Annotated in this window: 51 protein-coding genes, 3 tRNA genes, 1 pseudogene and 1 riboswitch (2 of these 56 cut by a window edge); of the genes and pseudogenes, 27 read left to right on the plus strand and 28 right to left on the minus strand. The window is 59.8% G+C overall.

From position 1 onward, the window contains the following. Positions 1–561, plus strand: partial view of a DNA oxidative demethylase AlkB gene (alkB, locus tag ITX55_RS20805; RefSeq protein ID WP_108681426.1) — the 3' portion only. The gene continues 87 nt to the left of window position 1, outside the view; the window shows 561 of its 648 coding nt (coding positions 88–648); its start codon lies beyond the left edge, outside the window; its stop codon occupies positions 559–561. Here alkB and ITX55_RS20810 read toward each other — a convergent pair. Further along, positions 544–1,479 carry a LysR family transcriptional regulator gene (locus ITX55_RS20810; RefSeq protein ID WP_108681424.1) on the minus strand — a complete coding sequence of 312 codons (936 nt, stop codon included), beginning with the start codon at positions 1,477–1,479 and terminating at the stop codon, positions 544–546. The genes alkB and ITX55_RS20810 overlap by 18 nt on opposite strands. 85 nt (positions 1,480–1,564) lie before the next feature. On the opposite strand from ITX55_RS20810, the gene ITX55_RS20815 reads away from it, so the two are divergent. Next, positions 1,565–2,194 carry a hypothetical protein gene (locus ITX55_RS20815; RefSeq protein WP_108681422.1) on the plus strand — a complete coding sequence of 210 codons (630 nt, stop codon included), beginning with the start codon at positions 1,565–1,567 and terminating at the stop codon, positions 2,192–2,194. 14 nt (positions 2,195–2,208) lie between these two features. Here ITX55_RS20815 and ITX55_RS20820 read toward each other — a convergent pair whose 3' ends face one another. Beyond that, entirely contained in the window at positions 2,209–2,451 is a 243-nt protein-coding gene (locus ITX55_RS20820) for a hypothetical protein (protein ID WP_016927098.1), read from the minus strand. Between the two features lie 320 nt (positions 2,452–2,771). On the opposite strand from ITX55_RS20820, the gene ITX55_RS20825 reads away from it, so the two are divergent. Next, positions 2,772–3,527 carry a glycosyltransferase family 2 protein gene (locus tag ITX55_RS20825; protein WP_016927099.1) on the plus strand — a complete coding sequence of 252 codons (756 nt, stop codon included), beginning with the start codon at positions 2,772–2,774 and terminating at the stop codon, positions 3,525–3,527. A 36-nt stretch (positions 3,528–3,563) separates the two neighbouring features. On the opposite strand, the gene ITX55_RS20830 is transcribed toward ITX55_RS20825, so the two are convergent. From ITX55_RS20830 to ITX55_RS20845, 5 genes are all read right to left on the minus strand, one after another. After that, on the minus strand, positions 3,564–5,204 hold the full coding sequence (locus ITX55_RS20830) for a Na+/H+ antiporter (protein ID WP_016927100.1): 1,641 nt from the start codon (positions 5,202–5,204) through the stop codon (positions 3,564–3,566). A gap of 194 nt (positions 5,205–5,398) precedes the next feature. After that, positions 5,399–6,175 (minus strand): hypothetical protein, encoded by a 777-nt coding sequence (locus tag ITX55_RS24125; protein WP_255612414.1) that lies wholly within the window; start codon positions 6,173–6,175, stop codon positions 5,399–5,401. After that, entirely contained in the window at positions 6,148–7,737 is a 1,590-nt protein-coding gene (locus tag ITX55_RS24130; RefSeq protein ID WP_255612415.1) for a PQQ-binding-like beta-propeller repeat protein, read from the minus strand. The genes ITX55_RS24125 and ITX55_RS24130 overlap by 28 nt, the downstream gene beginning before the upstream one ends. 457 nt (positions 7,738–8,194) lie before the next feature. Further along, positions 8,195–8,368 (minus strand): hypothetical protein, encoded by a 174-nt coding sequence (locus ITX55_RS20840; RefSeq protein WP_154219870.1) that lies wholly within the window; start codon positions 8,366–8,368, stop codon positions 8,195–8,197. A 495-nt stretch (positions 8,369–8,863) separates the two neighbouring features. Beyond that, the gene (locus ITX55_RS20845; protein WP_033643699.1) at positions 8,864–9,751 is read right to left on the minus strand and encodes a helix-turn-helix domain-containing protein; all 888 of its coding nucleotides are present in this window, start codon (positions 9,749–9,751) and stop codon (positions 8,864–8,866) included. Between the two features lie 697 nt (positions 9,752–10,448). Here ITX55_RS20845 and ITX55_RS20850 point away from each other — a divergent pair. Continuing rightward, a complete protein-coding gene (locus ITX55_RS20850) occupies positions 10,449–11,297 on the plus strand; it encodes a helix-turn-helix domain-containing protein (RefSeq protein ID WP_223524802.1) in 849 nt (282 codons plus the stop codon). Between the two features lie 717 nt (positions 11,298–12,014). On the opposite strand, the gene ITX55_RS20855 is transcribed toward ITX55_RS20850, so the two are convergent. Next, positions 12,015–13,934 (minus strand): sigma-54-dependent Fis family transcriptional regulator, encoded by a 1,920-nt coding sequence (locus tag ITX55_RS20855; protein ID WP_047574558.1) that lies wholly within the window; start codon positions 13,932–13,934, stop codon positions 12,015–12,017. Positions 13,935–14,214: 280 nt separating this feature from the next. Between ITX55_RS20855 and ssuD the strand changes: the two genes are divergently transcribed. Together ssuD and ITX55_RS20865 are read left to right on the plus strand one after the other, a co-directional pair. After that, a complete protein-coding gene (ssuD, locus tag ITX55_RS20860) occupies positions 14,215–15,387 on the plus strand; it encodes an FMNH2-dependent alkanesulfonate monooxygenase (protein WP_164106646.1) in 1,173 nt (390 codons plus the stop codon). After that, the gene (locus ITX55_RS20865; RefSeq protein WP_117187311.1) at positions 15,387–16,766 is read left to right on the plus strand and encodes an FAD/NAD(P)-binding protein; all 1,380 of its coding nucleotides are present in this window, start codon (positions 15,387–15,389) and stop codon (positions 16,764–16,766) included. Before ssuD ends, ITX55_RS20865 begins: the two co-directional genes overlap by 1 nt. 28 nt (positions 16,767–16,794) lie before the next feature. Here ITX55_RS20865 and ITX55_RS20870 read toward each other — a convergent pair whose 3' ends face one another. Further along, on the minus strand, positions 16,795–17,430 hold the full coding sequence (locus ITX55_RS20870; RefSeq protein ID WP_042784975.1) for a flavodoxin family protein: 636 nt from the start codon (positions 17,428–17,430) through the stop codon (positions 16,795–16,797). A 115-nt stretch (positions 17,431–17,545) separates the two neighbouring features. On the opposite strand from ITX55_RS20870, the gene ITX55_RS20875 reads away from it, so the two are divergent. From ITX55_RS20875 to ITX55_RS20885, 3 genes are all read left to right on the plus strand, one after another. After that, positions 17,546–18,442 (plus strand): LysR substrate-binding domain-containing protein, encoded by an 897-nt coding sequence (locus ITX55_RS20875; RefSeq protein WP_108681412.1) that lies wholly within the window; start codon positions 17,546–17,548, stop codon positions 18,440–18,442. A 69-nt stretch (positions 18,443–18,511) separates the two neighbouring features. Further along, on the plus strand, positions 18,512–19,099 hold the full coding sequence (locus ITX55_RS20880; RefSeq protein ID WP_033643691.1) for a nitroreductase family protein: 588 nt from the start codon (positions 18,512–18,514) through the stop codon (positions 19,097–19,099). Positions 19,100–19,229: 130 nt separating this feature from the next. After that, positions 19,230–19,523: a DUF2623 family protein gene (locus ITX55_RS20885; protein WP_033643690.1), complete on the plus strand. Its 294-nt coding sequence runs from the start codon at positions 19,230–19,232 to the stop codon at positions 19,521–19,523. Positions 19,524–19,535: 12 nt separating this feature from the next. Here the strand turns inward: ITX55_RS20885 and ITX55_RS20890 are convergent, their stop codons facing one another. Then, positions 19,536–20,105 (minus strand): XRE family transcriptional regulator, encoded by a 570-nt coding sequence (locus ITX55_RS20890; RefSeq protein ID WP_033643689.1) that lies wholly within the window; start codon positions 20,103–20,105, stop codon positions 19,536–19,538. A 38-nt stretch (positions 20,106–20,143) separates the two neighbouring features. Here ITX55_RS20890 and ITX55_RS20895 point away from each other — a divergent pair, with 38 nt between their 5' ends. Beyond that, positions 20,144–20,662 (plus strand): GNAT family N-acetyltransferase, encoded by a 519-nt coding sequence (locus ITX55_RS20895; protein ID WP_223085342.1) that lies wholly within the window; start codon positions 20,144–20,146, stop codon positions 20,660–20,662. Between the two features lie 17 nt (positions 20,663–20,679). Then, entirely contained in the window at positions 20,680–21,120 is a 441-nt protein-coding gene (locus tag ITX55_RS20900; RefSeq protein WP_033651828.1) for a DMT family transporter, read from the plus strand. Between the two features lie 57 nt (positions 21,121–21,177). On the opposite strand, the gene ITX55_RS20905 is transcribed toward ITX55_RS20900, so the two are convergent. Beyond that, positions 21,178–21,253 (minus strand) — tRNA-Asn (locus ITX55_RS20905). A 328-nt stretch (positions 21,254–21,581) separates the two neighbouring features. Between ITX55_RS20905 and nac the strand changes: the two genes are divergently transcribed. Further along, positions 21,582–22,505, plus strand: a complete 924-nt coding sequence (gene nac, locus ITX55_RS20910) for a nitrogen assimilation transcriptional regulator NAC (RefSeq protein ID WP_033643686.1) — start codon at positions 21,582–21,584, stop codon at positions 22,503–22,505. A gap of 36 nt (positions 22,506–22,541) precedes the next feature. On the opposite strand, the gene ITX55_RS20915 is transcribed toward nac, so the two are convergent. Together ITX55_RS20915 and opgB are read right to left on the minus strand one after the other, a co-directional pair. After that, positions 22,542–24,005, minus strand: a complete 1,464-nt coding sequence (locus tag ITX55_RS20915; protein ID WP_033643685.1) for an AMP nucleosidase — start codon at positions 24,003–24,005, stop codon at positions 22,542–22,544. A gap of 139 nt (positions 24,006–24,144) precedes the next feature. Then, the gene (gene opgB, locus ITX55_RS20920) at positions 24,145–26,448 is read right to left on the minus strand and encodes a phosphatidylglycerol--membrane-oligosaccharide glycerophosphotransferase (protein WP_223085343.1); all 2,304 of its coding nucleotides are present in this window, start codon (positions 26,446–26,448) and stop codon (positions 24,145–24,147) included. Between the two features lie 285 nt (positions 26,449–26,733). On the opposite strand from opgB, the gene ITX55_RS20925 reads away from it, so the two are divergent. Beyond that, positions 26,734–27,474, plus strand: a complete 741-nt coding sequence (locus tag ITX55_RS20925; RefSeq protein ID WP_206357782.1) for a transporter substrate-binding domain-containing protein — start codon at positions 26,734–26,736, stop codon at positions 27,472–27,474. On the opposite strand, the gene ITX55_RS20930 is transcribed toward ITX55_RS20925, so the two are convergent. Genes ITX55_RS20930 through ITX55_RS20945 form a run of 4 tightly spaced genes read right to left on the minus strand, consistent with a single transcriptional unit; the run spans position 27,475 to position 30,630 of the window. Then, positions 27,475–28,410 carry an ABC transporter substrate-binding protein gene (locus ITX55_RS20930; protein ID WP_206357781.1) on the minus strand — a complete coding sequence of 312 codons (936 nt, stop codon included), beginning with the start codon at positions 28,408–28,410 and terminating at the stop codon, positions 27,475–27,477. A gap of 35 nt (positions 28,411–28,445) precedes the next feature. Beyond that, positions 28,446–29,213, minus strand: coding sequence for an ABC transporter permease (locus ITX55_RS20935; protein ID WP_042784966.1), 768 nt, complete (start codon positions 29,211–29,213; stop codon positions 28,446–28,448). Further along, entirely contained in the window at positions 29,210–29,950 is a 741-nt protein-coding gene (locus ITX55_RS20940) for an ABC transporter ATP-binding protein (protein ID WP_223085345.1), read from the minus strand. The genes ITX55_RS20935 and ITX55_RS20940 overlap by 4 nt, the downstream gene beginning before the upstream one ends. Next, entirely contained in the window at positions 29,947–30,630 is a 684-nt protein-coding gene (locus ITX55_RS20945) for a TenA family protein (RefSeq protein WP_033643679.1), read from the minus strand. The genes ITX55_RS20940 and ITX55_RS20945 overlap by 4 nt, the downstream gene beginning before the upstream one ends. A gap of 62 nt (positions 30,631–30,692) precedes the next feature. Next, a riboswitch (TPP riboswitch) is annotated at positions 30,693–30,795 on the minus strand. Positions 30,796–30,944: 149 nt separating this feature from the next. Between ITX55_RS20945 and ITX55_RS20950 the strand changes: the two genes are divergently transcribed. The 4 genes from ITX55_RS20950 to gap all read left to right on the plus strand — a co-directional run bounded on the left by ITX55_RS20950 (position 30,945) and on the right by gap (position 34,900). Further along, positions 30,945–31,967 carry an LLM class flavin-dependent oxidoreductase gene (locus ITX55_RS20950; RefSeq protein ID WP_042784962.1) on the plus strand — a complete coding sequence of 341 codons (1,023 nt, stop codon included), beginning with the start codon at positions 30,945–30,947 and terminating at the stop codon, positions 31,965–31,967. 12 nt (positions 31,968–31,979) lie between these two features. Beyond that, a complete protein-coding gene (locus ITX55_RS20955) occupies positions 31,980–32,714 on the plus strand; it encodes an SDR family NAD(P)-dependent oxidoreductase (protein ID WP_033651818.1) in 735 nt (244 codons plus the stop codon). 126 nt (positions 32,715–32,840) lie between these two features. Next, complete coding sequence (locus tag ITX55_RS20960; RefSeq protein WP_223085359.1) at positions 32,841–33,815, plus strand: GlxA family transcriptional regulator; 975 nt, start codon at positions 32,841–32,843, stop codon at positions 33,813–33,815. Positions 33,816–33,892: 77 nt separating this feature from the next. Next, positions 33,893–34,900 (plus strand): type I glyceraldehyde-3-phosphate dehydrogenase, encoded by a 1,008-nt coding sequence (gene gap / locus ITX55_RS20965; protein ID WP_223085348.1) that lies wholly within the window; start codon positions 33,893–33,895, stop codon positions 34,898–34,900. Between the two features lie 54 nt (positions 34,901–34,954). Here gap and ITX55_RS20970 read toward each other — a convergent pair. After that, positions 34,955–35,030 (minus strand) — tRNA-Asn (locus ITX55_RS20970). Positions 35,031–35,129: 99 nt separating this feature from the next. Further along, entirely contained in the window at positions 35,130–35,930 is an 801-nt protein-coding gene (gene mtfA, locus ITX55_RS20975) for a DgsA anti-repressor MtfA (RefSeq protein WP_033651816.1), read from the minus strand. Between the two features lie 92 nt (positions 35,931–36,022). Here mtfA and ITX55_RS20980 point away from each other — a divergent pair. After that, a tRNA-Ser gene (locus tag ITX55_RS20980) sits at positions 36,023–36,112 on the plus strand. A 112-nt stretch (positions 36,113–36,224) separates the two neighbouring features. Here the strand turns inward: ITX55_RS20980 and ITX55_RS20985 are convergent. After that, positions 36,225–37,598, minus strand: a complete 1,374-nt coding sequence (locus ITX55_RS20985; protein WP_223085351.1) for an aromatic acid/H+ symport family MFS transporter — start codon at positions 37,596–37,598, stop codon at positions 36,225–36,227. Between the two features lie 256 nt (positions 37,599–37,854). Further along, positions 37,855–39,750: a bifunctional sugar phosphate isomerase/epimerase/4-hydroxyphenylpyruvate dioxygenase family protein gene (locus tag ITX55_RS20990; RefSeq protein ID WP_223085352.1), complete on the minus strand. Its 1,896-nt coding sequence runs from the start codon at positions 39,748–39,750 to the stop codon at positions 37,855–37,857. Between the two features lie 229 nt (positions 39,751–39,979). Between ITX55_RS20990 and pcaH the strand changes: the two genes are divergently transcribed. Genes pcaH through ITX55_RS21005 form a run of 3 tightly spaced genes read left to right on the plus strand, consistent with a single transcriptional unit; the run spans position 39,980 to position 42,329 of the window. Next, a complete protein-coding gene (gene pcaH / locus ITX55_RS20995) occupies positions 39,980–40,717 on the plus strand; it encodes a protocatechuate 3,4-dioxygenase subunit beta (protein WP_016927158.1) in 738 nt (245 codons plus the stop codon). After that, positions 40,717–41,337, plus strand: coding sequence for a protocatechuate 3,4-dioxygenase subunit alpha (pcaG, locus tag ITX55_RS21000; RefSeq protein ID WP_016927159.1), 621 nt, complete (start codon positions 40,717–40,719; stop codon positions 41,335–41,337). The genes pcaH and pcaG overlap by 1 nt, the downstream gene beginning before the upstream one ends. 59 nt (positions 41,338–41,396) lie before the next feature. Further along, entirely contained in the window at positions 41,397–42,329 is a 933-nt protein-coding gene (locus ITX55_RS21005; RefSeq protein ID WP_033651813.1) for a LysR substrate-binding domain-containing protein, read from the plus strand. Positions 42,330–42,338: 9 nt separating this feature from the next. Here ITX55_RS21005 and pcaC read toward each other — a convergent pair whose 3' ends face one another. The 6 genes and pseudogenes from pcaC to ITX55_RS21030 form a co-directional block, all read right to left on the minus strand. Next, a complete protein-coding gene (pcaC, locus tag ITX55_RS24135) occupies positions 42,339–42,749 on the minus strand; it encodes a 4-carboxymuconolactone decarboxylase (RefSeq protein ID WP_223524804.1) in 411 nt (136 codons plus the stop codon). Then, positions 42,750–43,493: pseudogene (pcaD, locus tag ITX55_RS24140) on the minus strand (3-oxoadipate enol-lactonase); the annotation flags it as partial. It lies immediately after the preceding gene. Beyond that, on the minus strand, positions 43,484–44,833 hold the full coding sequence (locus ITX55_RS21015; protein ID WP_033651812.1) for a 3-carboxy-cis,cis-muconate cycloisomerase: 1,350 nt from the start codon (positions 44,831–44,833) through the stop codon (positions 43,484–43,486). The gene ITX55_RS21015 and the pseudogene pcaD, both read right to left, overlap by 10 nt. 3 nt (positions 44,834–44,836) lie before the next feature. Then, entirely contained in the window at positions 44,837–46,039 is a 1,203-nt protein-coding gene (pcaF, locus tag ITX55_RS21020) for a 3-oxoadipyl-CoA thiolase (protein WP_099782187.1), read from the minus strand. 10 nt (positions 46,040–46,049) lie between these two features. Further along, positions 46,050–46,703, minus strand: a complete 654-nt coding sequence (locus ITX55_RS21025) for a 3-oxoacid CoA-transferase subunit B (RefSeq protein WP_108681393.1) — start codon at positions 46,701–46,703, stop codon at positions 46,050–46,052. Between the two features lie 11 nt (positions 46,704–46,714). Continuing rightward, positions 46,715–47,404 (minus strand): 3-oxoacid CoA-transferase subunit A, encoded by a 690-nt coding sequence (locus tag ITX55_RS21030; protein WP_033651809.1) that lies wholly within the window; start codon positions 47,402–47,404, stop codon positions 46,715–46,717. A 189-nt stretch (positions 47,405–47,593) separates the two neighbouring features. Here ITX55_RS21030 and ITX55_RS21035 point away from each other — a divergent pair, with 189 nt between their 5' ends. The 3 genes from ITX55_RS21035 (at position 47,594) to ITX55_RS21045 (ending at position 50,411) form a co-directional block, all read left to right on the plus strand. Further along, positions 47,594–48,406, plus strand: coding sequence for an IclR family transcriptional regulator C-terminal domain-containing protein (locus ITX55_RS21035; protein WP_033643667.1), 813 nt, complete (start codon positions 47,594–47,596; stop codon positions 48,404–48,406). A 126-nt stretch (positions 48,407–48,532) separates the two neighbouring features. Next, positions 48,533–49,165 (plus strand): helix-turn-helix domain-containing protein, encoded by a 633-nt coding sequence (locus tag ITX55_RS21040; protein WP_033643666.1) that lies wholly within the window; start codon positions 48,533–48,535, stop codon positions 49,163–49,165. 283 nt (positions 49,166–49,448) lie between these two features. Continuing rightward, on the plus strand, positions 49,449–50,411 hold the full coding sequence (locus ITX55_RS21045; protein ID WP_147879975.1) for a hypothetical protein: 963 nt from the start codon (positions 49,449–49,451) through the stop codon (positions 50,409–50,411). Positions 50,412–50,459: 48 nt separating this feature from the next. Here ITX55_RS21045 and ITX55_RS21050 read toward each other — a convergent pair whose 3' ends face one another. Continuing rightward, positions 50,460–50,894, minus strand: coding sequence for a DoxX family protein (locus ITX55_RS21050; RefSeq protein ID WP_033651807.1), 435 nt, complete (start codon positions 50,892–50,894; stop codon positions 50,460–50,462). A 1,608-nt stretch (positions 50,895–52,502) separates the two neighbouring features. Between ITX55_RS21050 and ITX55_RS21055 the strand changes: the two genes are divergently transcribed. The 3 genes in view from ITX55_RS21055 to tssC are tightly spaced (at most 24 nt apart) and all read left to right on the plus strand, a layout consistent with a single transcriptional unit that may run on beyond the window. Further along, positions 52,503–53,468, plus strand: coding sequence for an ImpA family type VI secretion system protein (locus tag ITX55_RS21055; RefSeq protein ID WP_033643664.1), 966 nt, complete (start codon positions 52,503–52,505; stop codon positions 53,466–53,468). Positions 53,469–53,492: 24 nt separating this feature from the next. Continuing rightward, the gene (gene tssB, locus ITX55_RS21060) at positions 53,493–54,050 is read left to right on the plus strand and encodes a type VI secretion system contractile sheath small subunit (protein WP_033643663.1); all 558 of its coding nucleotides are present in this window, start codon (positions 53,493–53,495) and stop codon (positions 54,048–54,050) included. After that, positions 54,047–55,548 carry the 5' portion of a type VI secretion system contractile sheath large subunit gene (gene tssC / locus ITX55_RS21065; protein WP_033643662.1) on the plus strand. It continues 25 nt past the right edge of the window, so the window shows 1,502 of its 1,527 coding nt (coding positions 1–1,502); its start codon is at positions 54,047–54,049; the stop codon falls past the right edge of the window. Before tssB ends, tssC begins: the two co-directional genes overlap by 4 nt.

Consider the following 55,548-nt stretch of genomic DNA (forward strand, 5'->3'; position numbering starts at 1 on the left):
CGCGATCACGGGCCGGCACTGCTGGCGGCGGTGCAGGGCGTGGTGGCGCAGGTGCCGTGGAAGCATTTGACCACCCCCGGCGGGCACGTGATGTCGGTGGCGATGAGCTGGTGCGGCAACGGCTGGACCAGCGACAGCCGCGGCTACCGTTACTCGGAACGCGACGCGCGCAGCGGCAAACGCTGGCCGGCCATTCCGCCTATTCTGATGGCGTTGGCGGACGAAGCCGCGCAGCAGGCGGGCTTTGGCCCCTTTGTACCGGATTCCTGTTTGATGAACCGTTACGATCCGGGCAGCAAGCTGTCGCTGCATCAGGATAAAGACGAGCACGACTTCGGCGCGCCGATCGTCTCGGTGTCGCTCGGGTTGCCGGCGGTATTTCAGTTCGGCGGGCTGCAACGCAGCGACCGGGCACGGCGCATCCCGCTGGCGCACGGCGACGTGGTGGTGTGGGGCGGCCCGTCGCGGCTCTGTTTCCACGGCATCCTGCCGGTCAAGGAAGGCTACCACTCGCTGGTGGGGCCGCACCGCATCAACATCACGCTACGCAAGGCGCTTTAGCTGCGGCTCCTGCGCCAGGCAGGCGACGAGATAGTCGATAAACACCCGCAGTTTGGGCGGCAGATACTGGTTAGGCGCGTAAAGCAACCACAGGCCGCCGTGATAGCTGCTGAGGAAATCCCATTCCGGCAGTACCTGCACGATCTCGCCCTCGTCGAGCGCCTGGCGGGCGGTAAAGTACGGCAGGCTGCCGATGCCGATATGCCGTTTCACCGCGTCCAGCCGCACGCCGGTGTGGTTGGCGGCGTAGCGGCCGCGCACGTTGACCGTCACCGTTTTGCCGCTGCGGCGGAACTTCCATTGCGCGTCGCTCGGCGTTTCTCCCAGATAGATGCAGCTGTGCGCCGCCAGATCGTGCGGGTGCTGCGGCGCGCCGTGCTGCGCCAGATAGTGCGGCGTGGCGCACAGCAGGTGGTCTATTCGCATCAGCTGACGGCCGATCAAGCCCGGCGACGGGCGATCGGTAATGCGCAGCGCCAGATCGACGCGGTCGTCGATCAGATCCATATAACGATCTTCCAGCCGCAGCCTCACGTCCACCTTCGGGTAGCGGCGCAGGAACTCCGGCATGTGCGGATGCAGCACGAAACGGCCTACCGCCTTGGGCACGCTGACGCTGACCAGCCCTTCGGGCTCTGCGGCGCCGCGCCCGCCGATCGCCATCACCGCGTCGGCCGCCGCCAGCAGGGTGCGGCAGTGCGCAAACGCCTCTTCGCCGCTTTCACTCAGCCGCAGTTTACGGGTGGTGCGGTGCAGCAGCTGCAGCGCCAGCGCCTGTTCGAGCTTCGCCACGCTGCGGCTGACGGCGGAAGGTGAAGCGCCCAGTTTGCGGGCGGCGGCGGAAAAGCTGCCGCTCTCCACGACCTGGACGAAAACGGCCATTTCGGCCAACAGCGTGTAAGAAAGATTTGTGCTCATGACGCAAAGGTCCATTGTGATGGCGACGGATTATGCTCAGATTATGACATGAATATAATGGCTCTTCGAACCGAGGAGAAAAATGATGACCGAGCGACGTTATTACTACAGCGACGATTTACAGGGCCAGGCGCAGGTATTGAGCTGTGAGCCGGCCGAGGCGGGCGCTTACGCCGTGGAGCTGGACGCCACGCTGTTCCACCCGCAGGGCGGCGGCCAGCCGTCCGATGTGGGGTCGTTAGGCGGCGTCACCGTGCTGCGGGTGCAGCAGCAGGGGGATACCGTGGTGCACTTTACCGCCGCGCCGCTGCCGAACGGGCCGGTTACGATGCAAATCGATGAAGCGCAGCGCCGGCTGCACGCCCGCTGGCACTCCGCTGGGCATCTGATCGGTTGGTTGGGCGAAACCCGGGGCTGGCGGCCGGTCAAGGCGCATCATTGGCCGGGTGAAGGGCGCATCACTTTCGCGCCGGGGCCGGACGTACAGACGCTGGAGGCGGCGTTTTTACACGCGGAGCTGGCGCGCTTGATCGCCGCCGATCTGCCGCGCCGCCAGCAGGCGGTGGACGGTTTGCGCCAGGTCGGTTTCGGCGAGTTGCCCGCCTACGGCTGTGGCGGCACCCATGTCGCCGCGCTGGGCGAGGTGGGCGCGATCGCGATTACCGGCCTAAAGATGAAGAAAGGGCAGTTGAACGTGCAATATGAGCTGGGTTGAATGAGGGGGGCGGCTCAGCGCCCGGCCTGCCGCAGCTGGGTGCAGAACGCGCATTGGCATCCCGCTACCGGCACCGCCGCGCAACTGCCGATGCTCACCGGCTGGGCGTCCATGGCGTGAAAGCCGTAAAACAGATTTTCGATGTTTTGTTCCGCCGCCCGCGCCTGCTCCGGGCGCGGTTCGGGCACTTTCGACTGAAACGCTGCGGCCTTGCCGGCCAGCAGGCTGAGAAACAACAGCGACAGCTGGATTTTCATCGTCGTCTTCCCTTTACTTGTTTTTTGATACGTTATAACAAAACCAAGGCGCAGCCAAGCGCCGCGCTCGCGCTCGGCGCCCGCCAGCGCGTGAGCCGGTGCGGTGAACGCCCGCGTTTAATCCGCCTTTCTATTTGATTTCATTGAAATTGATGAAATAGTCAGATGCCATCATCCAGGGCATGACAGGGCAGCCAATATTCTAAATACTTAATCGAAGAGGCGCTCTGGGCAGGAGAAGCGCTTTGGGCGCGCGCTTTTGCACGGCGCGCCCGCCGTTTTGGCATGGACTGCATTTTTTCAGTGTCGTGGAATGTAAAATGGATTTTTGTAACCGGATTTCCGTGTGTTTATTGACGTTTAATTCATCGCGCCTGCTGCGTGACGTGTTGCAACCTGTGGCGGCGTTCGCCGATGAAATCATCGTGGTGGATTCGGGCAGTACTGACGGCACCTTGGCCATTTGCGACGACTTCAATATCAAGCCTCTTTATCACCCGTTTGAAACCCATGGCCGGCAAATGAATTACGCCATATCCTGCGCGCGGCATGACTGGGTTTTGTGCCTGGACAGCGATGAGATCATGGATGATGAAGCGGTCGACGCGATGCGGCTTTTCAAGCGCACCCCAGGCCCTGACAAAAACAACGCCTATCGCATTCGTCGCGATTGGTTTGTGTTGGGACAGGCGGTCAGAACGCTTTATCCCGTCTCGTCACCGGATTACCCCATTCGCTTTTTTCATCGCCAGGTGGTGAAGTTCAATGATGCGCCGGTAGATGATGCGGCGGAAGGGGGCGCATCCACCTTGATACTGGCCGGGCACGTTAAACACGACACTTTTTTCTCAATCGAGGAAGTGTTTGCCAAGCTGAACAGCTATACGGCGCGCGTGGTGAAATACAAGGCGATAAGGCCATCGATTCTCCGAGGGGTGATTAGCGCCATCGGCGCATTTTTCAAGTGGTACATTTTCAGCGGCGCCTGGAAAGCGGGCCGGGTCGGGGCCGTGACCGGCGTTTACGCGGTGTCCTACAGCTTTTTGAAGTATTTCAAGGCGTGGTACCACAGATAGCGAAGGCGGGGGGCGAAACCGCCTTCATCTCCTCGTTTAAACGCTGTCTTCAGCGATCAGCACCTCAGTAATATCAATGCGATGCAGCAGCTTTCTCTGTTTCTCATGGCTGATTTTCTTCATGCGGCGCAGCCGGTACAGCTCTTCTCTTTCCGCGTGCAACGAGGCTAAGTACAGCTGCTTTTCCAGCCGCTTCAGCGCCACGATATTCTTAACGTCTTCTTTGGTCAGAATTTTACGTTGCAGCACGTCCAGCATCCGCCGCGTCGTTTCTTCAATCAGTTCCGGCGTGGCGTCGTCCGGCGGGGCGACGAGCAGCTTTTCCTTGGTTTCGTTGACGGCCTTGGTCGCCGCGCTCGCCAAGGCTTCTGAAACGGAGAAAGCCTCTTCCTGATCTTCTTCCGGCGGCAGATTGCCGCGCAACAGGAAGGGCAGCGTGACGATGCCGACGACGATCGACAGCAAGATGACTCCCGAGGCGATAAACACCAGCTGATACCGCCCAGGGAATGGCGAGCCATCCAATAGAAACAGCGGAATTGACAGCACGCCCGCCAGGGTCACCGCCCCTCGCACCCCGGCAAAGGCGGCGACGAACAGATCGCGCGTGCTGAATTTCGAAAATAACAGCGGATCTTTGCGCATCAGGGTCGCGCTGCCGACCTTCATCAGCCACAGCCAAATCAAACGCACGGCGATCAAACTAAAATAGATGATCACCACGTAAGCCAGCAGCGTCTCCAGGCTGATGGAATGATCGATACCGGTTTGCGCCACGGTGAAGTTCAAGATGCCCGGCAGCTGCAGCCCAAGCAGAATAAACACCATGCCGTTAAACACGAACTCGAGCATTTCCCAAATATTATTGGTGCGTAAACGCACCAGCGGCATGCTGCGATTCACTTTGGATTGGCCAATCATCATGCCGGCGCTGACGGCGGCCAGGATGCCGGATACGCCGATTCTTTCCGCAATCAGATAGCAGGAAAAGGGCAGTAACAGCGAGAAAATAATCTGGGTGGCGGAATCGTTATACATCCATTTATGGATGAACTTAACCATTTGATTATAGAGAAAGACAATAATGATGCCGCACAGCACCCCGCCAATCGATACCTGAAGAAAGGTCAGAAAGGCGCTCTCCAGGGTAAACGCCATCGCGCCGAGCGCGACAGCGATGGAGAAGTTGAGGGAAACCAACCCGGAGGCGTCGTTCATCAGCGCCTCCCCTTCAATTACGCTCATCACGGGTTTGGGCATGCGTCCTTTACCGACGATGCCGGACAGCGCCACGGCGTCCGTTGGCGACAGAACGGCGGCCAGGGCAAATGCGGCGGCGAGGGGGATTGACGGGAGCAGGAAGTGAATCAGATAACCCACCCCGACGACCGTGATGATCACCAGCACCAGGGCCAGACAAAGGATTTCTCTGCCGTAATGGATGAACTCTTGCGCCGGCGTTTTCCAACCGTCGGCGAACAGCAGCGGGGGAATAAACAGCATCAAGAAAAGCTCGGGATTGAAGTCGATATGCAACCCAAACTGCGGCCAGGCCAACACGGCGCCAACGATGATTTGCATCAGCGGAAGCGGGATTTGGAAGGGCAATATGCGCGTCACGACGCCGGACAACGAGACGGTGAGCAATAAGATCAATATGGTGAAGAATGTTTCCATCGTGAACCTTTTGTGGATTTAATTTTTCTCGCCGTTATCAAACGGTTTTTCTGCATGCCGCCCCTCAGGCGGGCTCGTCGGGCAAGGCTGAACAGCGGCCACGGCGGCCGCTGTCGATAAAGAAAGCGCACTTGAGCAAGGCCGGTCTTCGCCCCGCTTACCTGTGTGATGGCGCAGGCAAACGGGGCAAAGGGTTAAGGCAGCGCAAACGCCATCACGTAATCGCCGGTTTCTGACGAATGCGCGGCGCCGCCGACCACAATAACAATGTATTGCTTGCCGGTTTTAGGCGAAACGTAGCTCATCGGCGTCGCGCTCGCGCCGACCGGCAGCGCATATTTCCAGACTTCTTTGCCGGTGCTGCTGTTGTAGGCGCGCAGATAATAGTCCTGGAAGCCGGCGAAGAAGACCAGGCCGCCGGCGGTCGTCATGGTGCCCGCGTAGGTGGGCATGCCAACCGGCATCGGCAGGTGCGATCTGATGCCCAGCGGCCCCATTTTTTCGGCGGTGCCGGCCGGTATCTGCCAGGCGATCTTTTTGTTTTTGTAATCGACGGCGGTGATCGTGCCGTAAGGGGGTTGGTTGCAAGGCACTTCGAGCGGCGACATCCACATCAACGTGATCATGCCGTATGGCGTGCCGATCATGGGAGAAGGCCCGTGGCCATCGATCACTTTTTGCGGGTACTGCTTCGCGACGCGTTCATAGCTGTCGCGCGCCACTAACCAAAACACATTCGGGATGCGCACATCGTTCATGTAAGCCATATGGTTTACAGGATCAATCGACATGCTCCCCCAGTTGAGTCCGCCTAAATTGCCGGGCTGCTCGAGCGTTGGGCGGGTGCCGATCGGGGTCATGTCGCCCTGGTAATTCATCTGTTTGAACAGGATGCGGCAGGCCATCTGGTCAAACAGGGTGGTGCCCCACATTTTTTCTTCGGTCAGGCGTTCGGCGCCAATGGTCGGCATGCGACGGAGAACGGTTGGGTTGGCGAGAGGCGCTCTTCCTCTGCGGCGCCTTGGGTCGGCACGGCTTTCTCTTCAACCTGCGCCAGCGGCTTGCCGGTCTCCCGGTTCAGGTAGAAAATCTGCCCGCGTTTGGTGCCGAGCAAAAGGGCGGGCACCGGGCGATGTTGCTCATCAAAACCGTCTACCAGCGCGGGTTGGGACGCGAGGTCATAATCCCAAATGTCGTGATGCGTGGTTTGGAATTTCCAGCGCTCACGGCCTGTTTCAATATCAATGGCGACCAGGGCAGAGTTGTACTCATCCGAATTTTCCGGGCGATTCATGCCGTAATAGTCGGGCGTTGCATTGCCAAGCGGCGCATACAACAAGCCTAATTTGTCGTCATAGGCGGCGGTGGTCCACATATTCGGCGTGCCGCGGGTATAGGTGCTTCCGGCCGGCGGAGCCTTGGTGATGCCCGGATTGCCTAAGTCCCATGCCCAGTCCAACTCGCCGGTTTTGGCGTCGAACGCCCTGATGACGCCGGAAGGCTCGCCTTTCATTACGTTATCGATAACCCAGCCGCCGACGATAATCTTCCCTCTGGCGATGGTCGGCGCCGAGGTTTGGAAGTAATAACCCGGTTTGACTTCCCCCATATGCTGGCCGAGATTCACCTCACCGTTTTGACCGAAGGCGGGGCATTTCTGGCCCGTTTTGGCATCCAGCGCAATGAGGCGGGCATCGATCGTGGTGTGAACGATCGTTTTCTCGCACAGAGCGCCTGGCGCAACCTCCTCATTTTTGTAGTAGCCAAGCCCGCGGCAGCGTTGCCAAACGGGGGAGGTGGAATGCGAGTCAAATTTCCAGCGCGCTTTACCCGTATCGGCATCGATAGCGGTGATAAGGCCGTTGGGCGTGCAGCTATACACCACATCATCAATCGCGAGCGGGGTATTTTGGTCCACGCCTGGCCGGAAATCGCCGGTGCGATAAACCCAGGCGAGTTTCAGATCTTTGACGGTTGAACGGTTCACCTGATTGAACGGCGCGTAGCGCGTTCCTTCCGTCGTGCGGCCATAGGCGCTCCAATCGGCAGGCGCATTGTCGCTTTTGCTCTCGATAAACGTCACGTCGCCAGCAGGGGTAATTTCGCCATGGGGAAAGAAGGCGCCGATAAAGAAAGCGACAAAGGCCACGGATAATGCCGAACCGGAGATGTAAGCCTGCTTTCGACTCTTGGCGCCGTGCAGGTACGAGGGAAGTAAAAACGCGGCGATAATAGAGAGGCCGGCGGGCACCAGCAGACGAGGGAACAATGCCCAGTAGTTAAGCCCCGATTCCCAAAGCGCCCACAGCACCGTCATCAAAAACAGCAGGCCGGTTAAGTAACAAGCCGATTTGCTGCGCTTGAGGACCAGCACTGCGGCGGCGATGTAGCCTATCCCGGTAATGGCATAGTAGAACGATCCGCCGAGGGCGATCAGCCAAATTCCCCCCACGGTTAACGCGACGCCAGAAAAAACCAGCAAGCAAAAGAACGTGATTATTGCGGCTCTCTTACCAAACGATGTTCTAATCATATGTTTTCCTTTGACTTTTAAATCCACATTGGATCACCATCCCATCGCTGCCAACGCGTGAAAATGCCGGCGCGAAAGGCAAGGCATGTCCCGCCTTGAGACTTTTTATTCTTTAACGCTTTAGGGGCATTGAGTTGTCGTTTTGATATCCATTTCAACAGTGGCCATTGCGGCTTGGATCAGTCGCCAGACCAAGATAAGGGGTTTTTATTGGGCGATGACAGAACGCGCGCGATAAAAATAACCATCAACATTTTTATTTAATACCGGGTTGTAACCGTCTCGCAGAGATACGGTTTTGGGTGTGCTGGGCAATCCGATATTTTATTGCAGTGATAAGCGCATTGAATGAAAGAGCCTCTCTGGACTAATTATTTAGAGTGATGATGAATGCGAAATTGCTTTTAATCACGAGGTTGCGTAGAGGTTTACCCTGCGTTGAGTTCAGGGTGAAACATCATTCTTTATCAAGCCGGTGTCGATAGAAACGGCGAAAAAAATGATTTAATGCCATTCTTTCCCCATCGACATAGACAATATAACCTTTCCCGCGTTCGCCGACGGTGACTTTTTCAACATTAACATTAGGATAGTGTTTTTTTAGGTTTTTAGACCATACTTGAATACTCATAATTCTATTTTCCTGACGCGCTTTATTCTTGTTTAAGGCATATTGATAGCACCCGTAAAAATAAGTCTCGTAGAAATAAAATATCGTCACTACCTGGGGATGTCTACAAGCGTGCGGGCGGGATAAAGCGAAAAATGCCGGTTGCGCTCAGGCGGGGTATTTAGCGCAAATGTAATAAAAACAATAAGTTACCCAATCGGCCGCACAAAAAGCAAATGTGGGTAACATATTGATATTTAAGGTTTTGGTACGTAAGTCATATCGAAGTCAACGCTTAACGGATAAGCGGTGATTCCTTGTGGGGGCGAGAAGAACTCATCTTGGCGCGATCTTCAGGGCGATATTGATGTATTTTCCAATTAGATAAGTCTTAAAGTTGGCGCTTTGCAGCGAGTGGGTAATGAGTGGTTTTGAGCCTAATTTCATCATAACTCTTTATTGTTTAATATAAATCATTACCCTTTTTAATAAATAGCAACGCCGATAGTGACAGGGTTACCGCGCTGGCCCTGGCGCTACCTCTTTCTCTCTGTGCTTGATAGGGAAGACAATGGGGATATAGGTCTTCATCTCTATTCTATCGCCGCCTTTGGGGGTGATAATTTCAATGAGAAAGCGATCGATCATGCCAACTTTATTTATCGGGAATGATTTGGTGTAGATACTTTGCGTGAACTTTTGCGCCTCATCGCTTGCGCCGTCATAACTGAACTCTGCATAAAGTTGCATGTCTTTTTTTCCCTGGGCGTCGGCCAGAGAGGCAAGCACGCTGCCAAGACAGTCTTCTTCAGAAATATAGAGGGTCTTCAAATAGATGCTGACGTAATTTTCTTTCTTGATGCTCGCGCCAAAATTGAAAAAGTTAATCACGCCGCTGTCCGTTTTTTTCATGTTATCAATTGCCGCCAATCGCAGCGCGGAAACCGCAGGATGGAAGTGATCTATCTCTGCATCAACGCCATCCCCTGAATCGTCGAAAAATTTTGGCAGGTGCACATAGCGATGCTCGGGAATGCCGTCGAGAAACAGCAATGGGATGGCGGAGGACACGTCCCACGATTTACTTTTGCGATACTGCATCGGCGAGGTTCTGAATTGCTTGCGAAACGCCCGTTCAAAGGATTGATATGACTGAAAGTTCAGCGCTTTAACGATATCGGAAATAGAGAGGTTCGTCGCTTTCAACATAAATGCGGCGCGAATGAGTTTTCTGCCCCTCACATAGCTCCCGAAAGTCATCCCTGTTTCATCTTTAAACGCTTTTTGGATATGCCCGCGTGAATATCCGCTTTTTTCTGACAGCATCTCAACGGTGAGCTTCTCATTGAACCCACTTTCTTCCACCCAGGCGAGCAGCTCCTCAATGACTTTGGTTATAAACATGCAGGAGCTCCCTTTTAGTTATCTGCCTAATGGTTGCGTTGGGTAAAATAACGCGTTATCGGTATCCAGCGATAAGCCCCCAATTTATCCGTTCTTTTAGGAAATATCCTGAGTATAGAACGCTTGCAATATTAACGCGGTAAATTAAAAAAAATGTACTTAAAAGTGTCATTTACCAAATAGCAGCGTATGGCGAAGAAGGAGAAAGTACAGGGATACATTTTAAGTGTATTAATTTATTGATTTTTATGAGTTTGCATGAATGAGCCAGGGTGGTGGGAGCACATTTTTTGCTCATTGATAGATAAAAACTCTATATGGCTGTCAATTTATTGACAGTAACATCTTTTCGAATCGAAATAATTAACTATTCTATGTTTAAGAGTGGGTGGTTAAGCGGAAAATAGGCCAGGCAGGGGATTGCGCAATTAAATAATGGTTAATCCAAGGGGGTATCAAGGATAATGACATTCAGGGAGGAGTATGAGGGGGGTATTTTCACGAAAAATAGCGTTTGCTATTTATATTCTGGCTGTGGCCTGCGTTTTTTGAGGCAGAATAAACGCTGAGCGTTGTTCTGTCTTGGCGTCCGTGGTTTATCAGCGTTTTTCCACACGACTTCTTTGTGAATCTCATCTTGTGCGAGAGGTGAATCGGCATCTTTCGCCCTGGAAATGATTTTTGTGCAACGTGATGCGTGGATATATTTGAACGGATATGGGAATGCCATTCTTCGAAAGAAAGCAAGCCGGACAGCTTTTGGTTCCGCAAGAAGAGAGATGCATTCAATAATAAAAATAGCAAGATGACAGGCTTTACTATGGATTGTTCTAACAAGTTCAGACGCAATATTTTAGATGAGATAATCGCTATCATTGAAAAAGCCATTGATACACAAAGCCATGTATCAATAAGGGCGCTATCCATTAAGTCAGGGTATTCCATCGGGCATTTACAGCGGATGTTCTATTTGTATGAAGGGATGAAGATAGGGACCTATATCAGAAAGCGCAGACTAAGCCGCGCGACGTTATTGCTGAAATGTACCGATATGAAGATCTATGAAATCGCGTTGCTCTCCGGGTTTAGTTCTCAGCAATCATTTAGCCGTGCGTTTTCAAATCAATTCGGTTGCCCGCCGAGAACATTCAGAACCCTGCGCGATTGGCCTTTTCTCAATTATCAACCGATTATTGGCTTCGATAAAGAGCCTTTCCCCAGCAGCATCGTGTATTTGAATTTGCATGAGTATTACGAGAATAAAAGGATCGTGCAACTGCTTTCGCCGGTAATCAGCCGGGGGCAGATGAAGGTAAACGTAAAGAATCCAATAACCTGTAGCCTGTACAACGCATCGGCAAAGTACATTGCGATCAGACGCAATGAAAAAAAGATGAGCGAAAACGAGTTCATCCTATCGCTCTATGAGGGGGTGTTGGCTTCCCTGGATATCTTCATCACGCAAAGCGTAATCTTTAAAATTCACGATCACTGCCCCGGTGAAAAGGAAAACGTCAGCATGTGGTATTTCATCCCGATAAAATGAGCTCTGTTTATCGCGCGCGGCAGCAGGTTGCCTGATCACAACGGAAAGCTTGGGTTATGCCATCGATATTTTGATGGCGCCCTCCCGTCAACGCCCCATAAGCCTGTTGCCGCCAACGGAACGGTTGGTGAAGAAGAAAAAAAACCGACCGCGAGGGTCGGTAAGCATGGGGTATTCAATAGGTATGACAACACTACAATTAAATAATAGCGCGCGTTGAGGTTTTGTCTTTACCGAAAAGTGTTATCTCACGGAACAATGGACTCGGCATGCGCGCATCCTCTTTGGCAATAAGACGTGAGGCCTGCGACGCGCAGGCGTCATGAAATGAAGATAAAAAAAGCCGGCGATTAACGCCGGCCAATGAAACATCGACAATCTCTCTGAGATGCACGGCCCTACACGGGAAATAAGGCCATGCAGTTGCTATGTAATCCTACCTGGCGCGCTTTTTTTTACCAAAAAACGATATTTTTGGCAGGGAAGCGGGGAAATAAAAAAGCCGGTCGTGACGACCGGCGAATGCGAAAATAACAGGGTAACGTTAATTGAAAGTGCACATAAAATGATAGCGAATTAATCCTAGCACTGACATCGGCGGTATATTTTACCTAAAAATGTCTTTGCGGCATTGGCATTACCGCCCGGCTCCGACGGCGATATGAGTTTGTGCGCAGAGGAGAAAGGGCGGCCGATGCTGCGCCCTCCGAAGCCAGGCTAAGATCCCAGCGGCCAAACCGCCTCGCGCACGGCGATCGCTTTGGGCAACAGCCCCAGGGCGTAGAAGCGGTCGGCGATGCTTTGCTGCTGGCGGATCACCTGCAAATCCATGGCGCGGATCTCGTGGCTGCGGCGCGACAGCGCGAGTTCCAGCGAGGCGCTCGCCAGCCCCAGTTCGTCGGAAAGGTGACGAGCGGCTTCTCTCGGCTGCGCGGCAATGTAGCGGCCGGTGTGCTGCAATGCTTGCATCAGCGGCTGCAACAGATCGCCCGAGCGTTCGGCGAACTCGCGGCGCGCCAGATAGAATTGCTGATTGAGCACCCGTTGGGTGCCGTCGGCGATCACGCGCAGTTCCCCGCTGCGCTGCGCGTCGCTGAGCAGCGGATCCCACATCATCCAGGCGTCCACCGCCTGCAGGTCGGTCGCCGACAGCGGATACTTCGGCGGCGCATAGACGATGCGCACATCGTTCAACGTCATTCCCTGTTCGTCCAACATCTGCAGCAATAAATAGTGCACGTTGGAGCCTTTGTTGAGTGCGATGCGTTTGCCGCGCAGATCGGCGGCGCTGCGTATCGGGCTGTCTTGCGGCACCACCATCGCCACGCTTTGCGGCGCCGGCGGCTCAAACCCGACATACACCAGCGCATTGCCCTGCGCCTGCGCGAAGATTGGCGGCACTTCGCCGGTGGTGCCGAAGTCTATTTCATCGCCGTCGAGCGCGTGCAGCAGCTGCGGCCCGGCGGGAAACTCGCTCCACAGTACGCTGATGCGCTGTGCGGCGAAGTGCTGTTCCAGGCTTTGCCGCGCCTTGAGCACGCCGAGGTTGCCAAATTTTTGATAGCCGATGCGCAGTTCGCGTTCGGGCAGCGGCGCTGCGCTGATGGCCGGCGAATGCGCGGGCGCGCCGACGCTGCGGCGGCGCGGTTTGATCAGGCCAAGATGCGCCAAATGGGTGCGCAGGGTATTGCGGCTGACGCCGAGCAAGGCCGCCGCCTGAAGCTGGTTGCCGCCGCTGCGTTCGAAGGCGTTGCGCACCAGCGCATCCAGCACCCGTTGGTAGAGCTGGGTACCGTCGCCTTGCAACTGCTGCTGCACGAAGCGATCGATGGCGTCGTCACCGCCGCCGCCGTGATCCGTCAGGCGTTGCGTGAGCCGCAGTTGCTGCGGGGCGATCGGCCCCTCCTGGCTCAGCAAGACCGCATTATGCAGCGTGTTCTCCAGCTCGCGCACGTTGCCGGGCCAGGGGTAGTCCAGCAGCGCCTGCTGCGCCTCCACCGTCAACTGCAGCGGCGGCCGTCCCAGCCGGCGGGCGTACAGCGCAAGAAAGTGTCTGGTCAGCGCCGGAATGTCCTCCGGCCGCTGGCGCAACGGGGGTAAGGTCACCGCCGCGACGTTCAGCCGGTAATAGAGATCTTCGCGGAAGCGCCGTTGGCGGATTGCGCCGGCCAGATCGACGTGGGTGGCGGCGATGACCCGCACATCGATCTTCAGCGGTTTGCGCGAACCGACGCGGGTGATTTCCCGTTCCTGCAACACGCGCAGCAGCTTGACCTGCAGCGACAGGTTGAGTTCGCCGATCTCGTCCAGCAGCAGGGTGCCGCCTTCCGCCGCTTCGAACCAGCCCTGATGGGTGCCGACGGCGCCGGTGAAGGCGCCTTTCTCATGGCCGAACAATTCGGCTTCCGCCAGGCTTTCCGTCAGCGCGCCGCAGTTGACCGCCAAAAAAGGGCGATGGCGGCGCGCGCTGTGGTGGTGCAGATAGCGCGCCACCACCTCTTTGCCGGTGCCGGTTTCGCCGACGATCAGTACGGTGGCATCGGTGGGGGCCAGCCGATCGAGCACGCTTTGCAGAGCGAGCGACGCCGGATCGATCAGCACCGGTTTGTCGGCGGCGAACGGTTGGGGATCGTACATGGGCGTCTCCTGGCTGACGGCGAAGGGGGAAAAAAATCTTATCCCAGCCCATGAGCGGCCGCGAGAGGGTAAAAGGCGCACGGTGCTGCATTGGCAACAGCTTTTCGCCGCCGCCTGCTGCCAATGCAGCAGCGTTTGGGCGGTGATATCTTTTCAACGTATTGATATATATTGATTTTTAAAATCCGCCACTGTGGCATGCATCCTGCTTTTCGTTTTATAACCAAGCAAGATTTTTCTATCGATAAATATTGAGAATAGTTATATAGGAAAAGCATAAATGACTGAGTCAGCGAAAGAACGCATCAACGTTTTCTGGTTTCTGCCGACCCACGGCGATGGCCGCTATCTGGGCACGGCGCAGGGCGGGCGCCCGGTAGACTTGCCTTACTTGCAGCAAGTGGCGCTGGCCGCCGATAACCTCGGCTATTACGGCGTGCTGATCCCAACCGGTAAAAGCTGCGAGGATTCCTGGTTGGTGGCGGCGGCGCTGGCACCGCTCACCCGTCGGTTGCGCTATCTGGTGGCGGTGCGCCCCGGCCTGCAGCCGCCGAGCCTGGCGGCGCGCATGGCCGCGACGCTGGACCGGTTGTCGGACGGGCGCCTGCTGATCAACGTGGTGACCGGCGGCGATCCGGTGGAAAACAAAGGGGATGGCATCTTCCTCAGCCATGCCGAACGCTACGAGGTGACACAGGAATTTCTCACGGTGTATCAACGGCTGCTGCAAGGGGAGAAGGTGGATTTCAGCGGTAAGCATATTCGCGTCGAAGGCGCCGAGTTGCTGTTCCCGCCGGTGCAGGAAAACGGCCCGCCGCTCTATTTCGGCGGCTCCTCGCCGGAAGCGATCGACATCGCCGCCGGGCAGATCGACACCTACCTGACCTGGGGCGAGCCGCTGGCTCAGGTGGCGGAAAAGCTGGCGGCGGTGCGCCAGCGCGCCGAGCGGCAGGGACGTAAACTCAGCTACGGCATTCGCCTGCACGTTATCGTGCGCGAAACCGAAGACGAAGCCTGGGCGGCGGCTGAGCGCCTGATCGCGCATCTGGATGACGACACCATCGCGGCGGCGCAGCAGATCTTTGCGCGCATGGACTCCACCGGCCAGCGCCGCATGAGCGAGCTGCATGGCGGCTCGCGCGAGAGTCTGCGCATCGGCCCCAACCTGTGGGCCGGCGTCGGCCTGGTGCGCGGCGGCGCCGGCACCGCGTTGGTGGGCAATCCGCAGCAGGTGGCGGCGCGCATACGCGAGTATCAGGCGCTGGGCATCGACAATTTCATCCTTTCCGGCTATCCGCATCTGGAAGAGGCCCACCGCTTCGCCGAACTGGTGATGCCGCTGTTGCCGCTGGCGCAGCCGGCCCATCAGACGGCCCGCACGATCAATACCGGCCCGTTCGGCGAAACCATCGGCGGCGATCGTCGTCCCGGCCCGGCGCAGCGGGAGGGCTGATGGCGAAGCGTGCCCATATTATCGTTATCGGCGGCGGTTTCACCGGCGCGGCGCTGGCGATCCAGCTGGCGCGCGGAGCGGTGGATGTCACGGTGATCGAACCGCGCGCGGCGCCGGGCTATGGCGTGGCCTACTCGACCACTGAACCGACCCACCGCATCAACGTCCCGGCCGATCGGATGCAGCTGGCGGATGAGCCGGCGGGGGATTTTGACCGCTGGTATCGCCTGGGCGGCGGATTGGTGGCCGATCCACAGGCGTTGTGGCGCGACGGTAAAGCCTATCCGCAGCGCGGCGCCTTCGGCCGCTATGTCGAGGAACGTTTCCATCAGGCGGCGCAGTCGGGCCGGGCCCGCTTGCGGCACCTGCGCGATCGGGCGCTGCACCTGCAGCCGCAGGCGCAGGGCGCGACCGTCATCACCGCCGGCGGCGAACGGCTGTGGGGCGACTATGTGGTGTTGGCGACCAGCCATCCGCCGCCCGCGCTGCCGCGGCAGATCGCCCCGGAGCTGGCGCGCGATGCGCGTCTGATCGCCAATCCCTGGGCGGCGGAGGCGCTGGACGAAGTTGAACCCGGTGAGGCGTTGGCGATCGTCGGCACTGGGCTGACGATGGCCGATACGGTGGCGGCGTTGCACCGCCGCGGGCATCGCGGGCCGATTACCGCCTTCTCTCGTCACGGCCTGCTGCCGCGCCCCAATGCCGAAGGGGAGTACCCGACATGGTCGTTTGCCCCGCCCGCCGGACTGCGCGATGGGGTGCGGCAGGTGCGCCTTGAGGTGGCGCGCGCCGCTCGGCAACGGGTGCCGTGGCAGGCGGTGTTGGACGCGGTGCGCGCCCAGGGGCAGCGCCTGTGGCAAGCGTTGACGCCGACCGAACAGCAGCGCTTTCTGCGGCATTTGCGCGCCTATTGGGACGTGCATCGCTATCGCCTTGCGCCGCAGGTGAGCACGTTGCTGGCGGAGCAACAGGCGGCGGGCACGCTGCAGGTATTGGCCGCTCGTTTGCGGCGGGCGGAGCGAACGCCGCAGGGCGTAAGGTTGACGATTTTGCCGCGCCAAGGCGCAGAGCGGGCGCTGCAGGCGCAGCGGCTGCTGATCACCACGGGCCCGGCCCATGCCGGGCTGATCGCCGCCAGCCCCTTGCTCCGTTCACTGGCGGAGCAGGGGGCGCTGCGCGCCGATCCGCTGGGGCTGGGGCTGTGGGTCAATGCCGACAGCCAGGCGATCGGCGGCGACGGCCTGGCCAACCCGCGCCTGCTGGTGGCCGGCCCGGCGGCGCGCGGCCGCTTTGGCGAACTGATGGGGCTGCCGCAGGTGGCGGAACACGCCGAAAGCGTCGCGCGTCATCTGCTGGCGGCGATCGCCGCCGGAGGGTGACAGCGCGGTTTACCGGCAGACTCAAGCGTCAGTCCGCCCACACCTGCGTGCTGCGCGGGCTGTCCATCTGATAATCCGAATAGGGGCGGGTGAAGAACTCGCGCCCCAACTCGCGGGCGGCCCGCAGCGGGTTGCGCGGATCGCGGGCGATCTCGCCGCGCTGGTTGCCGGCGCCGTGCACCAGCCCAACGAAGGCGGAATGGGTGTAACGGCTGAACTCCTGGATCTGATGCACGATGCCCAACGCCGCGCCGGGGTAGGTCTCTTCCGACGCCACCGCCAGCCCGATGCGCTTGCCGCTCATGCGTTGGTGCACGTCCGCCGCCTGAGGGTAGGCATTGGAATAGAAGCTGAATGAGCGATCGAAAAAGGCCTTGGTTTGCGCCGACATGCCGTACCAGTAAATCGGCGTGCAAAATACCGCGCCGTCGGCCGGCAGGAAGTGCTCCAGGAACAGCTCGGCGTAGCGATCGGCCGGCGGCGGCGTATGGCGTTCATCGCTCAGAAAACCGCTCAGGTAATCGTCGAGAAAATGCAGGCTGGCGACGGTGCCGGCTTCGGCGGCGCCCGCCATGATCGCCTGCGCCAGCGTGGCGCTGTTGCCGTCGCGGCGCGGGCTGCCGACCAGCACCGCCAAACGCTTGGGTTGATGAGTTGCATTCATGTCATATTCCTCTGTGTGAAATGAATTCAGCCTTACTCTAGAAACAAACCCCGGCGGGCGACAAATGACGGCTTTTCTGCCAGGATGAATTCAACTCACCTGGAGAGGCTTCGCCATGTTCGCTACGCTGCCCGTCAACGCATTACGCACCTTCGAATCCGCCGCTCGCCTGCGCAGCTTCAAACTGGCGGCGGCCGAACTGGCGGTGACGCCGACGGCGATATCACACCAGATCAAAGCGCTGGAGCAGCAGTTGGGGTTTGCGCTGTTCGAGCGGGTACCGCGCGGCGTGCGGCTGACACCGAAGGGGGAAACGCTGTTTTCCGGGGTGCACGGCGCGCTGCTGGACGTCGCCGCCACGCTCGAAGGCCTGCGGCCGCAGCCCAGCGCAGGATCGCTGTGCGTTTCGGTGACGCACTCGTTCGCGGCGCTGTGGCTGGTGCCGCGCCTGGGGCGCTTCTATCAGGCGTATCCGCACTATCTGGTGCGCCTGGAGGCCTGCGCCGAGGTGATCGATCTGCAGCAAGACGCCAGCGTGGACGTGGCGGTGCGCTACAGCCGCGCGCACTATCCCGCGCTGCATCAGGCGGCGCGGCTGGAGGAAAGCTTTGGCGTCTACGCCGCGCCGGGGCTGGCCGCCGCCGAGCCGGAAAATCCGGTGCTGATCACCGTCAAGTGGGGGGATTCGGCGCTGTACGACAGCGGCTGGCATGACTGGTGCCGGGCCGCCGGGGTCGATTGGTGGCGGCGCCATGCGGCGATGCGCAGCTATCACGAGGAGCATTACGCCCTGCAGGCGGCGGTGGCCGGGCAAGGGTGGGTGCTCGCCAGCTCGGTGATGGTGTCAGAGATGGTGGACAATGGCCTGCTGGCGGCGTACCGGCCCGAGGTGCGCGTACCGGGCGCCGCATACAGCGTACTGTGCGCGCCGGGGCGCGAGCGGCATCCGCCGGTCAGGGCGTTTCTGGCCTGGCTGCAGCAGGAATTGCCGCAGGACAATGGCACGAAATAAAAGTTTTACCGTCCTAAGCTGTGGGAATATCAGCGAACTTTTGTTTTTACTTCACTGCGAGAACCTATCATGAGCCAGCCAAGAATCTCCGATTACCCGATTGACGCGCAATTTATCGAGCGCTGGTCGCCGCGCGCGATGACCAACGACGCCATCGACGATCAAACGCTGCTGAGCTTCTTTGAAGCGGCGCGCTGGTCGCCTTCGGCCTACAACATTCAGCCGTGGCGCTTTGCCTACAGCAAGCACGGCTCCGACAGCTGGGAGAACTACCTGGAGTTCCTGATCGATTTCAACCGCGGCTGGGCGCAACACGCTTCGGCGCTGGTGGTGATCGTCTCCAAAACCACCAGCCTGAACGGCGAGCGGCTGGTGGACAACCCGACCCACGCGTTCGACACCGGCGCCGCCTGGGCCAACCTGGCGCATCAGGCGCACCTGAAAGGCTGGCTGACCCACTGCATGAGCGGCATTCACCACGACAAGATCAAAGCGGCGCTGCAGCTGCCGGACGACTATGCGGTGCACGCCATGGTGGCGATCGGCAAACCGGGCGACAAATCCCGCCTGCCGGATTTCCTGCAGGAAAAAGAGGCGCCGTCGGGCCGCCTGCCGCTGGGCAACACCGTCAGCGAAGGGCTGAATTTCACGCTGTGATCGCGCGTTCTCGCCGAGGCCCGCTTGGCGGGCCTTTTTTATGCTGCGAGTAAAACTTTGGGAGTATGTTCGCGTTCGCCTATTCGCTGTATATTTTGTTATATAGCGATTGCGTGATAAGGAGGAACCGATGGGGGATCATTTTGGCAAAGGGCTGTTGGCGGGATTAAAAGCGGACAACCTGAAACCGGAGGCGGAGCTGTCGCGCTTTTGCTCCGACTACAAGCGCGGTTTCGTGCTCGGCTATGCGCACCATTTGGCGCAGCGCTGCGGCGACGAGAACCGGGCGGCGTTCGAGGCCGGGCAGCTCAGCCGCGCCTATGGGCTTGGCAGCGAGCCGATGAGCGAGTTCTTCTCCGGTGGCGACAGCCGGTTGGCGGAGAAGTTTTTCCGCGCCGGCTATAACCGCCCGGCGCAGGGTTAGGGCAGACGGCCGTCAGGCGGCGCTCAGCACCGCCACCATATACACGCACGGTTGGTCGCTCTGATTTTCAAATCGGCAGTCCGCCGGCGGGCCGAGCTCAAGGCAGTCTCCCTCGGCCATCTCATGGCGCGCGTCACCCTCGATAAAGACCAGTGCGCCGGATAAGACCCAGATCAGCTGACGTTTGAAGGCGTACACCGAAGCCGGCATCGGGATCGCCGCGCCGGCCGGCAGTTCGATGCGCACCAGATCGAGCGGCAAATCGGTGCGGGGCGACACGTGGCGCCGCACGTAACCGCTCTCGGGATCGACCCAGACCGGTTGATCTTCCCGGCGCAGCAGCCGGCCTTCCTGCGTTTCCGCTCGGGCGATCAGCTTGGACATGCTGAGGCCGAACGCGCCCGCCAGTCTGCCCAACAGCATCGCCGTCGGGCTGCTCTCGCCGCGCTCGATCTTATGAACCATCGCCCGTGAGACGCCCGCCCGTTCGGCCAAATCGGACAGCGACCAGTGGCGCGCTTCGCGTTCAATGCGAATGCGTGCGCCGATCAGCTGATTTAGATTGTCTAATTTAATATTCATATCGTAGTATTATAGTGGACAATTGGCCGGGGTAAACCATGATTATACGAAATGCGACGTTCAACGATAGCGCGGCGATTGCCGCTATCTATAACGACGCGGTGTTGAACAGCACCGCCATCTGGAATGAACAAACCGTGGATGCGGCCAATCGCGCGGCGTGGATCGGCGAACGGCAGGCTGCGGGTTACCCGGTCCTGGTGGCGGTGAACGCCGAGGACGAAGCGATCGGCTATGCGTCGTTCGGCGACTGGCGGGCCTGGGGCGGCTATCGCCACACCGTGGAACATTCGGTGTATGTCCATCAGGCGCATCGCGGCGCAGGGATTGGCAAGGCGCTGCTGCTGGCGCTGATCGCACGGGCGCGGGAAATCGGCAAACATGTGATGGTGGCCGGCATCGAATCCGGCAATCGGGCCTCGATTAAGCTGCATCTGGCGCTGGGTTTCCGCGACGTGGGGCGCATGGAACAGGTGGGCGCCAAATTCGGCCAATGGCTGGATCTGACGTTCCTGCAACTGAGGCTCGACGAACGGGCGACGCCGCCCGCGCGCTGATCCCGGGAGACAGGGCGATGAATATGCTGTTACTGCTGATCGCGGCCGGGATGGGGCTGGTGGTGCAGAATCTGCTGATGGTGCGCATCACTGAAAGCGTCTCGACCATCCTTATCACGCTGGTGATCAACTCCAGCGTCGGTTTGCTGCTGCTGGTGGGGTTGCTGCTGGCCAAAAACGGCCTCGGCGCAGTGGCGGAAGTGACCGGCGCCGCCAAATGGTGGATGCTGTTGCCGGGGCTGCTGGGATCGCTGTTCGTGTTCGCCGGCATCCTGGGCTACCAAAAACTGGGGGCGGCGGCCACCATCTCGATCCTGGTCGCCAGCCAGCTGTGCATGGGGCTGTTGGTGGACGTCTATCGCGCCGGCCCGGCGGCGCTGCGCGAGAATCTGCCGGCGCTGTTCGGCGCCTTGTTGCTGGTGGCGGGCGCCTATCTGGTAGCGAAACGCAGCTTTTGACGGCGGCTGAAAGGCAAAAAGCCCGCTCGGGTTTCCCTGAGCGGGCTTCTCTAAATATGGCTCCTCTGACTGGACTCGAACCAGTGACATACGGATTAACAGTCCGCCGTTCTACCGACTGAACTACAGAGGAATCGTGTGAACGGGGCGAATAATAGCGGGGCGGTTGCGGCTTGTAAAGCGCGAAAACGCCCGGCGCGCGCGTTTGCTGCAAGATTGCCCAACCTGCTGCTTTTTCTCGCTTTTATCGCTTACCTCACGCGCAGCGCCGCCGGATTGCCCGCTGAGGCGGCGCCGTTGCCTGCCGGTGGTGCAACGCGTGCCCTGCGTTGTGGCGCGGCTCGCCCGATAAACGTCCATTTGTCGCCGTTTTTGGCCTTTTGACGACTCTGGCCTGGATCTTGCTGCGGTTGCATGACCGGATTTCGGCATTCTCAATTTAGCGGCTCGCTGGAGGCACTATGAATCTCAGACGTCTGAAGTATTTCGTGAAAATCGTCGATGTCGGCAGCCTGACCCAGGCGGCGGAGGTGTTACATATCGCCCAGCCGGCGCTCAGCCAGCAGTTGGCGACGCTGGAGGGGGAGCTGAAGCAACAGCTGCTGATCCGCACCAAGCGCGGGGTGCAGCCGACCGAGGCCGGCAACATTCTGTATGCCCACGCGCAAACCATTTTGCGCCAGTGCGAGCAGGCGCAGAGCGCGGTCAACAGCGCCGGGCAGGCGATGAGCGGCCAGGTGTCTCTCGGGTTGGCGTCGGGGAGCACCGCAGCGCAGCTGGCGCTGCCGCTGCTGCAAACCCTGCGCGATCAGCAGCCGGGCATTTTGCTCAGCCTGCATGAAAACAGCGGCGCGGCGCTGGCCGGACAGGTGGCCAACCAAACGCTGGACATGGCGATGGTCTACGGCGCCAAAATGCCCGCCGGTCTGCACACCGTCGCGCTGATGCGAGAGGATCTCTATCTGGTGGCGACGCGCGCGGTGCCGCATCCCGGCAACAGCGTCGAGCTGCTGGACGTGGCGCGGCTGAACCTGTTCCTGCCGCGCGAGGGGGATGCGGTGCGCAACCAATTGGAGGAGGCGATGGCGCTGCGCAAGCTGGCTGTCAACGTGGTGGGGGAGATCGAATCCTCGGGTGCGCTGAGCGCCGCGATCGCCGGCGGGTTGGGGGCGACCGTATTGCCGGAGTCGGTGGCGCGCGCGATGATCGGCCCGGCCAAGGCCTGGATGGCGCGCATCAATGCGCCGACGATGTCGGTGCCGCTGTCGCTGTGCATGTCGGGCCAACAGTCGCTGTCCGCCCCGGCGCTGCTGGTGAAAGACCTGCTGCTGTCGATCGCCGGTGGCCGCAGCCAGGAGAAGCGCGCGCTGGCGCTGGTGCGTTGAGGAAAAAACGGCCCGCCGCAGCGGGCCTGAGCACCGTTATCGGAACGGCGGTTCGTTGAAGGTGCGCAGCTTGCGCGAGTGCAGGCGATCGCCCTCGGCGCGCAACAGATCGATGGCGCAGATGCCGATCTGCAGGTGCTCGGAGATTGCCCCTTCATAGAAGCGGTTGGCCTGGCCCGGCAGTTTTATTTCACCGTGCAGCGGTTTGTCGGAGACGCACAGCAGCGTGCCGTACGGCACCCGGAAGCGGTAACCCTGAGCGGCGATGGTGGCGCTCTCCATGTCGACCGCCACCGCGCGGCTGAGGTTGAAGCGCCGCGCCGAAGCGGAGTAACGCAGCTCCCAGTTGCGATCGTCGGTGGTGACCACCGTGCCGGTGCGCAAACGCTGTTTGACCTCTTCACCGGGCATGCCGCTGACCATCTTGGTGGCGTCGTACAGGGCGCGCTGCACCTCGGCGATGCTCGGGATCGGGATATCCGGCGGCAGCACCGCATCCAGCACGTGATCGTCGCGCAGATAGGCGTGGGCCAGCACGTAATCGCCGATCTTCTGGCTTTCGCGCAGGCCGCCGCAGTGGCCGATCATCAGCCAGGCGCTCGGGCGCAGCACCGCCAGGTGATCGCAGATGGTTTTGGCGTTGGACGGGCCGACGCCGATGTTGATCAGCGTGATGCCCTGGCCGGTGCGCGAGATCAGGTGATAGGCCGGCATCTGGTGGTTTTTCCACGCCAGATCGGACACCGCCTGTTCGGGCGCGCTGGTTTCCGGCGTGATGTAGGTACCGCCGGCGCTGGAGAGCGCGATGTACGGGCTGGCCGGATCGGCGATCTGCGCGCAGGCCCAGCGCACGAACTCGTCCACATAGCGGGTGTAGTTGGTGAACAGCACGAACGGCTGGAAATGCTCCACCGGGGTGCCGGTGTAGTGCCGCAGACGCGCCAGCGAGAAATCCGCGCGCAGCGCATCGAAATGCGACAGCGGGAAATGGTTGTCGGTGGTGTGGTACAGGCCGTCGGCGGTCTCGTCACCGATCTGCGCCAGCTCGGTGGTGGGGAAATGCTGCGCGATACCGGCGCTCATTGAGCGATCGAGCGCCAGGCTGGAGCCGTCGATCACATAAGGGAACGGGATCTCCTGCTGCGACGGCGCCACTTCGATATGGGCGGCGTAGTCGTGTTCCAGCATCGCCAGCTGTTCGGCCAGATAGTGGCGGAACAGCTGCGGCCGGGTCACGGTGGTGCTGTAGCTGCCGGGATGGGTAAAGCGGCCGAAGGCGCGGGTTTTGTTCGGGCCGGACTGCTGCCCGTCCCAGCTGACGCGCAGCTCGGGATACACGAACAGCCCGGCGGCGCGCGCCTGCGGGTCCGGCAGGGTGCCGTGGCTGATAAAGTCACTGACCGCCTGACGCAGCGCGTCTACCGCGGCGTCATACAAGGCTTCCAGTTGATCGAGTGCCTGATCGGCGCTGAGGCCGCTGCGAGGTGGGGCATAGCTCATACTTTCTCCTTCGATGTCCCGGCTCTGGGGCGGGATTGGCGGCGTTTCACCGTCACAGGTTAGCCGAAGCAGGGCGTAAAAGCTTGGTCGAAATGACGGGCGCGGCAAAGAAATTACCGCGCCCGTGAAGGCGGGGGGATCAGGAGGCGGGAGCGGCCGCTTCGACCTTCAGCGATACCAGGCCGATGCCCAGCTTCTTCGGCGTGAAGCCGCCGCTGGCGCTCTCTTTCGGCTCGGTCGGTGCCGGCGGGGTAATGCTGATCTTCTGCGCGCCGCGCGGGTTGTCGAAACGCAGGGTGACGGTGCTGTCCTGCTCGCCGAGCGACACGAAGCGCTCTTCGTCGCCGACGCGCACCGAAATCGGTTCGCCGACGTTGTTGCCGTAGGCGCGGGCGCGCAGCACCAGATCGAAGGTTTTCGGCAGCGGATCGACATAATCGATGTCGACCGCCGGCGCCAGGTTGGCGTCGGACCAGCGGCCCCACTCCTCGACGGCGGAGACGCCTGTAATGGCTTTCACCTGTTCCGGCATGCCGGGCAGCATGAACTCGATGGCGTCCGCCCGGTACTTCATCGCCGCGTCGTCCACCTGCAGGCGGGTGACGGCGTTTTGGTAATCGGCGACGCTGTCCGCCGCCGGGCCGGTAAAGTTCACCTTGCCGCGGAAGCGCTCGCCGCTGGCCTGCACGATCTGCGGCGGCGAGGCCAGGGTGCCGGAGGCCACGCAGATGTCGGTGCTCAGCGCCAGCTGCGGTGCCCAGACCCGGCCGATCTCGTAGCATTTATCGACCCAGACGAATTTCTCCCCCGCCCCCAGCCCGGCCAGCTGCTTGCGCAGCGGGGTGGAGAGGTAGACGTTGAACATCGGTTCGATGCGGTTGTCGCCCACCCGCAGAATGAACGGCACCTTGTAGGTGACGCCGGAGAAGCTGAAGCTGCGCTGGCGCGTGTCCACGCTGTAGTCGCTGATGCGGTTCGGCAGGCCCCACTGATTGATCACCGCCGGTTTCCAGCCGTTGATTTTCTCTTCGATATTCAGGAACACCGTAGACAGCGACGGCGCCGACAGGCTGCTGCGGCCGAGGCCGATATAGTTGTCACCGCCCATCACGTCCAGCACCGTGGCGCCGTTATCCAGCGTGCTGCGTTTCTCGTTGCGCTGCTCCGCCTGCGGCCGGGTGCCGTCGATGATAAAGAACAGGTTGCGGCGCTTCTGTTTGGTCAGGATGTCGTAGGCGGTGTTGTTCATCGCCAGATGATCGGAGGACACCACGATCACGGTGTTGCTGAAATAGGGCGAGCGTTTGATTTTGTCGATCAGCGCGGCGATGTGTTGCTGGCTGCAGGCCACCGCGCTCAGCGAGCGGTTTTCCTTGTTCTGCCAGGCGTAGCTTTTCTTGCTGCAGCCGGCGGAGATAAAACCGTCCGGGTGATGGGTATCGACGGTCAGGGTAAACAGCGAGAACGGCTGGCGCTGTTTGGACAGCTCGACGAACTTGCCGTACACCACCTCCAGCACGCTGTCGTCGTACCAGCCCCAGTCGTTTTTGTAGCTCGGATCGGCGACCTGTTCGCGCAGCTCTTTGAAACCGTAAACGTGGTCGAAGCCGTGGGATTTCAGGAAGGTGTCTTTACCGGCGAACGCCAGCTCGGCGCCCTGATAGAAAGAGTTGCTGTAGCCGGCGGCCTTCAGCACGTCGCCCAGGCAGACGTTCTCCGGGTAGAAGGTGGAGACCGCGCTGGAGGCGTTGCCGTCGAAGGGCGCGAACAGCGGAATGCCGCACTGCGAGGCGACCATGCCGGCGATGGTGTAACCGGTGCCCGGCAATTGCTGGGTGTTGCTGAAATCGATGCTGTCTGCGCGCAGGGCGTTCAGCTCGTCGGCCAGGCCGGGAAACAGCTCGGTATCGAAGTAGGTGCGCTCCAGGCTCTCGGCATAGATGTACACCAGGTTCGGCCGCTTGCCCTGCACGGTCTTTTTCGGCGCCTTGTAGTAGGTGGTGAAATCGGCGGTATCGCCGACGATCTGGCTCTTGACCAGCAGCGAGATGTCCTGAAACGCCGGGGTGGTGCCGACCGAGAACAGCGCCAGCAGCACGGCGACGAGGCTGTAGGCCACGCTGCTGCCTTTGGCCTTGCGGCGCAGCAGGCTGCGGGCCAGCACCGCGAAGATAAGCCCCAGCGCCGCCAGCAGGCCGATGAACGGCAGCACGTATTTGCTGATGCCCGCGCCTTTGAGGCTGCTGGTGACGGTGTAGATCACCGCATCGGTGATGCCGTCGCCGGTGAAGTAGTTGCTGGCGATCAGAATGACGTTCAGCACCAGATAGCTGCCGAGCAGCGTCAGCAGAATGGCGAACCACCAGCGGTTGGCGGCGGCCCGGGTGCGATAAATCAAGATCGACGCCAAAAAAAGAACAAACGAAACGACTGCGAGAACCATCCGCCAAACCTTGTCTGATTGGAAAAAAACGTTGCTGCCCTGGTCTGCGCCGCCGACCGTGCCGCGGCGCGAAAAGTGAAGGGTATAGCCTATTGTCGGCGGCGGAACAACGCGCGATGTCCCGCTCCGGCCGACGGTCGGCGGCTATTGTACATTTTTATGACAATAGTGTGACGTTAATCACGTCGGCGGCGGCCGCGGTGGCGAAATCTTGCTGGTCGGAGGTTTCGCTCTACGCTTAATGAGCGCCACGACGGCGCGTCCATCAGCCATTCAGGAGGAAGTATGCAGACGATTTCCGCAGCGGTACTCGACGATCTGGCCCCGCAAGGCGTGTTGCGCGCGGCGATCAATCTCGGCAATCCGGTGCTGGCGCAGGCCGGGCCCGGCGGTAAACCGCAAGGCGCTTCGGTGGAGCTGGCCGCCGCGCTGGCTCGCGAACTGGACGTGGCGCTGGAGCTGGTGACCTATGACGCGGCCGGCAAGGTGTTCGCCGACCTGGACAGCGGCGCCTGGAACCTGGCGTTTATGGCCATCGAGCCGGTGCGCGCGGCGCAAATTGCGTTCAGCGAACCCTACGTGATCATTGAGGGGACTTACCTGGTGGCGAACGACGCGCCTTACTTTGAGGTGGCGCAGCTCGACAGGCCGGAGGTACGCATTGCGGTCGGCCAGGGTGCCGCGTACGATCTGTTTTTGTCGCGCACGCTGCAGCAGGCGCAGCTGGTGCGGGCGGCTACTTCCGCCGAGGCGATCGCGCTGTTTTTCGAACGCGGGCTGGAGGCGGCGGCCGGCGTGCGTCAACCGCTGCTGGCCGCCGCGGCCGCCCATCCCGGCTACCGAGTGCTGGAGGGGCATTTCACCGCCATTCGCCAGGCGATGGCGGTGCCGAGGCAAAAAACGCAGGGCGCCGCCTACGTGAACGCGTTTATCGAACGCTGCAAGGCCAACGGGCTGGTGAAGACGGCCTTGCAGCGCAGCGGCCAGGGCGAGGTGACGGTGGCGCCACCGGCCGCCTCGGCGTGATCAGTTCAGCTCCACCGCATACTGGTCTACCGGGGTGATTTTCTTGATCAGCTTGTTGTCGAACAGGAACTGTTCGTAAGCCTCATAGCGGGCCCGATCCAACTTGGCCGGATCGCGCGCGAACAGCGGCAGGCTGGCTTGCCACGCCTGTTTGTTCAGCTCGGTATTCAGCTCCGGGTGCGCCTTGGCGAACGCCAGCCAGGTGTCCTGCGGGTGCGCATGCAGGTAGTCGCTGCCTTGCTTCAGCGCGGCGAGGAATTTGCGGATTTTCGGCTCGTTCACCGCATCGCGGTTGGCGACGATGATCAGCTCGTCGTAGGCCGGCACGCCGTAGTCTTCGACGTTAAACACCACCGGTTTTTTGCCCTGCAGCTTCAGCTCCAGCGCTTCGATATTGCGGTAGCCGCCGATCACCGCATCGACCTGGCCCGCCAGCAGGGCGCTGGTCAGCTGGAAGTTGACGTTGATGAGCTTGATGTCCTGCGGCTTGAGGTGCTCGTGTTCGACCATGGTGGCCAGCGTCGCCTGTTCGATGCCGCTGACCGAGTAGCCCACCGTTTTGCCCTTGAGATCCGCCGGCGACGTGATGTTTTTGTCCAGCGCGATCACCGTATTCAACGGCGTGTCGATCAGCGTGCCGACGCGCATCAGCGGCAGGCCCTGATCGGCGAAGAAATGCAGCTGCGGCTGATAGGTGATGGCGAGGTCGGCCTGTTTGGCGGCCACCAGCCGCGGCGGCAGCGCCGGATCGGACGGCGGCACGATCTTGACGTCCAGCCCTGCGGCCTTGAAGGCGCCGATCTGCTCGGCCACCATAATCGGCGCGTGATCGGGGTTGATGTACCAGTCGAGCACCAGCGTCAGCTTGTCGGCCGCGCCGGCCTGGCCGACGAGGGCGGCGCCGAGCAGCAGCCCGCAAACGGTTTGTTTGATCATGGTCGTTCCTTTATCCCTGGTTATGGTTGCAATCATCAGTCGTTTTCCGGCGCCCAGGCGATCAGGCGCCGCAGCAGTGCATCCACCGCGGCCCACAGCAGCACGGTCATCAGCACCAAAATAAACAGCGCGGCGAAGCAGACGTCGGTCTGCATGCGCGCGTTGGCGTTCAGCATCACGTAGCCCAGCCCTTCGGCCGAGCCGACCCATTCGCCGATAATGGCGCCGATCGGCGCGACGGCGGCGGCCATGCGCAGGCCGGAGCCGAAGGCCGGCAGCGCCGCCATCAGCCGCACGTGCCGCAGCTGCGCCCAACGCGAAGCGCGCATCGTGCGCGCCAGATCGAGATAGTCGTTGTTGACCCGGCGCAGCCCGTCGAAAAAGGCCGACACCACCGGGAAGAAGATCACCAGCACCGCCATCGCCACTTTGGCGCTCATGCCGAAGCCGAACCACAGCACCAGCAATGGGGCCAGGGCGAACACCGGTATCGCCTGGCTGGTGAGCACCAGCGGCATCAGCCAGCGCTGCAGGCGCGGCGAGAAGATCATGCACAGCGCCAGCGCCGCGCCGAGCAACACGCCGAGCGCCAGCCCGCTGACGATCTCCGAAGCCGTGACCAGCGTGTGCCAGGCGAGATAGCCGCGTCCGTCCCACAGCGCCTGCGCCACCGCGCCCGGCGTGGGCAGCAGAAAGGCCGGAATGCCGCTTTGCGCCGCCAGCCACCACAGCAGCAGCAGGCCGATGAAGACCGTCAACCCACGCCGCAGGCGGGTGAAGCCGCGCTCTTTGGCGATATTCATTGCGCTGCCCTCACCATTTGCAGCAGCAGCTCGGCCTGGCTTTTCAGCAGGTCGGCGTCATCCGGCGCGCGCGGCGGTTGCCCGCTGATGCGGTGGGTATCGTCGAGGCCCAGCGGCCAAGGCGACAGCACCAGCAGCCGGTGGCTCAGGCGGCAAGCCTCCATCGGATCGTGGGTGATCAGCAGCACGGTGTTTTGCGCCAGCAGCTCGGCGGCCAGGCTCTGGATCTCGGCGCGGGTAATGGCGTCCAGCGCGGAAAAGGGCTCGTCCATCAGCACGATTGGCTGGCGTTCGTAGAGCGTGCGGGCGATGGCGGCGCGCTGGCGCATGCCGCCGGACAGCGCGGCGGGCAGGCTGCGGCTATGCGCGGCCAGGCCTACGCGTTCGAGCAGGTGCGCGGTCCATGCCCGATCCGGCGCTTCGCCGCGCAGCCGCGAGCCGAGGGCGACATTGTCTTCGACGCTCAGCCACGGATAGAGCAGGTCTTTTTGCCCCATGTAGGCGATGCGCCCGGCGATCGGCAGGCCGTCGCTGTCGCTCACCGTACCCGAGCTGGCCTGCGCCAGCCCGGCGATGATCTTCAGCAGGCTGGTTTTGCCGGCGCCGCTGGCGCCGAGCAGGGAGACGAAGCTGCCGCCGGCGATATCGAAGCTCAGCCGCTCAAAGATCGTCTGTTGATCGAAGCGCAGAGTGAGATCCCGCACCTGGATGCCGGGCGGGAGGCGCGGGGAGATCATGAGGCGTTCAGCCCCATTTGCCAAAATGCCGCTTCCAGCTGGGTGGCGGTGGTGAAAATCTGCGCCAGCTCGGTAAAGCGGCTTTGTGCGCCGCGCTGGTGGCCGACGGTTTCCAGCAGTTCGATGGCGGCGCGCACGCCGGCCAGATAGCCCTCGTCGCCGTAGTTGCGGATCCAGGAGGCGTAAGGATTGCCCTCCATTTGCGTGGCGGGATCGTGCAGCAGCCGCAGGCCGATTTCGGCATAACCGGCCACGCAGGGCAGCAGGCCGGCCAGCAGATCGAGGGCGTCGCCGGCATGGCCGATGTCCAGCACGTAGCGGGTGTAGTTCATGGTTTCCGCCGCCTCCGGCTGGGCGGCGATCTGCGCTTCGCTCAGCCCCCATTCGGCGCAGTAGGCCACGTGCAGCGGCAGCTCGGCGACGATGCCGTTGAGCGAGGCGGTGGCGGCGCGCATTTCCGGCAAGGTGCGCAGCTTGCTGACCAGCAGCGCGTAGGCGCGGGCGAAGTGCAGCAGGAACAGGTAGTCTTGGGTCAGGTAACGGCGAAAAGCGCGTTCAGGCAAGGTGCCGGCGGCCAACTGCTGCAGAAACGGGTGTTCGACGTAATTTTGCCAGTGGCTGCCGGCCTGTTGGCGCAGCCGGCCGTAAAGACCGCTTTCGAACAGGGTGGTGATGGACATGGGACCTCCTTGAGTCAGTGGAGATCCGGGCACGCTGAGGTATGAACAGGCAACGGGTGATCGCGCGGTTGCCTAACCGTCCCTTCGCTGGCATGACCCAGATCAGGTTCAAAGGGTTCGGCTTGCGCCATCTCAGCCCGTAACAGGACACCCCTCGGAGCTGCCTGTTATACGACATTTGTTTTTTGATTACAATCGCCGGGCGGCGCGGCGGCAATCGGTTCGTTTAGTGCGGTCGGGGGCGATTTTGCTGGCGCAAAGCGCGCGATTTTTGTCACTGTAGGCCCATGTTTTGCCTTTGAGGACGATGCCCGATGAAAAAGATTGGTTTTCTCTCGTTTGGCCACTGGACGCCTTCCGCCCAGTCCGGCACCCGTTCAGCGGCGGATGCACTGCTGCAGTCCATCGATCTGGCGGTCGCCGCCGAAGATCTGGGTGCGGACGGCGCCTATTTTCGCGTGCACCATTTCGCGCGTCAGCTGGGATCGCCGTTCCCGTTGCTGGCCGCCATCGGCGCCAAAACCCAACGCATCGAGATCGGCACCGGCGTGATCGACATGCGCTATGAAAACCCGCTGTACATGGTGGAAGACGCCGGCGCGGCGGATCTGATCGCCGGCGGGCGGCTGCAGCTCGGCATCAGCCGCGGCTCGCCGGAGCAGGTCATCGACGGCTGGCGCTATTTCGGCTATGCCCCGGCCGACGGCGAAACCGACGCGGACATGGCCCGCCGCCATACCGAAGTGTTCCTGGAAGCGCTGCGCGGCGAAGGGTTCGCTGAACCCAATCCGCAGCCGATGTTCCCGAATCCGCCCGGGCTGCTGCGGCCGGAGCCGTTTTCCGCCGGGCTGCGCGACCGCATCTGGTGGGGCGCCGGTTCGAACGCCACCGCCGTCTGGGCGGCGAAGCTGGGCATGAACCTGCAAAGCTCGACGCTCAAGAACGACGAAACCGGCGAACCCTTCCATATCCAGCAGGCCAAGCAGATCCGCGCCTATCGCGCGGCCTGGCAAGAGGCGGGCCATGCGCGCGAGCCGCGGGTTTCCGTCAGCCGCAGCATCTTCGCGCTGGTGGATCAGCGGGATCGCAACTACTTCGGCGGCAGCGGTAAGGAAGGCGACCAACTGGGGTATATCGATGCGCAAACCCGGGCGATCTTTGGCCGCAGTTACGCCGCAGAACCTGACGCGCTGATCGAACAGCTGGCGCAGGACGAGGCCATCGCCGAAGCGGATACGTTGCTGCTGACCGTGCCTAATCAGCTGGGCGTGGATTACAACGCGCACGTCATCGAATCGATTTTAACCCATGTCGCGCCGGCGCTCGGCTGGCGCTAAACGGAGGGTGGCATGTCACGCATTTTCATTACCGGTTCGGTGGACGGACTGGGCCGCGCCGCCGCGCAAACGCTGTTGGACGAAGGGCATCAGGTGATTCTGCATGCGCGCGCACCCGGCCGTCTGGACGCGGTGCGCGATCTGCTGGATCGCGGTGCACAGGCGGCGATCGGCGATTTGTCCGATGTGCAGCAGACTCGGCAGCTTGCCGAGCAGGTCAATCGCCTCGGCCGTCCGGACGCGGTGATCCACAATGCCGGTATGTTTACCGGGCCGCAGGTGATGCCGGTGAACGTCATAGCGCCCTACCTGCTGACGGCCCTGATCGAACGTCCCAAGCGTATCGTCTACCTGAGCAGCAGTATGCACTTTGACGGCGTGGCGGAGCTGAACGGCGTAGACTGGCTTGGCGGCGCCGCAGGTTCTTATTCGGACAGCAAGCTGTTCGTCACCACGCTGGCCGCCGCCGTGGCGCGCCTGTGGCCCGACGTCATCAGCAGCGCGGTCGATCCCGGCTGGGTGCCGACCAAAATGGGCGGCGCGGACGCGCCCGACGATCTGGCGCTGGGGCATGTGACGCAGGCATGGCTGGTGAGCAGCGATGAACCGCAGGCCCTGGCCTCCGGCGGCTATTGGCATCATCAGCAGCGGTTCGAGCCTCACGCGGCGGTACACGACGAGGCGTTTCAAACGGCGCTGCTGGCGCAATTGGCGCGCGCCGGCGGGGTGACTCTGCCACAGATTTAAATGACTATTCCTTCCAGGCCCGTCGGGGTTATCGGCGGGCTTTTTTATGCCCGCAGGGTGAACCGGCGGCGCTTTTCTTATACAGTGGCTTCCTGACCTGTTTTGACCGTTCTCTCTATTATCGCCATGCACACATTCCTGATTATCGTCCCTGAAGGGGGCATGCTGTTCGAAGCGGCGGGCATCGCCGATATCCTGATGCAGGCTAATCGCCTGAGTGCTGCCGAGACGCCGCTGTATCAGATCGCGGTCGCCACTACGCAATCTCACCGAGTGGTGCACGGCCTGTCAGGCCTGAGCCTGCTGGCCGACCATCGCCTGGCGGATCTCGATCCGTTCCTGCCGCGCGATACCGTGATCGTCGCCGGCAAAGGGGCGAGCGAAGAAGAGGGCGCCCTGGTGGCGGATTGGCTGCGCCGCGCGGCGCCGCAGACGCGCCGTATCGCCTCCGTTTGCGGCGGCGCACTGTTGCTGGCCGAAGCCGGGTTGCTGGACGGACGGCGGGCGACCACCCACTGGCGACTGGCGGAAACGCTGCAGGCGCGTTTCCCGCAGGTGCAGGTCGAAAACGGCCCGATCTACGTGCAGGACGGGCCGATTTGGACCTCCGGCGGCGTCAGCTCCGGCTTCGACCTGACGTTGGCGCTGGTGGAGGACGACTACGGCTTCGTGCAGGCGCGTGAAGTGGCGCAGGATCTGGTGATGTTTCTGCGCCGCCCCGGCGGGCAGGCGCAGTTCAGCCGCTACCCGCTCAACCAGGCCAGATCGCCGGGCCCGATCCGCGACCTGCAGTCCTGGATCCTGGAGAATCTCGCCGACGATCTCAGCGTTGAACGGTTGGCCGAACGCGTGGCGATGAGCCCGCGCAACTTTACCCGCGTGTTCACCCGCGAGACGGGCATTTCTCCCGCCAAATTCGTCGAAGAAGGGCGGTTGCATACCGCCAGACAGCGCCTGGAGCAGAGTGCGCAAGGCATCGAACAGATCGCCCTGGCCACCGGCTTTGGCAACGGCCTTAACCTGCGGCGGGTGTTTGAGCGAAAACTGCAGCTGACCCCGAGCGAATACCGCGAACGCTTTCATGCGCGCAATTTGGCGTAAATTGATCGGTAAACGTCATTTACGCCGCTTCGGGGCAGGGCTAGAGTTGAGGCAAAGCCCAAAACGAGGAGTGCATCATGGTGAGAGTAGGCATTAATGGATTCGGCAGGATCGGACGCAACGTGCTGCGCGCGGCGCTGGGGCGCAGCGATTTTGAAGTGGTGGCGATCAACGATCTGACCGACAGCAAGACGCTGGCGCACCTGCTGAAATACGACACGCTTTCCGGCACGCTGGCGGCCAGGGTCGAAGCCGGCGACAACCAGCTGCTGCTGGACGGCCGGCCGATTCAGGTGTTTTCGCAGCGCGATCCCGCCGAGATCCCCTGGAGCAGCGTGGGCGTGGACGTGGTGATCGAAGCGACGGGCTTCTTTACCGACAAGGCCAAGGCGGAAGTGCACATCACGCATGGCGGCGCCAAGCGGGTGATTATCTCGGCGCCGGCCAAGAACGATGACATCACGCTGGTGATGGGGGTTAACGATCACCTCTACGATCCGGCGCTGCATAAGGTGGTCAGCAACGGCAGCTGCACCACCAACGGGCTGGCGCCCGCCGCACAGGTGCTGCATCAGGCGTTCGGCATCGAATACGGGCTGATGAACACCACTCACGCCTATACCAACAGCCAGGCGCTGCACGATCAGCCGGAAAAAGATCTGCGTGGCGCGCGGGCGGCGGCGGAGTCTATCGTGCCTTACTCCAGCGGTGCGGCCAAGGCGCTCGGCAAGGTGATCCCCGAACTGGACGGCCGCCTGACCGGTTATTCACTGCGGGTGCCGGTGCCGGTGGTTTCCATTGTCGATCTGACGGTGACGCTGAAACGCCCGGCGACGGCGGAGGAGATCAACGCGGCGTTCCGCGCGGCGGCGTCCGGCCCGCTGAAAGGGATCCTGGGCTACAGCGATGAGCCGCTGGTGTCGAGCGACTACCGGGGCGATGCGCGTTCGTCGATCATCGACGGCTTGTCCACGCTGGTGATCGGCGGCAATCTGGTGAAGGTGCTTGCCTGGTATGACAACGAGTGGGGCTTCTCCAATCGGTTGGTCGATCTGGCGCTGCTGATGGAAAAGCGCGGGCTGTAAACGCCCAACAGCAAAAAGCCCGCTTAAGTTGCCTTAAGCGGGCTTTTCTAAATATGGCTCCTCTGACTGGACTCGAACCAGTGACATACGGATTAACAGTCCGCCGTTCTACCGACTGAACTACAGAGGAATCGTGTGAACGGGGCGCATCATATCCAGCTGCCCCAGGTGTGTCAACGCTAAATTTCCCCAGGCGGTGCGACTGCTCGGTATCTGAGCAACAAGCCTGTCAATCAGCCCATTGCGCGTCGTTTTCTGCCTGGGCGCGCAGCAGGCGCGCCAGCGGATCCTGGCGGTAGAAGCGGCAAAAGTGCTGATACAGCGCCGGGAAGCGTTCGGCCAGCAGCTCGGGGGCGCTGAAGAAGTACTCCGACAGCACGGCGAAGCACTCGGCCGCATCGGTGGCGGCGTAGGCATCCATGCTGGCGGCCTCTTCGCCGACCATGTCGATCTCGTCCTGCAGGCTTTCCATCGCGGCGTGCAGATCATGTTCCCAGGCAGCCACCTCGCGCAGCGGGATCGGCGGCACGCCGGTGGCGACGCCGCCGTTGCGCATATCCAGCTTGTGCACCGCTTCGTGGATCACCAGATTGAAACCGGAAAGGTCGAAAGAGTCCTGCACGTCTTGCCAGTTGAGCACGATCGGCCCCTGTTCCCAGCTTTGGCCGGACTGCACCACCGGCCCCGAGTGCACCAGGCCGATCTCGTCCTGCCATTCGTCTTCCACCACGAAGGGGGTGGGGTAGAGCAGAATTTCGTTGAAGCCGTCGAGACACTCCGCGCCCAGCTCCAGCACCGGCAAGGCGAACAGCAGGGCGATGCGCGCCTGCATCTGCGAGGTGAGCTGCAGCCCCTGCAGCGGCACGATGCGCTTTTGCTGCAAAATCTGCCCGGCGACGGCCACCAGCCGCTGCCGCTCTTGCTCATTCAGCGGCGAGAGCAGCGGGATCGCCAGCGCGTCCCGCCACTGTGCCTGGGTATCCGCCTCGGGTTGAGAAGGTTGAGTCGCTTTCCACGGCCATTTAATCATCAGGTTGCTCGTAAAGTCGTCACTTGAACGTTCAGCGGTATGCTAATGCTGTAAAAATGCCGTAAAAGCGGGCATGATAGCAAGCGTTGTCAGGAGAGATGCCGGAGCGGCTGAACGGACCAGTCTCGAAAACTGGAGTAGGGGCAACTCTACCGGGGGTTCAAATCCCCCTCTCTCCGCCATTATTCAATCACTTACGAAAAAATCTTTCAACGATCCCCATCACAGTTAAAGCGCCCCGGCTCAGCAGGCCGACACGCCTTCCCCTTTGTTCTCGATTATTTCCCGACGCAATCAAACATCATTCGAATGCGCATCCAGATAGGCGGCATATTGATGCTCTGTCGCTTGACGCGCCTGATGACGCCGCTTGGCGACGATCATCGCCACCGTCAGCAGGGCGGGCAGCGCCAGGACGGCGAAAATGGTGCTGAAGCTCCAACCGAGCGCCAGCATTTCAGCCCCGGCCAGCGCGCTTAAGATAGCGCCCAAACGGCCGATGCCGTGCATCCAGCTGGAGCCGGTGGCCCGCGCTTCGGTGGGGTAAAAGCTGGCCGACAACGCGTTCATGCCGGTGTTGGCGCCCCCGATGCAGAACCCGATGGCCATCGCGCAGCCGCCCATCAGGAGGGGGTAACCCATCGCCATCCCCATCAGCAGAGTGAACAGCGCCCCCAACCCATAAATCGACGCCAACGCGCGATGCGGTTCGGATCTGTCCATCAACCACCCGGAAAATAGCGATCCTAATGTCCCGCCCGCCTGAAACAGCGCGGTGATGACCGCCGCTTGCGCGATGTTGAAACCGCTGTCTTTAATCAGCAGCGGCAGCCAACTGCCTAAGGTGTAGTACAGAAACAGCGCGCTAAAATACGCGCCCCACAGCATTAAACTGCCGAAGCGGTACCGTGCGCTCACCACCAGTTTAACCGGATGAGTGCAGACCTGGCCCGGCGGGGGCAGAACGACGGTAGAATGTCGAAAATCGCGATCGGGCGCCAGTTTCGCCAGAATGCGCTGAATGCCGCCCTGATCTGCCCGTTTCGCCACCAGGAAACACACCGATTCGGGTAAGGCCGCCATCAGCACGGGCGCGAACAGCAGGGGCAAGATCCCGCCGAGCAGCAGCACGGCATGCCAGCCGAAGCGCGGCATCAGCCAGGACGCGGCGAATCCGCCCAAGGCGGCGCCAAAGGTGAAGCCGCAGAAAACCACGGTAATCAAGAAAGCGCGGCGTCGGGCGGGCGCGAACTCCGCCACCAGGGTGCCGACATTCGGCATGGCGGCGCCGAGCCCCAATCCGGTGAGCAGGCGAAATAACATCATCTGCTCCATATTTTGAGAAAACGCCGTCACCAGCGTCCAAACGCCAAAAAAGAATACGCTGTTGATGATGACGACTTTGCGGCCGAATCTGTCTGACAATGGCCCGGATAGCATCGCGCCCAGCGACAGGCCAATCAGCGCCGCGCTGATCACCAGCCCCAGTTCGCGGTTAGTGATTTGCCAATCCGCCTTAAGCTCTGGCGCGATAAATCCCATGATAACGATATCGAATCCATCCAGAGCAATGATGCAAAAGCCGAGCAGCACGATCATCTTTTGCCATTTGCCTAACGGGCGGTCGTCGATCAGCGCCCGAACATTGATTGCGTTGTTTCCCGACATGGAGGTGCCCCCGGTGCAGTAGTTGAGTGTCATCACTATAAGCAGCCCCTGGGCGGACGTTAAACGGCGATAATCGAAAAAATGTGCGTTTATCGGACAATTGAGCCGGCGGTGAGTGACGAGGCAGTGTTAACTTTATGTTATGAAAAGGGATTGCCGTGAGAATGGCGGCGCCGGAGGCCACTGAGAGTGTGAGCGCGATCATTAACCTTTTCAGTAAGATGGAAGAACAGGCGGGCCTTGATGGCCCGCGCGATTAACGCATGGCGGTGAGCCGAACCGGGGCGTTGGCGGCCCCAAAGCCGCGGTAGCCGCCTCGGCGCTCCAGAAGTTCGAAGAAGAAGCGGCCTTTTTCATAGGGCACGGTGTAGACATGCAGCAATTCACCGCCCTGATCGTCTCGATCGTAGAGCACATTGCCCGCTTGCAGCTGTGAGAGGAAAGCGGGGTCCAGATCGAAACGCGCTCTGAGATCGTGATAGTAGTTATCGGGAATACGCAGCGTTTTTAATCCGCGCGCCTGCGCCGCTTTCACCATGCTGAACAGATCCTCGCAGCCAAAGGCGACGTGCTGCAAGCCTGCGCCCTGATAGGCGGTTAGCGCCTGGGCAATTTGCGTTTCCCGGCTCACCGACATATTCAGCGGCAGCCGGATGGCGTCGTTGGGGCTGCGCAGGACGCGGCTGCGAACCAAACCCAGCGGATCGGGCAATTCCCACTCGTTGTCCTGCACAAAACCCGGCACGCTGCGCAGGAACATGATCCAGTTGCCGCTCGATTCATCCGCCAGCGCAATCGCCAGGTGATCGATGCTTTGCAGAGCGGGCTGCGGCGCGCTGCGATGCGTCAGATGAAAATCGGCGTGATAAATATCGTTCTTGGGATCTTCGTCCGCTTCCACCAGATAAATCAGGCTGCCGTCCGGTGCGCACAGCGCGGGGATTTGCCGCTCGTTGGGGCCGGTTTCTCCTTGCCAGATGGCGTACCCGTAGTCTTGCGCCCGTTGCAGTAAACGCGCTACGCCGCGCACCCGCCACGCCACGGCGCACAGGGAAATGCCGTGCAGGTGATAATAGCCGCTCGCTTGGCTTTCCGGCTGGGCATTCAGAATGACATTCACTTTGCCGTTGCGATAGAGGGAGACGCTTTTGGAGCGGTGCTCGCCGGCGTGAACCAATCCCAGCTGCGTCAGCCATTGGCCCATCGCCAGCCCGTCGTTGTGTGAGACGGCAAATTCGATAAACTCCAGCGCCAGCAAGGGCGGATGCGGCTGCGAATGGAATAAGGAACGTTCCATGAGCGAGGCCATGGCGTTGGGCAGCAGAGGCTGTTTGGCCAACCAGTCATAGGTTTGCTCCTCCAGCCACAACAACGATCGGAAACCGTCCTGGGCCGTGGGGAGCACCGGCGAGGCGCGGAAACCATCGTTAAATATCTCCAGAGACCAGGCGCCGCGATAGCCATGCGCGGAAAGTTGGGTCATGAACTGGGTCAGATTCAGCTCCCCTTGGCCGGGGAAGCAGCGGAAATGGCGACTCCAGGCGAGCACATCCATCTTCAACAGCGGGGCGTCCGCCAGTTGGACAAACACGATTTTTTCGGGCGGCACGTCCTCGAGGCCATCGAGGTTATCGCCGCGCGACAGGATATGAAAACTATCGAGAATGATCCCCAACGCCGGATGATCTACGGCCTTCACGCGCGCCCAGGCGTCGCGCCACATATTCACGTGACGTCCCCAGGCCAGCGCTTCATAACCGACAGTAATATCATACTCGGCGGCCAACTCCGCCAACGCGCGCAAATCGCTCACTTGCGTGGCCATGTCTTCGCTGCTGTCGGGCGAGACATTGCTGCAGAGCAGCATGCGAGAACAGCCCAGTTGCTGCATGACTTCGAACTTGCGCGCCGCGCGGGAAAGGTTCTGCGCCAGCGTTTCGCGCGGGCCTCCTTCGAAGTCCCGAAACGGTTGGAACAGTAAAATTTCCAGGCCCAGTTCGGCGCACAACTCACGGATTTCCGCCGGTGAGCCGGGGTAGTAGACCAGATCGTTATCGAAAATTTCGACGCCATCAAAGCCTGCGGCGGCGATAGCCCGCAGTTTTTCCGGCAGCGAACCCGATACCGAGACCGTCGCGATAGAACGTTTCATCATTGCCTCCAGTTAAGCGGTCATGGATGACCTGAAAGCGACCATTCAGCAGCGAGGCGGACCACCGACGGGAATTGAATCATGTTATGGACCAAATGAAATGTTTCGTCAATTCAGAACATTGCATTACTTTTGGTTATATAAAGCGATCGGTTTTCTCACTTTACTTTTACATATTGCGCTTCCTACACTCTGTCGACATGTACCCTCAAATAATAAGGATACCGGGATGAAAAGTGATTGGATGGCGCGAGAACTGGTGCATCGCGATTACAGTCATCACCCGCCGGCGCTGGCGCCGCTGTATAAAACCAGCGTGCTGCGGTCGCCGCGCAATGCATTAATTTCATTGCAAAACTCGCTGTCTGAACTGACCGCCCCCGTCTTCACGCCAACGGATATCGGCCCGCTGGATCACGATCTGATTCTGAATTACGCCAAAGACGGCTTACCGATCGGCGAGCGGATCATCGTGCATGGATTTGTGAGGGATGCCTTCGGGGCGCCGGTGCGCAACGCCCTGGTCGAGGTATGGCAGGCCAATGCGGGAGGGCGCTATCGTCACAAGAAAGATCAGTATCTGGCGCCTATCGATCCCAACTTTGGCGGCTGCGGCAGGATGCTGACCGACGACAACGGGTATTACTGTTTTCGTACGATCAAGCCGGGCCCGTATCCCTGGCGCAATCAGGTCAGCGACTGGCGTCCGGCGCATATTCACTTCTCGCTCTCCGGCGAGGCGTTCGCGCAGCGCTTGATCACGCAGATGTATTTCGAAGGCGATCCGTTGCTCGTTCGCTGCCCCATCTTGCAGTCGGTAGGCAGTGACGATGCGATGCGCACGCTGATTGCCGAGCTGGATATGCACGCCGCCGTGCCGCTGGACAGCCTGGCTTACCGCTTCGATCTGGTGCTGCGGGGCCATCGAGCCACGTGGTTTGAGAACCGTACACAGGGAGCCGCGTGATGAAAAAGTACTTGTCTGAAACGGCCTCGCAAACCGCCGGGCCTTATGTGCACATCGGTTTGGCGCCGCATGCCGCCGGCTTTGATATTTTCGAGCGTAATTTCACCCATGTGTTGACGCAACCGGAGACGCGCGGGGAGCGCATCGTGGTGGAAGGGCATGTCTATGACGGCTCCGGCACGCCGGTTCGAGACGCGCTGGTCGAAGTCTGGCAGGCCAATGCTGCCGGGCGATATCAGCACCCCGCCGACGGTCAGTTGGATAAGCCCGACGATCCGGCGTTTCGCGGCTGGGGGCGAACCTGTTCGGATTTCACCAGCGGCCTGTGGCAATTCGAGACGATTAAACCGGGGCGCGTGACGGGGCGCGACGGCCGGTTGATGGCGCCCCATCTCAATCTGTGGATAGTGGCCCGCGGCATCAACATCGGGTTGAACACGCGTCTCTACTTTGCCGACGAACAGGCGGCAAATGCCGAAGATCCGGTGTTGAATCTCATCGAGTGGGAAAAACGGCGCAGCACGTTATTGGCGCAAAGGCGGCAGCGCGGGGATCAGACGGTGTACCATTTCGACATCTGGTTACAGGGCGAGAACGAAACCGTTTTTTTTGATATTTGATCCTCCGTTCGCCCTGACAATGAGCTTGCCGCGCCGGCGGCAAGTTAATACTATAAATCATGAACATGACTTCTCGTTTTAGCCAACGCATCCGCCTTCGTCATCTGCACGCCTTTGTCGCTACCGCGCAACAGGGGACGTTGGTGCGCGCCGCACAGCAATTGGGCATCACGCAGCCCGCGCTCTCTAAAACGCTCAACGAACTGGAAAGCCTGGCCGGCGAGCGCCTTTTTTCGCGCAATCGGCAGGGGGCGGAACTGACCGCCGCCGGAACGCGTTTCCTGCAGGATGCCAGCCGCGTTTTGGATGCGCTGAATGTGTTGGGGCGCACGCTTGCCTCGGACAGCGAGGCGCTGCCGGCGCCGCTGCATATCGGCGCGCTGCCCACCACGCTGGTGAGTCTGGTCGCGCCGGTCGTGGTGGGGTTGCAGCAGCAATCCCCCGGCTGGCGCATGCAGGTTACGACGCTGGCCAACGATGCGCTGATGATGGCGGTGAGATCGGGGCAATTAACGTTAGGCATCGGGCGCATGTCAGACCCCTCCCGCATGGAGGGGCTCAACTTCGAGCTGCTGTACCATGAAACGCTGCGGCTGGTGGTTGCTCCTCATCATCAGCTGTTGCATTCGGATGTCTCGCTGGCGGAAGCTTTGAGCTGGCCATTGGTGCTCTCCCCGCGGGGTACGGTGCCGCGTCAGAATGCGGAGGCGCTCATTGTCAGCCACGGGCTGGCGGTGCCGGAAGGGTGCGTCGAGACGTTGTCGGTCACGCTGGCGCGCTGCCTGACGCTACAGTATGGCTATGTGTGGCTGGTGCCTTACGGCGCGGTGCGTGACGACTTGTTCAGCAATCACCTGCGTGCGCTGCCGTTGCCTACCCAGGGCATGGCCGAGCCGCTGGGCATCATTACCCGGCAAGAGGCGCTCTCGTCCCCTGAGCAGCAGCGCCTGGTTGCTGCGCTGCGCCAAAGGGTGCTGGATGTGCCGGTATAACCGCGTCTTCTAGTCGTCCGAGCGCCGCCCGGCGTCGTGTTCGGCAAAGACGGACTGCGCCAGATGAAAAGCGGCGTTCGAGGCGGGTAAGCCGCAGTAAAGCGCCGCATGCATCAGAACTTCTTTGATCTCTTCACGCGTGACGCCGTTATTGAAGGCGGCCCGGATATGCATTTTCAGCTCAGCTTCGCGATTCAAGGCGATCAGCATCGCGATGGTGATCAGGCTGCGGGTATGGCGCGACAAGCCCGGACGCGTCCATATTTCCCCCCAGGCGTAGCGAGTGATGAAATGCTGAAACTCCTCGTTGAGCGGCGACAGCGCCGCGAGGGTATTATCGACATGCTCATCGCCCAGCACCGCTCTGCGCACCGTCAGGCCTTGCTGATAACGTTGCCGCTGCGTGAGCTGCTCATCCAAAAAGGCCCGGAACGCGCGGTTAAATGCCCGCCAGGCTTCGATGCTGGACAGGTGGGCGGCGGGCAGGATGACGCATTGCGCGTCGGGAATGCCTGCCGCCAAGGCTTTTGCATCGTCGACGGTCGTTACCGCATCCTCATGTCCGGCGATAACCAGCGTCGGAACGCGGATGCCTGCCAGCTCGGCGCGTAAATCGGCGGTCGCCAGCGCGTCGCAGCAAGCGGCATAGCCCTCGGGATCGCAGGCGGTGAGCTGTTGCACGACGGTTTGCACCTTGACGGGGGCGGATTGGCAAAATGCCGGGGTGAACCAGCGCGCTGCCGCGCCATCGCTGACGGCGGACATGCCGCACTGGCGCACCCGCGCGGCGCGTTCTCGCCAATGCTCCGTCACCCCGATTTTCGCGGCGCTATTGGCGATCGTCAGCGTCAGCAAGCGATCGGCATGAAAGCGCGCCAGCCATAACCCCGTCAGCCCCCCCATGGAGATGCCGCAGAAATGCACCCGATCAATTGCCAGAGTGTCCAGCAGGGACAGCACCTGTTCGCCCAGTCGCGCCAGCGAGCCGGGCTGTTCATCGGGCGCAGAGTCGCCGTGGCCGGCAACGTCGTAGCGCAGAATGCGATAGTGGGCGATGAACGCGTCGCGCTGCGGCTGCCACATTGCCAATGAGGTGCCCAGCGAGTTGCCAAACAGAATAACCGGGGCGTTTTCAGGCCCCTCAAGGACATAATTCAACATGATTGCTCCCTCTCGGCCATCGCCAGGACTTGTTGAATGAAACGCTGCGTGCTGCCGGTGGCATTGGCCGGATCGAGCAAGGTTTCCAGGGTTTCCCGGCTGAGTCGGGAAGAGACTTCCGCATCGGCGCACAGAAGGGTTAACAGGGGTTGCTGGGTGGCCAGGGCTTGCCGGCAGCACCGTTCTATATGATGGTGCGCCTGTTGACGGCCGAGGGTGGGGGCCAAGGCCAGGGTAACCGATTCAGCCATGATCAGCCCCTGCGTCAGCGCCAGATTGCGCCTCATCGCCGCTTCATGCACCTCCAGACCGTTAATGAGATCCAGGCTTTGCGCCAATGCCGCCCCGCTCAGCACCAGGAGCTGCGGCAGGCTTTGCCACTCGGCCTGCCAGCCGCCCAGCGCGCGTTCGTGCTCCTGCACCAGGCCGGCATACAATCCGGACATCAACGCAGGCAGACGGTTGGCCGCGCTGAGGATGGCGGCGCAGAGTACCGGATTGCGCTTATGCGGCATCGTGGAAGAGCCGCCGCGTCCGGGGGCCGACGGCTCGCTGATTTCAGCGACTTCGGTCTGCATCAACAAAGACATGTCGCGCGCCAGCTTGCCGAGCGAGCCCGTCAGGCCGGCATACCAACTCGCCAGCTCCAACAACCGATCGCGTTGGGTATGCCACGGCGTGGCGCTGCGCGGCAGGGCCAGCGCTTGCGCCAGCGCCCGCTCAACGCGCTCACCCTGTTCGCCGAGCGAGGCGAGCGTGCCGGCCGCGCCGCCGAATTGCAACGCGAGCACGCGTGGCCGCATTTCAGCCAGACGCGCCCGATAGCGCAGCAAGGCGTCCAGCGTACCGGCCAGCTTCAGCCCCAGCGTCGTTGGCAAAGCGTGTTGCAGCCAGGTGCGGCCCACCATTAACGTTGCGCTATGGCGCCGGCATTGTGCCGTCAGCGCCGCAATCAGCTGATTGAGCAGCGCGTCGGTTTTATCGAGCGCGCTGCGCAGTTGCAGCATCAGCCCGCTGTCAATCGCATCCTGACTGGTCGCCCCCCAGTGAACGAAACGCGCCGCTTCCGGTGAGGTTTGCGCCACCAACGCCGTCAATTGTTTGACGAGGGGAATGGCTAAATTGCCCGCCAATCCGGCGGACTGCGTCAGCGCGGCGGCGTCGAGCTTTTCCGCCTGGCAGTGGCTGCGTATGATCCGCGCGGACGCGTCATCGATAATCCCTGCAGACGCCAGGGCCTGCGCCAGGCCGGCTTCGAAATCAAGCATGCCCTGCAGCAGCGCCGTGTCGCTGAAGCAGGGCGTTAATGGCGAAGCCATAAACATTGCGCTATAGAGAGACATTCGTTATATCCGTTCCAGAATCAAGGCGACGCCTTGCCCGACACCGACGCACATGGTGCACAGGGCAAAACGCCCGCCGGTGCGCCGCAGTTGATAAGCGGCGGTCATGGCCAACCTGCCGCCGGATGCCCCCAGGGGATGCCCCAGCGCGATAGCGCCGCCGTTAGGGTTGACCCGTTCCGCGTCATCCGGCAGTCCCAGGGCGCGCGTCACGGCCAGCGCCTGGGCGGCAAAGGCTTCATTCAACTCGATGACGTCCATTTGCGCCAGGCTCAAACCGGTTTGCGCCAGCACTTTGCGGACTGCGGGAACCGGCCCGTAACCCATGATGCGCGGCTCTACGCCGCAGGCGGACATGCCGACCACACGCGCCAGCGGGGCGAGTCCATACTGCACCGCCGCGCGTTCGCTGGCAATGAGCAGGGCGCTGGCCCCGTCGTTGATGCCCGAGGCGTTGCCGGCGGTGACGCTCCCCTCAGGGCGCACGACGCCTTTCAGGGCGGACAGCGCGGCCAAAGAAGTGCTGCGGGGATGTTCGTCGCGAACCAGGCTGAGCGGCTCGCCTTTGCGTTGCGGAATGCTGACGGCGATCAGTTCCTCATCAAACAGGCCCAGCTCCTGAGCGCGGGCGGTGCGCTGTTGGCTGCGCAATGCAAAGGCGTCTTGATCGGCGCGGCTGACGGCGAAATCGCGAGCCACATTTTCGGCGGTTTCAGGCATGGTTTCGACACCGAACCGCGCGCGCATTTGCGGGTTGATAAAGCGCCATCCCATCGTCGTATCTTCCATTTTCAGCGATCGGCTGAAGGCGCTGTCCGCTTTGCCGGTGACAAAGGGCGCGCGCGACATGCTTTCCACGCCGCCCGCGATGATGACCTCCGCTTCGCCGCATTTAATGGCGCGCGCCGCCATGCCTACCGCGTCCAATCCCGAACCGCACAGGCGATTGAGGGTGGTGCCCGGCACGGTGTGGGGCAATCCGGCCAACAGCAGCGCCATTCGCGCCACGTTGCGGTTGTCTTCACCGGCCTGGTTGGCGCACCCCAGAATAACGTCATCAATGGCGTGGGGATCCAACTGCGGCAGTCGGGCAAGCAGCGCCTTCAGGGGCAGAGCGGCCAAATCGTCGGCGCGCAGCGCGGATAATGCGCCGCCGTAACGGCCGAATGGCGTACGAACGGCATCGCAGATAAAAGCCTGTTGCATGGCGATTTCCTCAAGCGGGGATCAAGTCAGATTGCAGTAAACGTATCGGGGTTAACGCTTGCAGCGCGTCAAAGGTGAGCCCCGGACACAGCTCCAGCACCTGCGGGCCGTCCGAGGTGATATCAATGATTGCCATATCCGAATAAATGCGGCTGACGCAGGCCAATCCGGTCAGCGGGTAGCTGCACTGTTCCACCAGCTTGCATTCGCCGGTCTTGGTCAGGTAGTCCATCATCACATAGACTTTGCGCGCGCCGATGGCCAGATCCATAGCGCCGCCCACCGCCGGGATCGCGTCTTCGGCGCCGGTGCTCCAGTTGGCCAGATCGCCGGCAGCCGAGACCTGATATGCCCCCATCACGCAGATATCGAGATGGCCGCCGCGCATCATGGTAAAAGAGTCGGCGTGATGGAAATAACTGCCGCCGGGCAGCAAGGTCACCAGTTCTTTACCGGCGTTGATGAGTTCCGGATCTTCTTCGCCCGGCGCGGGTGACGGCCCCATGCCGAGCAGGCCGTTTTCGCTGTGCAGAATCACCTCTTTGTCGGCGGGCAGGTAGTTAGCGATGCGGGTCGGCAGCCCAATCCCGAGGTTGACGTAGGCGCCTTCCGGAATATCGCGCGCTACCCGTTGGGCTAATTGGTCGCGGGTTAATTTTTGCATGTTATGACTCCTCAGGCAGAGAGGGAAAAGGTCGCGGGGTGCGCCACCGCCACCAGGCGCTGGACGAAGATGCCCGGCGTTATCACGTTTTCCGGATCCAGTGCGCCCAGCGGCACCAATTCAGCGACCTGCGCTATCGTCGTGGCGGCGGCCATCGCCATCACCGGGCCAAAATTACGCGCCGCTTTGCGGTAAACCAGATTGCCCCAGCGGTCACCCCGATGGGCCTTTATCAAGGCGAAATCCGCCTTTAAGGGCGTTTCAAATACGTAATGCCGTCCGTCGATTTCACGCGTTTCTTTGCCTTGCGCCAGCGGCGTGCCAAAGGCGGTTGGGGTGAAAATGCCGCCCAACCCGCTGCCGGCGGCCTGCATGCGGGCGGCAAGGTTGCCCTGAGGCACCAGTTCCAGTTCGATCGCGCCGCGGCGATAAAGGTCGTCAAAGACCCACGAATCGGCCTGGCGCGGGAAGGAGCAAATCATCTTTCGCACACAGCCGGTCTTGAGCAGCGCCGCGAGGCCGCTGTCGCCGTTGCCGGCGTTATTGCTGATTACCGTCAGCTCGCGGGCACCGTGTTCAATCAGCGCATCGATCAGTTCCAGCGGCTGTCCCGCGGGGCCAAAGCCGCCAATCATGATGCTCGCGCCGTCCGGAATGATGGACACGGCGTCTTCCAGGGTGGCCACACTTTTATCGATCATCTGCTGTTCCTTTCATTCGGCGCCCGCCGGGGGAGTGTTTATCGTCAATGGGAAAAGTAGATCGTCCCTTTCAGGCAAACAATACCGATTATCGAAAAAGTGTGCGATTATCGGCTATTCTTTGAGGGGGATTCGCAGGTTGTGATCGTCGGCACACCGATATTTCAGGCAGACAGCGGGGTAACGAGAATGGAAAAAGAACAGGAAATTACGCGCAGCAGCACCGATCCCTGGAAGGGGGATCCCGACTTTATGGCCTCTTTGGCGCGAGGATTGGAGGTCCTGCAGGCTTTTACGCCGCAGCGGCGGCTGATGTCGGTGTCGCAGATTAGCCAGCGTACCGGCATTCCGCGCGCGGCGGTGCGCCGCTGCCTTTACACCCTGAGTAAGCTGGGCTTTGTGTACGCGGAAGACGGCAAGAATTATGAGCTGCGCCCGCGCGTCTTGTCGCTGGGTCACAACTGGCTGGGGGCTTCGCCGTTGGCCAACGCCGCGCAGCCGGTGTTGAGGCAACTCAGCCAGACGCTCAATGAGTCCTGTTCCATGGCCATATTGGACGGCGATGACATTCTTTATATCGCCCGCGCATCGACTTCGCGGATCATGACCATCGATTTGCACGTCGGCAGTCGCTTACCCGCCAGCACGACGTCGATGGGGCGGGTGCTGCTCAGCGGGCTCGCCAGTGAGACGTTGAATGACTATTTGGCGCGATTGACTCAACTGCGTTACACCAGCCATACCCTGGTGAGCGTCAGCGCATTGCGGGAAGAGCTGGCGCGCGTGCGTCAGCAGGGATATGCCATCAACGATCAGGAGCTGGAGATTGGCCTGCGTTCACTGGCGGTGCCGCTCACCACGCCGGACGGCCGCATCGCCGCGGCGTTGAACGTCGGCGTGCATGCCGGTCAGGTTTCCGCAGAGCGTTTGCACCAGCACCACCTGCCTTTGTTGCGCTCGGCCGCCGAAGAGATATCGCTGCTGCTGCACGACTCACCTTGAGCGAGCGCGCAGGGGGCGTATGCGCCCGATTTTTCCGCATCTTGCGGCGCGATGCGGTGTTGTATTGTGGGCCGCGGGTAAGGTAATTTGCTGAGGGCATGATGACTGACGCGGGGGCCAACGGACATGAACGAAAGAATCGACTACCACATCGAGAAATACCATTTCGCGCCGCTGGATGAAGCCCCGCGGCTTGCGCGCCAGTGGAGCGAGGTGTTGAACGAGTGTCGCCAGACGCAGGCGGGCGCGGAAGAGCGCCTGCGCATTGCGTTGCTCAACGTGGACTATGTGACCAGTTTCGAATTGCCGTTTCGCTTATTGCTGGTGCGGGCGCCGCAGCTGATTGCCGGCCTGCGCGATGAGCTGTCGATCAGTCAAAAAAATGTGGTGTTCAACGGCAAGCGCTTTGGCTGCGTTTACAGCCTGAAGAGCGATTTAAGCGACGTGCCCGAGGCCTTCCAATACGGTCTGTCGACCCGCATTCACCGAACCTCGGCGTCGGGCGTGGACGCGCTGCCTTACCGGGAAATCGCCAAGGCGCTCAAGGCGCCGCGTGAGCGGCTTAAGCTGGCGCTGGAGCAGGGGCTGCGCGTCACGGCGCTGGACGGACTGTTCTGGTTCGGCATACAGCGCATCGCCGCCGAAGTGCGCAGGCTAAGAAAAACCGGCATGACGATCGTGACGGCGGAAACGGAGATTTTCGACACCCTGACCGGCACGACGCGCAAGGTACCGGTTTACCGGCTGGCCGACCGTTAATGGCCGATGACTGGCGATTCATTATGCTGGTTTAAACCTGATTTCCGGCGGGGACAGTCTGACCCCGCGGTGGCTTCCTCTTTTTCTACCCTCATTTCCTCGTCGCTCGATAAGAAAATAGGCGCGATTTCTTCTCAAACCCTCCTCACCGTTCGATCGGCTGCAGCACAACGCAAACGGCGGGCCGTCGTCGATGGCGGGTGTCACGATAGCGTCTCCGGTTGATGGCACCGTTTGCTGTCCACCGTTGGCTTACAACGATGAAGATTTGAAGGAGAAGAGCATGTTGAAACGTTTTGCGTTGCTGTGCGGGTGCCTGTTCGGTGCCCATGCGCTGGCGGCCGGCCCCAACGCCAATATCAAGCATTACGGCTATGACTGGCTGGATTTTTATGAAACCGCCACGCCGTCTTTCAGCGCTACAGAGGCGCTCAAGGCCATTTCCGGCACCGGTTTCAGTATGACCAATCTGAACGTGGTGCACACCCTGGAAAGCCTCAATCTGCCCGTTTGCGCCGAGGGAACATGCGCCGTGAACATACAGGCCGGCTCGGGGGCGCTCTCGGGATCGCCGTTTATCGATATATGCTCTGGCGCGGACTCGAACAGCAGTTGTCAGGCCGCAGGTTCCTGGAATGCGATCTGGACGGTGGTGAAGAAGATCGCCGCCGCTAAATATAAACCCGGCGCTATTTATTTTATCGATGAGCCGTTCGATGTTCCGGCCTTACAGACGGCGGGAAAATATGACGCTTACCAATATTCCAGCTATGTTTGCACCCTGCGTCAGGCTATGCAGCAGTATGGGATCGCGATCCCCATTTACACCATTTTATCCTACCGGCATGCCAATAACGCCGAATTGATCCGTGAAATGCAGCAGGGTGCACCCGCGACCGCGTGTCCGAGCAATGTAAAAAGCACGCTCGACTGGGTTGGCGTGGACAACTACAACTGGTCGGTGGCGGATATGTGGAGCACATACAATCGTCTGGCGCCGATGAGCTCTGCCGGGCAGAAGTGGGTGTTGGTGCCGCCTTCGACGGCATCGTTAGGAATGAATGATCAGCAGTTGCATGCGCAAATTCAATTGTATTGGGATTTTATTAACCAATATCCCAATGCACCTGTGGTTTACATCATGAACTGGCGGTTTGATCGCGAGGTCACCGAGAACCGTGCGGCCTACCCTCAATCGACCGCCTTATTGTCTTTCATGGCTAACACGTTGCTCGGCAAACCTTAAAGCCTAAAAAAGGAGGTTCGACGGGAACCTCCTTATTGATAGCGTGGTTTATCGATAGGCTTCATTGCGCGCGATGGCATACTTCCCGCTGCCCAGCAGCAGTATGGCGACCCCACCCATAAAGAACACCAGTTCGTTTTCAATGCCCCAGGCGCCGACGTCGGTGACGGTGAAGACCTTGCCGGTGCCCACCATCAAAAACGCCACCACCAGCGTGAGGGCGTAAACCCCTGCGGCGGGGCGGGTGAACAGCCCCAAAACGATCAGTATCGGCGCCAGGATCTCCCCAATATATACGCCATAGGCGATGAAGGCGGGCAGCCCTTGTTGTTGTAACGCATCGGCGATCCAGCCGACGCCATGCTGAACTTTCGCGACGCCGTGAAACAGCATCAGCCCGCCGAAGGTTAGCCTGAGCGCCAATTTGCCTGCGTCCGGGTGGTCAAAAAAGCGAGTGAATGCCGCATTGAGTGACTTAACCATGGCTTTTTCTCCTGAATAGGAATGATTTTCAATCAATATATCAGTCGGATGAATGCGAAAGCTGTTCTGGATCAGGAAAACGGCGGGCTTGGCGCTAAATCGCCGGACGAGGCCGGCGATGCGGCCTGATTTTTAGGCGGAATAACCTGTGCGCACGGGCCGAACCGGGGATGAGAAAAGTCATCGGCAGGGTTGGCCCGCCGCGTAGCCCATCTCTTTTCTGTATGTGTTGGCTACCTGATTTGCGTTTTCATCAATGATTGTCAAAGGACGGGCAACGTAAAGATTCATAAGGTTTTTTTGCAGCAATGAAAAGGTGCGCGTTTTCGCTTTAATAACCCAATAGAGTTACCTTTATTTTTATTTTGAACCGCTAAATCATTAAGGCTTTTTTACGGCCTTTTTATTGGGAATTATCTTGCTTATTTTGCCTTGCGAAAGTTGATCCTGTGGGACGCACGGCCAGTGGCGGGTTTTATTTTTATAGATTTTCTTATTTTTTGATGACAATTCAATGCCGAAGAGAATGAGTGAGATTGACTGAGGGGGTTATGAGTGGGTGTAAATTTCCATGAACTATTTTTCCTGGCGTAAAAGTAATCGATTCAGCGCTGTTTTAAGTTATTGAATTGTTTGTTTTATGTATATTGATTTGTTATTTTTTTATTAAAAAAATAATATTTTTCTTGATATTGGGTTTGCCTTTGCTAGTATCAAATTAGTGGTCTTATCAGTTAGGGAAACATTTCTTGTATATGGAACAGATCGCTGGTCTTAACACGGTTACTGTCATTGCAGCGCTTACGTGGTTATTTCGCGGTTATAGTAAATGATATCTCTAATGCCACTTTAGTCTGCGAGACCCTTTACCGCAGTGGTGCTTTTGCCGCGGTAAGACGTATGAGAACACACATGAAGGGGAATTGAATCTTAAATTATTCTGATCATTACCCTGAGTTAACTATAAAAGAACGATACTTTATCCACCAGGCTGTTTGTGTACCAATAGGTATTCGGTGCACCACGGCGGAATGTTAATCTGTGCTTTAGCTTTAAAATTAATAATCAAAACTCTCGCCAAATTGTTTATTTTCACACCAGGTTTCGCATGTGTAAGTACTGAGTGCTGGAAATGAAAGTCACACTGCCATCGTCTTCTATTGATCATTGCGTGCTACCCGCTTGCAAGAAACGACTGGCTGTCATGGTTTTATGAAAAAATTTCACTATTTACCGTGGTTATCATTTGCTAATTAAATTATTTGTATCCAGTGGTATTACTGGAATTATCCTACCAAGGATGAAACGTTGTTTTTAGGGCAGTTTTTGATTTTTTTCCTATTCTTAGCTTGCATAATTATCGTTTGCAATTTATTGATTTTAAAAGGAAAAAATAAATATGTAAATGTAAAATAGTTTAAACCGATCACTGTGATTCTATTGATAGGTTCAATCTATTATTGTTGTTAATATTAATACATCTAAACAATTTGCGAGCTTGGTGACGACTAACTTACGCTAAAAGGACTCTGGGAAAGACTGGTGAACGTAAAAGCCCGCTTTATTAGGCTTTATGTTTCTAGTGCTGATTGAAAAGGATATCAGGCCATGAATGAAGTCATCTCAACGGAAGTGAATGGCGTCGAATTTGATCCACGATACAGTGAAATTGAATTCACGCTTTCGGAATATGACAGCCAAACCGATCCGCTTAATGCCGTAGACAATGCGCGTGATATCAATTGGCACGCCATTCGCGAGCAGTCTGCCGCGTTGCTGGAACAGTGCTTCGATTTACATGTCGTGCTGTGGTTTATGCGCGCCAATCTTCATATCGACGGTTTTTCGGCCTTCTACCAGGGCATTAAGGATATTGACGCCAAATATGCCGAGGAGGGCGCCACCATTTTCCCTCAGGCGGATATGGAACCCTCATCGGACAGCTTTCATGCGGCCGCATTAGGGTGGCTCGCCACATCGTCCTGTCTGCACGAAATCAAGAACAGCAAGATTTTTCCCGACACGCCGTTAACCACCGACGAGCTGCTGAATATGCGGCTTGACGAGCAGGAAGGCAAAAGCCTGCATTTTTCGGAGGTGGTAAAGGTGCTGGGGCAAGCCGACAGTTATTTTGCCGGCAGAAATCTGCCTTCGCTGAAAGAGCAATTGGCGCTGGAAATCGATGCGCTGGAGCGCGTCGAGAATTACGCCAATCTGCAGGCCGAAGATTATCGTTTGGACTGCCGGCAGGTGCGCGACTATTTGAAACAGTTCAACCGCCAGCTGGCTTCACTGGAACAGCAGGAATTGCCGGCTGAACGGGATGACGCGGAGATTGACTCGCCGGATGCTGACGCGCCTGTCGCCATGCCCGGCAAATATATCCGTTCCCGGCAGGATGTCATCTTGCTGTTGGATCAGGTTTTGGACTATTTCCAAAACTATGAGCCCAGCCATCCGGCCCCCATTCTTATTCGACGTTCACAAAAAATGATCGGTATGGACTTCGCGACGATTGTTGAGGAGCTTTTGCCGGAATCTCTGGCCTCGTTAAATCAATTGTCCGGGAAGTAATTTTTATCACAAAGGAGTTTTCCAATGGCTAAGGACTCAAGCTCTCAGAAATTTATCGGTAAAAATAACGCGCCGCGCGTGCAAATTGAATATGACGTAGAGCTTTACGGTTCACAAAAGAAAGTGGAGTTGCCCTTTGTTACGGGGGTCATGTCCGATCTCTCTGGGCATCGGAAAAAGCCTTTGCTGCCGATCGAAGAGCGGAAATTCCTGACCTTTGATCAGGACAACTTCAACGATCGCATGCGCGCCATCAAGCCTCGTCTGCAATTTTACGTAGAGAACACCCTGAGCGAAGACGATGCGTTGCTGGACGTGGAATTGGAGTTTGAATCGATGGATGACTTCACGCCTGGCGCCATCGCCAAACGGGTTCCGCAGATGCAACGCCTGCTTGAAGCCCGGGAGCATCTCACGGAGCTGATCACCTATATGGATGGTAAATCCAGCGCGGAAGAAGTGGTGAAGAATCTGCTGGAGAAACCCGATTTTCTGCATCGTTTGGTGACGGATGCGCGTAAAACGGTCGCGGATGCGGAACAGGATGTGCAGGATTCCGGCAATAAAGGAGATGAGGAATGAGAGCGAGGCAACGACGCTATTCGGCTAAGCAGCAGGCTACGGCAGTCGCTGAAGTTGAAACGCAGGAAACGGAAAATGAGCTTGACGGTTTGCTCAAGCGTTCATTCCGGCCCAGAACGAACGAGGCTTCGGAAGCGGTTCGTCGGGCTATCGGCACGCTGTCCGAATATGCCAATAAAGGCAAGGTCAAGGTCAGCCAGGATGTTGTATTGACCATTGAATCGTTGATTGCCCAGATCGACGAACAGCTTTCGCAACAGATGAACAATATCTTGCACCACAAGGAGTTCCAGAAGCTGGAGTCCGCCTGGCAAGGTCTGAGTTATCTGGTCGATAACACCAACGTCAGCGAAACGCTCAAGATCCGGGTGTTGAACATCAGTCAGGATGAGCTGACGCGCAATTTGCGCCGCTATCGGGGCTCCGCCTGGGATCAAAGCCCGGTGTTCAAACAGATTTACGAACAGGAATATGGTCAGTTCGGCGGCGAGCCGTTCGGTTGCATCATCGGCGATTTTGAATTCGATCACAGCCCGATGAGCGTCACGCTGCTGACCGAGTTGGCGAAAATTTCCGCGGCGTCGCACTGTCCGTTCATTTCCGCCGCGTCGCCGTCGCTGCTGCAGATGAGCAAGTGGAACGAACTGGGCAACCCGCGGGATATCGGCAAGATTTTCACCACGCCGGAATATGCGTCCTGGCGCCGCCTGCGCGAAAGCAACGACTCGCGTTACCTGGTGTTGACGATGCCGCGTTTCCTGTCGCGTTTGCCTTATGGGGCGAAAACCAACCCGATCGAAGAGTTCGCTTTCGAGGAGTCTGTCAGGCCGGATGTGGATGATGATTTTTCCTGGGCCAACTCGGCGTATGCAATGGGCGTCAACATCAACCGCGCGTTCCATGAGTACGGCTGGTGTTCGAAGATTCGCGGCATCGAATCCGGCGGCTCGGTGGAAGAACTGCCCGCCTACGCGTTTCCTTCCGATGAGGGCGGATATGAACTGACGTGCCCGACGGAAGTGGCCATTTCCGATCGGCGCGAGCAAGAGCTTTCCGACGCCGGGTTCTTGCCCCTGGTCTATCGCAAGCATTCCGATTTCGCCGCTTTTATCGGTTCTTGCACCATGCACGCGCCGGCGAAATACGAGGATCCCGACGCGACGGCCAACGCCAAGCTGTCTTCGCGCTTGCCTTATATTTTCGCCACGTGCCGATTCGCGCACTATTTGAAATGTATCGTGCGCGACAAAATCGGTTCTTTTCGGTCCAGGGACGATATGCAGCTGTGGCTGAATGACTGGCTGATGAACTACGTCGATGGCGATCCTTCCGTATCGACCGAGGCGACCAAGGCGCGTCGTCCATTAGCCGCCGCCGAGGTGCGCGTTGAGGATGTAGAAGACGATCCGGGTTATTACCGCGCGCATTTCTATTTGCGCCCGCATTACCAGTTGGAAGGCATGACCGTGTCCTTGCGACTTGTATCAAAACTTCCGTC

The sequence above is a fragment of the Serratia sp. EWG9 genome (assembly GCF_019913725.1).
Taxonomy (GTDB): domain Bacteria; phylum Pseudomonadota; class Gammaproteobacteria; order Enterobacterales; family Enterobacteriaceae; genus Serratia; species Serratia ureilytica.

What these genes read in the sequence shown, in the direction of transcription:
- ITX55_RS20945 (WP_033643679.1), bottom strand. Translation starts at nt 30,630, where the DNA reads ATGTCCATCACCACCCTGTTCGAAAGCGGTCTTTACGGCCGGCTGCGC.
- ITX55_RS20880 (WP_033643691.1), top strand. Translation starts at nt 18,512, where the DNA reads ATGAGCCAGCCAAGAATCTCCGATTACCCGATTGACGCGCAATTTATC.
- opgB (WP_223085343.1), bottom strand. Translation starts at nt 26,448, where the DNA reads ATGGTTCTCGCAGTCGTTTCGTTTGTTCTTTTTTTGGCGTCGATCTTG.
- ITX55_RS24125 (WP_255612414.1), bottom strand. Translation starts at nt 6,175, where the DNA reads ATGCCGACCATTGGCGCCGAACGCCTGACCGAAGAAAAAATGTGGGGC.
- gap (WP_223085348.1), top strand. Translation starts at nt 33,893, where the DNA reads ATGGTGAGAGTAGGCATTAATGGATTCGGCAGGATCGGACGCAACGTG.
- ITX55_RS21030 (WP_033651809.1), bottom strand. Translation starts at nt 47,404, where the DNA reads ATGATCGATAAAAGTGTGGCCACCCTGGAAGACGCCGTGTCCATCATT.
- ITX55_RS20815 (WP_108681422.1), top strand. Translation starts at nt 1,565, where the DNA reads ATGACCGAGCGACGTTATTACTACAGCGACGATTTACAGGGCCAGGCG.
- ITX55_RS20810 (WP_108681424.1), bottom strand. Translation starts at nt 1,479, where the DNA reads ATGAGCACAAATCTTTCTTACACGCTGTTGGCCGAAATGGCCGTTTTC.
- ITX55_RS21040 (WP_033643666.1), top strand. Translation starts at nt 48,533, where the DNA reads ATGAACGAAAGAATCGACTACCACATCGAGAAATACCATTTCGCGCCG.
- ITX55_RS20955 (WP_033651818.1), top strand. Translation starts at nt 31,980, where the DNA reads ATGTCACGCATTTTCATTACCGGTTCGGTGGACGGACTGGGCCGCGCC.
- ITX55_RS21055 (WP_033643664.1), top strand. Translation starts at nt 52,503, where the DNA reads ATGAATGAAGTCATCTCAACGGAAGTGAATGGCGTCGAATTTGATCCA.
- ITX55_RS20840 (WP_154219870.1), bottom strand. Translation starts at nt 8,368, where the DNA reads ATGAGTATTCAAGTATGGTCTAAAAACCTAAAAAAACACTATCCTAAT.
- pcaF (WP_099782187.1), bottom strand. Translation starts at nt 46,039, where the DNA reads ATGCAACAGGCTTTTATCTGCGATGCCGTTCGTACGCCATTCGGCCGT.
- ITX55_RS21035 (WP_033643667.1), top strand. Translation starts at nt 47,594, where the DNA reads ATGGAAAAAGAACAGGAAATTACGCGCAGCAGCACCGATCCCTGGAAG.
- ITX55_RS20890 (WP_033643689.1), bottom strand. Translation starts at nt 20,105, where the DNA reads ATGAATATTAAATTAGACAATCTAAATCAGCTGATCGGCGCACGCATT.
- ITX55_RS20885 (WP_033643690.1), top strand. Translation starts at nt 19,230, where the DNA reads ATGGGGGATCATTTTGGCAAAGGGCTGTTGGCGGGATTAAAAGCGGAC.
- ITX55_RS20845 (WP_033643699.1), bottom strand. Translation starts at nt 9,751, where the DNA reads ATGTTTATAACCAAAGTCATTGAGGAGCTGCTCGCCTGGGTGGAAGAA.
- ITX55_RS21015 (WP_033651812.1), bottom strand. Translation starts at nt 44,833, where the DNA reads ATGTCTCTCTATAGCGCAATGTTTATGGCTTCGCCATTAACGCCCTGC.
- ITX55_RS20865 (WP_117187311.1), top strand. Translation starts at nt 15,387, where the DNA reads ATGGCGAAGCGTGCCCATATTATCGTTATCGGCGGCGGTTTCACCGGC.
- ITX55_RS20960 (WP_223085359.1), top strand. Translation starts at nt 32,841, where the DNA reads ATGCACACATTCCTGATTATCGTCCCTGAAGGGGGCATGCTGTTCGAA.
- ITX55_RS20915 (WP_033643685.1), bottom strand. Translation starts at nt 24,005, where the DNA reads ATGAGCTATGCCCCACCTCGCAGCGGCCTCAGCGCCGATCAGGCACTC.
- ITX55_RS20895 (WP_223085342.1), top strand. Translation starts at nt 20,144, where the DNA reads ATGATTATACGAAATGCGACGTTCAACGATAGCGCGGCGATTGCCGCT.
- tssB (WP_033643663.1), top strand. Translation starts at nt 53,493, where the DNA reads ATGGCTAAGGACTCAAGCTCTCAGAAATTTATCGGTAAAAATAACGCG.
- ITX55_RS20820 (WP_016927098.1), bottom strand. Translation starts at nt 2,451, where the DNA reads ATGAAAATCCAGCTGTCGCTGTTGTTTCTCAGCCTGCTGGCCGGCAAG.
- mtfA (WP_033651816.1), bottom strand. Translation starts at nt 35,930, where the DNA reads ATGATTAAATGGCCGTGGAAAGCGACTCAACCTTCTCAACCCGAGGCG.
- ITX55_RS20990 (WP_223085352.1), bottom strand. Translation starts at nt 39,750, where the DNA reads ATGAAACGTTCTATCGCGACGGTCTCGGTATCGGGTTCGCTGCCGGAA.
- ITX55_RS20950 (WP_042784962.1), top strand. Translation starts at nt 30,945, where the DNA reads ATGAAAAAGATTGGTTTTCTCTCGTTTGGCCACTGGACGCCTTCCGCC.
- ITX55_RS20825 (WP_016927099.1), top strand. Translation starts at nt 2,772, where the DNA reads ATGGATTTTTGTAACCGGATTTCCGTGTGTTTATTGACGTTTAATTCA.
- nac (WP_033643686.1), top strand. Translation starts at nt 21,582, where the DNA reads ATGAATCTCAGACGTCTGAAGTATTTCGTGAAAATCGTCGATGTCGGC.
- pcaH (WP_016927158.1), top strand. Translation starts at nt 39,980, where the DNA reads ATGAAAAGTGATTGGATGGCGCGAGAACTGGTGCATCGCGATTACAGT.
- ITX55_RS21045 (WP_147879975.1), top strand. Translation starts at nt 49,449, where the DNA reads ATGTTGAAACGTTTTGCGTTGCTGTGCGGGTGCCTGTTCGGTGCCCAT.
- ITX55_RS21025 (WP_108681393.1), bottom strand. Translation starts at nt 46,703, where the DNA reads ATGCAAAAATTAACCCGCGACCAATTAGCCCAACGGGTAGCGCGCGAT.
- ITX55_RS20900 (WP_033651828.1), top strand. Translation starts at nt 20,680, where the DNA reads ATGAATATGCTGTTACTGCTGATCGCGGCCGGGATGGGGCTGGTGGTG.
- ITX55_RS21050 (WP_033651807.1), bottom strand. Translation starts at nt 50,894, where the DNA reads ATGGTTAAGTCACTCAATGCGGCATTCACTCGCTTTTTTGACCACCCG.
- ITX55_RS20940 (WP_223085345.1), bottom strand. Translation starts at nt 29,950, where the DNA reads ATGATCTCCCCGCGCCTCCCGCCCGGCATCCAGGTGCGGGATCTCACT.
- ITX55_RS20930 (WP_206357781.1), bottom strand. Translation starts at nt 28,410, where the DNA reads ATGATCAAACAAACCGTTTGCGGGCTGCTGCTCGGCGCCGCCCTCGTC.
- ssuD (WP_164106646.1), top strand. Translation starts at nt 14,215, where the DNA reads ATGACTGAGTCAGCGAAAGAACGCATCAACGTTTTCTGGTTTCTGCCG.
- ITX55_RS20830 (WP_016927100.1), bottom strand. Translation starts at nt 5,204, where the DNA reads ATGGAAACATTCTTCACCATATTGATCTTATTGCTCACCGTCTCGTTG.
- ITX55_RS20935 (WP_042784966.1), bottom strand. Translation starts at nt 29,213, where the DNA reads ATGAATATCGCCAAAGAGCGCGGCTTCACCCGCCTGCGGCGTGGGTTG.
- ITX55_RS20925 (WP_206357782.1), top strand. Translation starts at nt 26,734, where the DNA reads ATGCAGACGATTTCCGCAGCGGTACTCGACGATCTGGCCCCGCAAGGC.
- ITX55_RS20985 (WP_223085351.1), bottom strand. Translation starts at nt 37,598, where the DNA reads ATGTCGGGAAACAACGCAATCAATGTTCGGGCGCTGATCGACGACCGC.
- ITX55_RS21005 (WP_033651813.1), top strand. Translation starts at nt 41,397, where the DNA reads ATGAACATGACTTCTCGTTTTAGCCAACGCATCCGCCTTCGTCATCTG.
- pcaG (WP_016927159.1), top strand. Translation starts at nt 40,717, where the DNA reads ATGAAAAAGTACTTGTCTGAAACGGCCTCGCAAACCGCCGGGCCTTAT.
- ITX55_RS24130 (WP_255612415.1), bottom strand. Translation starts at nt 7,737, where the DNA reads ATGATTAGAACATCGTTTGGTAAGAGAGCCGCAATAATCACGTTCTTT.
- ITX55_RS20855 (WP_047574558.1), bottom strand. Translation starts at nt 13,934, where the DNA reads ATGTACGATCCCCAACCGTTCGCCGCCGACAAACCGGTGCTGATCGAT.
- ITX55_RS20875 (WP_108681412.1), top strand. Translation starts at nt 17,546, where the DNA reads ATGTTCGCTACGCTGCCCGTCAACGCATTACGCACCTTCGAATCCGCC.
- ITX55_RS20870 (WP_042784975.1), bottom strand. Translation starts at nt 17,430, where the DNA reads ATGAATGCAACTCATCAACCCAAGCGTTTGGCGGTGCTGGTCGGCAGC.